63 protein-coding genes, 2 pseudogenes and 1 other annotated feature (1 of these 66 cut by a window edge) are annotated in these 56755 nt (G+C 41.1%); of the genes and pseudogenes, 6 read left to right on the plus strand and 59 right to left on the minus strand.

Translation table 11 applies throughout. The annotated features are described in order from the left end of the window. Positions 1–19: 19 nt before the first annotated feature. The 18 genes and pseudogenes from HT725_RS02175 to ybeY all read right to left on the minus strand — a co-directional run. Positions 20–115: pseudogene (locus HT725_RS02175) on the minus strand (IS630 family transposase); the annotation flags it as partial. 307 nt (positions 116–422) lie between these two features. Continuing rightward, positions 423–1361, minus strand: coding sequence for a peptidylprolyl isomerase PrsA (gene prsA, locus HT725_RS02180; RefSeq protein ID WP_173252974.1), 939 nt, complete (start codon positions 1359–1361; stop codon positions 423–425). A 66-nt stretch (positions 1362–1427) separates the two neighbouring features. Next, positions 1428–2141 carry an O-methyltransferase gene (locus HT725_RS02185; RefSeq protein ID WP_173252975.1) on the minus strand — a complete coding sequence of 238 codons (714 nt, stop codon included), beginning with the start codon at positions 2139–2141 and terminating at the stop codon, positions 1428–1430. 1 nt (position 2142) lies between these two features. Then, positions 2143–3945, minus strand: a complete 1803-nt coding sequence (pepF, locus tag HT725_RS02190) for an oligoendopeptidase F (RefSeq protein WP_173252976.1) — start codon at positions 3943–3945, stop codon at positions 2143–2145. An 18-nt stretch (positions 3946–3963) separates the two neighbouring features. Further along, entirely contained in the window at positions 3964–4917 is a 954-nt protein-coding gene (locus HT725_RS02195) for a competence protein CoiA family protein (RefSeq protein ID WP_173252977.1), read from the minus strand. A gap of 78 nt (positions 4918–4995) precedes the next feature. Further along, positions 4996–5373: a type II toxin-antitoxin system HicB family antitoxin gene (locus tag HT725_RS02200; protein ID WP_050252888.1), complete on the minus strand. Its 378-nt coding sequence runs from the start codon at positions 5371–5373 to the stop codon at positions 4996–4998. Between the two features lie 27 nt (positions 5374–5400). Continuing rightward, positions 5401–5589 (minus strand): type II toxin-antitoxin system HicA family toxin, encoded by a 189-nt coding sequence (locus HT725_RS02205; protein WP_001122912.1) that lies wholly within the window; start codon positions 5587–5589, stop codon positions 5401–5403. A gap of 121 nt (positions 5590–5710) precedes the next feature. Next, a complete protein-coding gene (gene tehB / locus HT725_RS02210; protein WP_173252978.1) occupies positions 5711–6571 on the minus strand; it encodes an SAM-dependent methyltransferase TehB in 861 nt (286 codons plus the stop codon). A gap of 14 nt (positions 6572–6585) precedes the next feature. After that, on the minus strand, positions 6586–7053 hold the full coding sequence (gene smpB / locus HT725_RS02215; protein WP_001051750.1) for an SsrA-binding protein SmpB: 468 nt from the start codon (positions 7051–7053) through the stop codon (positions 6586–6588). Beyond that, positions 7016–9370, minus strand: a complete 2355-nt coding sequence (gene rnr / locus HT725_RS02220; protein ID WP_173252979.1) for a ribonuclease R — start codon at positions 9368–9370, stop codon at positions 7016–7018. Before rnr ends, smpB begins: the two co-directional genes overlap by 38 nt. A 101-nt stretch (positions 9371–9471) precedes the next feature. Continuing rightward, the gene (secG, locus tag HT725_RS02225; RefSeq protein WP_000282517.1) at positions 9472–9705 is read right to left on the minus strand and encodes a preprotein translocase subunit SecG; all 234 of its coding nucleotides are present in this window, start codon (positions 9703–9705) and stop codon (positions 9472–9474) included. A 39-nt stretch (positions 9706–9744) separates the two neighbouring features. Then, positions 9745–9894, minus strand: coding sequence for a 50S ribosomal protein L33 (gene rpmG / locus HT725_RS02230; protein WP_001809104.1), 150 nt, complete (start codon positions 9892–9894; stop codon positions 9745–9747). Then, positions 9894–11093, minus strand: coding sequence for a multidrug efflux MFS transporter (locus HT725_RS02235; protein WP_173252980.1), 1200 nt, complete (start codon positions 11091–11093; stop codon positions 9894–9896). Before HT725_RS02235 ends, rpmG begins: the two co-directional genes overlap by 1 nt. Continuing rightward, a complete protein-coding gene (gene coaE / locus HT725_RS02240; protein WP_173252981.1) occupies positions 11080–11685 on the minus strand; it encodes a dephospho-CoA kinase in 606 nt (201 codons plus the stop codon). Before coaE ends, HT725_RS02235 begins: the two co-directional genes overlap by 14 nt. Beyond that, entirely contained in the window at positions 11685–12509 is an 825-nt protein-coding gene (gene mutM, locus HT725_RS02245; RefSeq protein WP_173252982.1) for a DNA-formamidopyrimidine glycosylase, read from the minus strand. Before mutM ends, coaE begins: the two co-directional genes overlap by 1 nt. A gap of 48 nt (positions 12510–12557) precedes the next feature. Then, positions 12558–13457, minus strand: coding sequence for a GTPase Era (era, locus tag HT725_RS02250; RefSeq protein ID WP_173252983.1), 900 nt, complete (start codon positions 13455–13457; stop codon positions 12558–12560). 16 nt (positions 13458–13473) lie between these two features. Then, on the minus strand, positions 13474–13869 hold the full coding sequence (locus HT725_RS02255) for a diacylglycerol kinase (protein WP_000378165.1): 396 nt from the start codon (positions 13867–13869) through the stop codon (positions 13474–13476). Then, the gene (gene ybeY / locus HT725_RS02260; RefSeq protein WP_000275156.1) at positions 13850–14347 is read right to left on the minus strand and encodes an rRNA maturation RNase YbeY; all 498 of its coding nucleotides are present in this window, start codon (positions 14345–14347) and stop codon (positions 13850–13852) included. Before ybeY ends, HT725_RS02255 begins: the two co-directional genes overlap by 20 nt. A gap of 104 nt (positions 14348–14451) precedes the next feature. Between ybeY and pavA the strand changes: the two genes are divergently transcribed. Further along, complete coding sequence (pavA, locus tag HT725_RS02265; protein WP_173218281.1) at positions 14452–16107, plus strand: Rqc2 family fibronectin-binding protein PavA; 1656 nt, start codon at positions 14452–14454, stop codon at positions 16105–16107. A gap of 60 nt (positions 16108–16167) precedes the next feature. Here the strand turns inward: pavA and HT725_RS02270 are convergent, their stop codons facing one another. The 13 genes from HT725_RS02270 to HT725_RS02330 all read right to left on the minus strand — a co-directional run bounded on the left by HT725_RS02270 (position 16168) and on the right by HT725_RS02330 (position 27579). Next, complete coding sequence (locus HT725_RS02270) at positions 16168–17937, minus strand: glucosaminidase domain-containing protein (RefSeq protein ID WP_173218279.1); 1770 nt, start codon at positions 17935–17937, stop codon at positions 16168–16170. Between the two features lie 41 nt (positions 17938–17978). Then, positions 17979–18965 (minus strand): dihydroorotate dehydrogenase, encoded by a 987-nt coding sequence (locus HT725_RS02275; RefSeq protein WP_173252984.1) that lies wholly within the window; start codon positions 18963–18965, stop codon positions 17979–17981. Then, complete coding sequence (locus tag HT725_RS02280) at positions 18928–19728, minus strand: dihydroorotate dehydrogenase electron transfer subunit (protein ID WP_173252985.1); 801 nt, start codon at positions 19726–19728, stop codon at positions 18928–18930. The genes HT725_RS02275 and HT725_RS02280 overlap by 38 nt, the downstream gene beginning before the upstream one ends. A gap of 248 nt (positions 19729–19976) precedes the next feature. Continuing rightward, positions 19977–20357 carry a VOC family protein gene (locus HT725_RS02285; RefSeq protein ID WP_173252986.1) on the minus strand — a complete coding sequence of 127 codons (381 nt, stop codon included), beginning with the start codon at positions 20355–20357 and terminating at the stop codon, positions 19977–19979. Between the two features lie 57 nt (positions 20358–20414). Continuing rightward, complete coding sequence (gene rplT / locus HT725_RS02290; protein ID WP_000124834.1) at positions 20415–20774, minus strand: 50S ribosomal protein L20; 360 nt, start codon at positions 20772–20774, stop codon at positions 20415–20417. 51 nt (positions 20775–20825) lie between these two features. Beyond that, positions 20826–21026, minus strand: a complete 201-nt coding sequence (gene rpmI, locus HT725_RS02295) for a 50S ribosomal protein L35 (RefSeq protein WP_001125943.1) — start codon at positions 21024–21026, stop codon at positions 20826–20828. Positions 21027–21058: 32 nt separating this feature from the next. Then, positions 21059–21589 (minus strand): translation initiation factor IF-3, encoded by a 531-nt coding sequence (gene infC / locus HT725_RS02300; RefSeq protein WP_000848180.1) that lies wholly within the window; start codon positions 21587–21589, stop codon positions 21059–21061. 15 nt (positions 21590–21604) lie between these two features. Next, positions 21605–21736: a sequence feature (ribosomal protein L20 leader region), on the minus strand. Between the two features lie 160 nt (positions 21737–21896). Next, entirely contained in the window at positions 21897–23078 is a 1182-nt protein-coding gene (locus HT725_RS02305; RefSeq protein ID WP_173252987.1) for a hypothetical protein, read from the minus strand. Between the two features lie 3 nt (positions 23079–23081). Next, complete coding sequence (locus HT725_RS02310; RefSeq protein WP_173252988.1) at positions 23082–23669, minus strand: ABC transporter ATP-binding protein; 588 nt, start codon at positions 23667–23669, stop codon at positions 23082–23084. A gap of 32 nt (positions 23670–23701) precedes the next feature. Further along, positions 23702–23890: a hypothetical protein gene (locus tag HT725_RS02315; protein ID WP_319946283.1), complete on the minus strand. Its 189-nt coding sequence runs from the start codon at positions 23888–23890 to the stop codon at positions 23702–23704. A 190-nt stretch (positions 23891–24080) separates the two neighbouring features. Beyond that, the gene (locus HT725_RS02320; protein WP_173252990.1) at positions 24081–26321 is read right to left on the minus strand and encodes a DNA internalization-related competence protein ComEC/Rec2; all 2241 of its coding nucleotides are present in this window, start codon (positions 26319–26321) and stop codon (positions 24081–24083) included. Then, positions 26305–26943, minus strand: coding sequence for a helix-hairpin-helix domain-containing protein (locus tag HT725_RS02325; protein WP_173252991.1), 639 nt, complete (start codon positions 26941–26943; stop codon positions 26305–26307). The genes HT725_RS02320 and HT725_RS02325 overlap by 17 nt, the downstream gene beginning before the upstream one ends. Positions 26944–27009: 66 nt before the next feature. Beyond that, positions 27010–27579, minus strand: coding sequence for a GNAT family N-acetyltransferase (locus tag HT725_RS02330; RefSeq protein WP_173218265.1), 570 nt, complete (start codon positions 27577–27579; stop codon positions 27010–27012). 171 nt (positions 27580–27750) lie between these two features. Here HT725_RS02330 and ald point away from each other — a divergent pair, with 171 nt between their 5' ends. Further along, on the plus strand, positions 27751–28863 hold the full coding sequence (gene ald, locus HT725_RS02335) for an alanine dehydrogenase (RefSeq protein ID WP_173218263.1): 1113 nt from the start codon (positions 27751–27753) through the stop codon (positions 28861–28863). Between the two features lie 56 nt (positions 28864–28919). Here ald and HT725_RS02340 read toward each other — a convergent pair whose 3' ends face one another. The 18 genes and pseudogenes from HT725_RS02340 to HT725_RS02425 form a co-directional block, all read right to left on the minus strand. Beyond that, the gene (locus HT725_RS02340; RefSeq protein ID WP_173218261.1) at positions 28920–29915 is read right to left on the minus strand and encodes a PhoH family protein; all 996 of its coding nucleotides are present in this window, start codon (positions 29913–29915) and stop codon (positions 28920–28922) included. A gap of 84 nt (positions 29916–29999) precedes the next feature. After that, positions 30000–30215: a YozE family protein gene (locus HT725_RS02345; RefSeq protein ID WP_001232084.1), complete on the minus strand. Its 216-nt coding sequence runs from the start codon at positions 30213–30215 to the stop codon at positions 30000–30002. Positions 30216–30223: 8 nt separating this feature from the next. After that, the gene (cvfB, locus tag HT725_RS02350; protein WP_173252992.1) at positions 30224–31078 is read right to left on the minus strand and encodes an RNA-binding virulence regulatory protein CvfB; all 855 of its coding nucleotides are present in this window, start codon (positions 31076–31078) and stop codon (positions 30224–30226) included. A gap of 60 nt (positions 31079–31138) precedes the next feature. Then, complete coding sequence (gene frr, locus HT725_RS02355) at positions 31139–31696, minus strand: ribosome recycling factor (RefSeq protein WP_173212318.1); 558 nt, start codon at positions 31694–31696, stop codon at positions 31139–31141. An 8-nt stretch (positions 31697–31704) separates the two neighbouring features. After that, positions 31705–32442: a UMP kinase gene (gene pyrH, locus HT725_RS02360; protein ID WP_039704027.1), complete on the minus strand. Its 738-nt coding sequence runs from the start codon at positions 32440–32442 to the stop codon at positions 31705–31707. Between the two features lie 83 nt (positions 32443–32525). Further along, complete coding sequence (trmFO, locus tag HT725_RS02365) at positions 32526–33860, minus strand: methylenetetrahydrofolate--tRNA-(uracil(54)-C(5))-methyltransferase (FADH(2)-oxidizing) TrmFO (RefSeq protein WP_000083709.1); 1335 nt, start codon at positions 33858–33860, stop codon at positions 32526–32528. 134 nt (positions 33861–33994) lie between these two features. Then, a complete protein-coding gene (rsmI, locus tag HT725_RS02370; protein WP_173218257.1) occupies positions 33995–34864 on the minus strand; it encodes a 16S rRNA (cytidine(1402)-2'-O)-methyltransferase in 870 nt (289 codons plus the stop codon). Positions 34865–34866: 2 nt separating this feature from the next. Next, positions 34867–35184, minus strand: a complete 318-nt coding sequence (gene yabA / locus HT725_RS02375; protein ID WP_000358227.1) for a DNA replication initiation control protein YabA — start codon at positions 35182–35184, stop codon at positions 34867–34869. 39 nt (positions 35185–35223) lie between these two features. After that, positions 35224–36114, minus strand: coding sequence for a DNA polymerase III subunit delta' (locus HT725_RS02380; protein WP_173218255.1), 891 nt, complete (start codon positions 36112–36114; stop codon positions 35224–35226). Beyond that, positions 36111–36749: a dTMP kinase gene (tmk, locus tag HT725_RS02385; protein WP_164226002.1), complete on the minus strand. Its 639-nt coding sequence runs from the start codon at positions 36747–36749 to the stop codon at positions 36111–36113. The genes HT725_RS02380 and tmk overlap by 4 nt, the downstream gene beginning before the upstream one ends. 194 nt (positions 36750–36943) lie before the next feature. Further along, positions 36944–37741 carry a pyrroline-5-carboxylate reductase gene (gene proC / locus HT725_RS02390; protein ID WP_173249608.1) on the minus strand — a complete coding sequence of 266 codons (798 nt, stop codon included), beginning with the start codon at positions 37739–37741 and terminating at the stop codon, positions 36944–36946. Between the two features lie 3 nt (positions 37742–37744). Then, a complete protein-coding gene (locus tag HT725_RS02395; RefSeq protein ID WP_173218251.1) occupies positions 37745–39007 on the minus strand; it encodes a glutamate-5-semialdehyde dehydrogenase in 1263 nt (420 codons plus the stop codon). A 9-nt stretch (positions 39008–39016) separates the two neighbouring features. After that, entirely contained in the window at positions 39017–40126 is a 1110-nt protein-coding gene (gene proB / locus HT725_RS02400; protein ID WP_240147146.1) for a glutamate 5-kinase, read from the minus strand. Between the two features lie 99 nt (positions 40127–40225). Further along, positions 40226–42109: a phosphorylcholine esterase CbpE gene (gene cbpE / locus HT725_RS02405; protein WP_173252993.1), complete on the minus strand. Its 1884-nt coding sequence runs from the start codon at positions 42107–42109 to the stop codon at positions 40226–40228. Positions 42110–42114: 5 nt separating this feature from the next. Beyond that, positions 42115–43182, minus strand: a pseudogene (locus HT725_RS02410) (MBL fold metallo-hydrolase); the annotation flags it as partial. A 109-nt stretch (positions 43183–43291) separates the two neighbouring features. Then, positions 43292–44179, minus strand: a complete 888-nt coding sequence (locus HT725_RS02415) for an RluA family pseudouridine synthase (RefSeq protein WP_112443593.1) — start codon at positions 44177–44179, stop codon at positions 43292–43294. Continuing rightward, complete coding sequence (gene lspA, locus HT725_RS02420) at positions 44169–44630, minus strand: signal peptidase II (protein WP_112443592.1); 462 nt, start codon at positions 44628–44630, stop codon at positions 44169–44171. Before lspA ends, HT725_RS02415 begins: the two co-directional genes overlap by 11 nt. Continuing rightward, positions 44627–45535 carry a LysR family transcriptional regulator gene (locus HT725_RS02425; protein WP_112443591.1) on the minus strand — a complete coding sequence of 303 codons (909 nt, stop codon included), beginning with the start codon at positions 45533–45535 and terminating at the stop codon, positions 44627–44629. Before HT725_RS02425 ends, lspA begins: the two co-directional genes overlap by 4 nt. Here HT725_RS02425 and HT725_RS02430 point away from each other — a divergent pair. Next, positions 45528–45770 (plus strand): AraC family transcriptional regulator, encoded by a 243-nt coding sequence (locus HT725_RS02430; RefSeq protein ID WP_055348074.1) that lies wholly within the window; start codon positions 45528–45530, stop codon positions 45768–45770. The genes HT725_RS02425 and HT725_RS02430 overlap by 8 nt on opposite strands. Here the strand turns inward: HT725_RS02430 and HT725_RS02435 are convergent. Both HT725_RS02435 and HT725_RS02440 read right to left on the minus strand, forming a co-directional pair. After that, entirely contained in the window at positions 45759–46430 is a 672-nt protein-coding gene (locus HT725_RS02435) for a CPBP family intramembrane glutamic endopeptidase (protein ID WP_112443590.1), read from the minus strand. The two genes, HT725_RS02430 and HT725_RS02435, sit on opposite strands and share 12 nt — an antisense overlap. A gap of 41 nt (positions 46431–46471) precedes the next feature. Next, on the minus strand, positions 46472–46693 hold the full coding sequence (locus HT725_RS02440; protein ID WP_173218238.1) for an SP_0924 family bacteriocin-like peptide: 222 nt from the start codon (positions 46691–46693) through the stop codon (positions 46472–46474). A gap of 270 nt (positions 46694–46963) precedes the next feature. Between HT725_RS02440 and HT725_RS02445 the strand changes: the two genes are divergently transcribed. The 3 genes from HT725_RS02445 to HT725_RS02455 all read left to right on the plus strand — a co-directional run bounded on the left by HT725_RS02445 (position 46964) and on the right by HT725_RS02455 (position 49586). Continuing rightward, a complete protein-coding gene (locus HT725_RS02445; RefSeq protein WP_173252994.1) occupies positions 46964–47773 on the plus strand; it encodes a Cof-type HAD-IIB family hydrolase in 810 nt (269 codons plus the stop codon). A 141-nt stretch (positions 47774–47914) separates the two neighbouring features. Next, positions 47915–48823 (plus strand): ATP-binding cassette domain-containing protein, encoded by a 909-nt coding sequence (locus HT725_RS02450; RefSeq protein WP_173252995.1) that lies wholly within the window; start codon positions 47915–47917, stop codon positions 48821–48823. A gap of 10 nt (positions 48824–48833) precedes the next feature. After that, positions 48834–49586, plus strand: a complete 753-nt coding sequence (locus HT725_RS02455; RefSeq protein WP_173252996.1) for an ABC transporter permease — start codon at positions 48834–48836, stop codon at positions 49584–49586. 40 nt (positions 49587–49626) lie between these two features. Here the strand turns inward: HT725_RS02455 and HT725_RS02460 are convergent, their stop codons facing one another. The 8 genes from HT725_RS02460 to HT725_RS02495 all read right to left on the minus strand — a co-directional run. After that, the gene (locus HT725_RS02460) at positions 49627–50505 is read right to left on the minus strand and encodes a HAMP domain-containing sensor histidine kinase (protein WP_173218230.1); all 879 of its coding nucleotides are present in this window, start codon (positions 50503–50505) and stop codon (positions 49627–49629) included. After that, a complete protein-coding gene (locus HT725_RS02465; RefSeq protein WP_173218228.1) occupies positions 50502–51203 on the minus strand; it encodes a response regulator transcription factor in 702 nt (233 codons plus the stop codon). Before HT725_RS02465 ends, HT725_RS02460 begins: the two co-directional genes overlap by 4 nt. 189 nt (positions 51204–51392) lie before the next feature. Beyond that, positions 51393–52268 carry an N-carbamoylputrescine amidase gene (gene aguB / locus HT725_RS02470; RefSeq protein WP_173218226.1) on the minus strand — a complete coding sequence of 292 codons (876 nt, stop codon included), beginning with the start codon at positions 52266–52268 and terminating at the stop codon, positions 51393–51395. Positions 52269–52277: 9 nt separating this feature from the next. Further along, entirely contained in the window at positions 52278–53363 is a 1086-nt protein-coding gene (aguA, locus tag HT725_RS02475) for an agmatine deiminase (RefSeq protein WP_173218224.1), read from the minus strand. Beyond that, positions 53360–54487 (minus strand): carboxynorspermidine decarboxylase, encoded by a 1128-nt coding sequence (nspC, locus tag HT725_RS02480; RefSeq protein ID WP_173218222.1) that lies wholly within the window; start codon positions 54485–54487, stop codon positions 53360–53362. Before nspC ends, aguA begins: the two co-directional genes overlap by 4 nt. Beyond that, on the minus strand, positions 54487–55746 hold the full coding sequence (locus tag HT725_RS02485; RefSeq protein WP_173218220.1) for a saccharopine dehydrogenase family protein: 1260 nt from the start codon (positions 55744–55746) through the stop codon (positions 54487–54489). Before HT725_RS02485 ends, nspC begins: the two co-directional genes overlap by 1 nt. Then, positions 55743–56603 carry a polyamine aminopropyltransferase gene (gene speE / locus HT725_RS02490; protein WP_000366729.1) on the minus strand — a complete coding sequence of 287 codons (861 nt, stop codon included), beginning with the start codon at positions 56601–56603 and terminating at the stop codon, positions 55743–55745. The genes HT725_RS02485 and speE overlap by 4 nt, the downstream gene beginning before the upstream one ends. After that, on the minus strand, positions 56604–56755 hold the 3' portion of the coding sequence (locus HT725_RS02495) for an aminotransferase class I/II-fold pyridoxal phosphate-dependent enzyme (protein WP_173218218.1). The gene runs 1309 nt beyond the window's last position; the window shows 152 of its 1461 coding nt (coding positions 1310–1461); the start codon falls outside the window, past its right edge; the stop codon is at positions 56604–56606. It lies immediately after the preceding gene.

Below are 56755 nucleotides of genomic sequence, written 5' to 3' on the forward strand. Positions count from 1 at the left end.
ATTTTCATTGAGTATAAGATGAGTAGGGAGGAAGAGGTAAAAGTTTATGGCCAAACTCTTCACATAAGAACTCTAGCTTACCCATTCTATGGAATCTTGCATTATCCATTAAAACTTCCAACTCATACTCTTCTAAAATCTATTCAAACCACGTCAGCTTCACATTATATATGTTGGTGACCTCATAAGTCTTATCTGCAACCTCAAAGCTGTTCTATGAGAAGCCTACAGCTAGCTTCCTAGTTTAATCTTTGCTTTTCACTGAGTATTAAGTTAAAAAAATGAGGCTAGTCAAAAAGTCTTTAAAACCAAAAAACGCATAATATCAGGTATTGAAAACCTTGTACTATGCGTTTTATTGTGGGAAGATTTACTTCATTTTTTCCTGAAGTCGAGTTTTTTCCCTGACTCATTGATTTGGACTATTCTTTTGATGAACTGCTTGAGCTTGAATCTCCACCACCGATATATTGGGTAAAGATATTTTGGAAGGCTTGGTCCTTAACCTTGATATTGGCTGCTTGCAATTCTTTTCCGATAATGCTTTGAACAAATGTTGAATCATTTTGTTTTTGAGTCAAGATAACAGTTTTTAATTTTTCTTTGTAGTCATCGATGTTAGATGATTTTTCTGTTTTCTTAATGAGTTTTACAATGTAATATTGGCTACTGTAGGCTTGTGTGCCAGTTGCTGTAATCACATCAGAAATGCCATTTACATCTAAAGCGAAAGCGGCTTTCTTGACTTGCTCAGGTACTTCTGTTGAAGCAGAATCAAAGGTGATTTCTCCACCATTTGCTTTAGTTTTCTCATCAGTTGAGTTATCTTTGGCTAATTGGGCAAAGTCAGCACCTTCTGCCTTGGCTTTTTCGAGAACTTCTTTGGCCTTATCTTCATTATCAAGACGGATGATTTGAGCCGTTACATCTGGAGTATATTCGTCAAAGGCCTTCTTGTAAGCCTCATCTGTCAATTCAGCTTCTGCTGCCTTCTTAACTGCCAACTCAACTAATTTACTTGTACGAATTTGAGCTTTACGTGTTTCAAGAGTCATACCTGCTTGTGACAAGACACGTTGGTAGTTTTCGCCATATTGTTTTTCTTCTTCGGCAATAGTATCATCAACCTCTTTATCATCAAGCTCTGAGCCATATTGTTTTTCAAAAACTTTTTGGATGGTCATATTTAACAAGACTTGTTGGGCTGAAGGGTTGCTTTTTACTTGCTCATAAAATTGGTGTTCTGTAATAACATCACCTTTCATGCTGATAAGATCTGCCCCTTCTGAACCTTTTGAACAAGCTGCTAAAGTTGCTACTGATAATAGTGTAATGGCACCTGCCAATAGTTTTTTCTTCATGTCTACTCCTTTGAGATAAGTGTTACTCTATCTATTTTACTATTTTTTCTTAAATTTTTCTGAAAATCATTCGCTGTCAGGCAATTGAACATTTGCTACATTTTTACGAAGCATGAGAATGCCGTCCCCCAGAGGTACTAATGTTGCGGTGAGTCCTGGATTGTCTAAGGTTGCATCAAATAGTCTTTGAAGGCCTCGATAAATGGTTCGCTGGCCACGACGAACTTCCATAATGTCCTTGGCAACATCACCACCTTGAAAAATATCATCCAAGACAACCACACCTCCAACTTCCAAATGTTTGAGGATTTCTGGCAGAAAGACGATGTATTTAGACTTGGCAGAATCCATAAAGACAAAATCATAAGACTCTGTCAAGGTTGATAAGACATCTACCGCATCTCCTTCTAGGAGCGTAATTTGATTGCGATTGTCAAACTGGGCAAAATTTTCCTTGGCAAAACCAATCATCTCTGGATTGCGGTCAATGGTTGTAATCTTGGCCTTCGGCGCATGTTCTGCCATCAAGAGGGCAGAAAAACCGATAGCCGTCCCAATTTCCAGAATGTTTTTAGGTTGCATGGTTTCCATAAGAAAACGGAAATAAGCAACCGTTTCATGGGGAATAATGGGAATATTTTCCTTACGGGCAAAATCTTCCAATTCTTTCAAGGAACCTGTGACTTGCTTTTGACGCTGACGCATCAAGTCTACAATTTCTTCCTTGACGACAGGGCGACGCATGTTATGGTTGGCATTTTTACTATACGATTCAACCATCTTATGCCAATCCTAATTTTTCAACAAGAGCTTCAAACTCATTCAAACGACGTTCAAAGACTGCAAAGGCATCGTTGAGGTAGTCTTCCTTCTCCATATCAACACCAGCTTTTCTCATGACATTGAGTGGGTAGTCAGATTTACCTTCCTTGAGATAATCGATATAGCGATCACGGTCTTCTTGACTACCATGGACAATCTTTTCAGCCAAGGCTGAGGCCGCCGCAAAGCCTGTTGAATATTGATATACATAGTAGTTATAGTAAAAGTGTGGAATCCGAGCCCACTCGTATTGGATTTCAGGATTGTCTTCCTTACTCAAACCATAATACTCCTGGTTCAAGTCTGCGTAGAGTTTATTTAGGAAATCGCTTGTCAAGACCTCCCCGTTTTGGTCTGCTTGGTGGATAGCGTGTTCAAACTCAGCAAATTGAGTTTGGCGGAAAACTGTCCCACGGAAACCATCTAGGAAGTTATTGAGAATAGCAAAGCGCGTTGCGTCGTCTTCCACTTCTTCCAATAATTTCTCCGTCAAGATATTTTCATTAGTCGTTGAGGCAATCTCAGCCAAGAAGATCGAATAATCTCCGTAAACATAAGGTTGCGTTTCACGAGTATAGCTTGAATGCATACTGTGACCTGTTTCATGAACAAGAGTAAAGAGATTGTCCAGATTGTCCTGCCAGTTGAGAAGCATAAAGGCATTGGTATCGTAAGAACCACCAGAATAGGCACCTGAACGCTTGCCTTGATTTTCGTAAACATCAATCCAACGCTCACTGAAGGCACGTTTAACACGGCTCAAGTAATCCTCACCCAAGACTGCCAAGGCCTCTTCTGCTTTTTTCAAGGCTTCTTGGTAGGTAAAACTATATTCAACAGAAGAAAGTGGTGTGTAGACATCGTACATCTTGAGATCTGAAATTCCCAAGATTTTTGAACGAAGTTCAAGGTATCGATGCAAGAGTGGCAAATGCTTGCGAACTGCTGCTACCAAATTGTCATAAACACTTTCTGGAACAAAATTCGCTGCGAGGGCTGCATGACGAGCACTCTTGTAGTTGCGAACTTTAGCACGGTAATTTTGCACCTTAACATTGGTTTGCAAGGTTTTGGCATAGGTGTGTTGGAATTGTTCATAAGTCGCATAAAGTGCTTGATAGGCACCACGGCGAACCTCTCGATTTTTAGACTCCATCAGACGTGTGTAAGTCCCATGAGAGAGTTGCACTTCCTTACCATCATCGTCAAGAACATAAGGGAACACAATATCCGCATTGTCCAAGATAGCGAAGGTTTCACTTGCCGAACCAAAGATTTCTCCAGCGCCAGCCAATAATTCTTCTTCGCGTTGTGAAAGAACGTGATCCTTGCCTTGCAAGAGCTTGTCAAAATAGTGTTGATAAACCTGCAATTTTGGTTGAGCTTCTAAAAAGTCAGCATACTGCTTTTCACTAATCTCCATAAATTCAGGCTCATAGAATGAAAAAGCTTGATCTAGCTGGCTATAGAGAGTCATGGCCTTGGCATAGTACTCTTGGTACTTGGCTTCACGTGTGTCTTGGTCATTCTTCATATGAGCATAAACGTAAAGCTTCTCCATCTGGCGTTCCATTTCAAGAGAAGATTTAGTAATTTCGAGTAGGCTATCCGCACTATCCAGGAGATGGCCTTCATACTTGGCTACTGTCTCCAGCTGTTCTATTAAATCTTTTAAGGCTTCTTCCCAAGCCTGGTCAGTTGGGTAAATCGTTGATAGATCCCATGTATCTTTTTCATTTATTTCATGTCTTTGTAATACCATTAGATTCCTCCATCCTTTCTATTCTACCATATTTTTTAAGAAATATTGCTGATAAAAGGCTGGTGGATAAAGCTTTTGCCAATCATTTTGAGGATTTTGTTGGTAATAGGTTTGAAAATGCTTATAATAGCTAGTCAAATCTTGCTCAATTTGGCAAAAATCACCTACTAGTGGTCGAATTTGTGGATACCATTCTTTCAGCCCATAAGTCAGGAGATTTTCCCCCTTTTGATAGGCTTCTGCTTGTTCTTTCATCCAAATAGGATTTTGATAATACAGTTGTTGCCGGATATAACGACAGATGTCCTTATCCTGAGAAACACTAAAACTAGATATTTTTTGTTTCTTATAGGGAAGACGTAATATCTCCAGTAGACTAACTTGACCATAGGGAAATTCCTTGATTTGATAATAGAGTCTGCCTCGGAGATCCTGGTGGATGAGATATTTAAGCCTTAAAACTTGTTTTTCCTTGTCTACTTCCCAAACATAAAATCCCATGTTTTGACTGAAATAGAGAAAACCTTGTTGCAGACGAGTCAAACGCTCCTTGAGCCACAGTTTTTGACCCAGCAACCACAGTACTTGGTAACCCTGACTACGATAGCCCTCACTACGCTCTTTAAGAATTTTTTGAGGCAAGGGACTACACTGAACTTCTAGAGCTAGATTGCCATTTACAAATACATCTGCAATCTGTTTAAGCTTTGGAAGAGGGTATTCTAATTGCACCTCTGCCTCTTTTTCCAACCAGTGATAAAGTGATTCTTTATTTGCCAGATGTTCTGGACTTTCATTTTCAAAGGAGTAATCACAGTCTTTTAGGAATTTGTGGGCAAAATGGGTTCGGACACTTGGTCCTTGACGCAAACGGAGTTGCCCTCCACAAGCTGGGCAGGTGTATTCTTGCTTCTCAAGCTTAGCCTCTAACACATTTACCAACTCTCCCCTAGCATCTCTCGCAACAAACATGATTTCCCTCCTTTTCTATATTATTCGAAAAAAAGAAAAAAGATCAGGAAAATTCCTAATCTTCATCATTCTATAATTTTAGAGTTGCAAGCGACTTTCAAGAGCTTGTGTCAACACTTCAGAATAGTTCACTTTCTCACGATCTGCAAGTCTGACTAGCCACTCTGGAACCGTAACATTTTTTCGAATCGCTTTATTATTCTTTACGAAAGGCAAGGGATTGACCTGAATCAAAGTCACAAATCCATCAGGAGCTTTCAACTCAGCAATGTCACTAGGAGTAGGCAGAGCCAGTCCTTCATCAATATAAGAAGCTAAAACACTCTCAAGCATTTCCCGAGCATTTTTCATTGCAAGTTCAATCGTTGCTCCCTCTGTCCCACCTCCAAACTCCGGAAATTCAATCCAGTATCCAGTACCTTCTTTATGAAAAATAGCAGGATAAGATTTTAGCATAATACACCTCCACAATTTCCAAATCAACTACAATCCCAAATCTTTTAATATTTTTCTCTCTAACCCTTTTCCTAGATCATCATTACCGTGAACTGGAATAGTGACAAGATAGGGAACTCCTTCTTTCTTAAAATGATGATGACTTCCTCTCTTACGAACTTCAATCCATCCATTTGCAAGAGCTAATTTTACCATTTCCTTACCTGTGATTGGCATTCATTGTCACCTTTCTAGCTAAAATTATACTTATAATGCGTATTTTTGTCAATTCTTCTATCTTATCTATTCGTAAAAAAAGAAAAAAAAGATCAGAAAAATTCCTAATCTTCATTCATGTTTATTTAATTTTCTTAGCTAGCATGGTCGCAAAGCGTAGTTGAATGCGATTGCCATTTTCATCGCGACGGTGCAATTGACCTGGATTTTCATTGTACTTAACCAATTCCCAGTCCTTGTAATAGTCTGACAATTCCCCTTCTTTAAAGGTAAATGGGAAGTTCACAGAGCAAGGGTAACCTTCCGTATCCATAGCACAAACGATAAGATTATAACCACCGACCGTAGTATGCTCCTGCATATTTTTGATAATTGCAGGAATGCGGTCTGCTTGCAAAAACATCAAAACAACTGTCGATACGATGAAATCATACGCTTGCCCAATACTAGCTGAATTGATATCGTAAAGACCAACTGGCATGTCCAGATTTTCCTGCTCCACAATGCTTTGCAAGATTTCAAGGGCCAGTTCATTTTGATCCACAGCTGTCACATCAAAACCTTGTTGGACTAAAAAGAATGCATTACGGCCTTGACCACAGCCCAAATCCAAGGCTTTCCCTGGTTTTACTGTCTGCATAGCCTCTAGGACCTCTGAATGAACAGGATTAGTATTGTATTTCTTAGGGAAATAATCTTCAGGTTTACAATAAAACTCCAAGTACCATTCCACATCGTCTGTAGCAGCCTCGACTCGATGCCAAGCTTGAGGTTGTGCCATGGGATTGTCGGCTCCTGCTTCAAAGAGGTGCTCAGCTAAAACCTCACCATCTTCTGTCAATTCAATAAACTTGAGAGCTCCCTTCAAGACAGTAATTTTCCCCCAAGTCCCAACCTTGGTATTGTGTTTCTGCTGAACAGCCTCTGGCATAGTTTCTTTAGTCCACAAAGGCATGCGTTTATAGGCAACTAGTTTTTCCATCTTCATTCCTCTTTTTATCGCTGATTGACAGCTTTCATCACGCGCGCAATATCGCGATTCTGCTCACGTCGCTTGATTGACTCCCGTTTATCATAGTCATGCTTTCCTTTAGCTAGACCTAAAAGGAGTTTAGCGTAACCATCTTTGATATAGACTTTAAGGGGAACCAGGGTCATTCCTGTCCCTTTGGTCTCTTGTTCCAATTTTTGAATTTGTTTCTTATGGAGCAGGAGTTTGCGGCGACGTTCTGGTTCCTGATTCCAGATATTACCCTCTTCGTAAGGAGCGATATGAACGTTGCTCAACCAGACCTCCCCATTTTTTACTTGTGCAAAACCGTCCTTGAGATTGATTCGAGCAGCTCGCACACTCTTGATTTCAGTTCCAGTCAGGACCATTCCTGCTTCTAGCGTATCTACGATTGTATAGTCGTGGCGCGCCTTTTTATTTTGTGCGACGACCTTTCCCTCGCCCTTTGCCATGCTTGGCTCCTTTCTTAGCTACTTCCTTGTAAAAAGGTTTCTTTCCTTTTTTCTTCTTGTCTTTTTGTGAATGCTTGCGCTTATCATTTGAGCGTCCTGATTTTCTCTTATCTTCCTTCTTATCTGAACGACGACTTGAACCACGCCCTCTGTCACTGCGACTAGACTGTTTCAAGCCTTTTTCAATCACATCAAACTCACTTGGAATGTAAGAGAAGTCAATTTCGCCCGTCATCTTATCAGCTCTTTCAACGCGAATGCGAATCTGCTGACCTACACGGAAGGTTGTTCCTGATTTCTCTCCACGAAGAGTCAAATCACGCTCATTGAAATGATAAAATTCAGGTAGATTAGTGATGTGAATCAAGCCTTCAACTGTGTTTGGCAATTCAACAAAGAGACCGAATTTGACAATACTTGATACAACTGCATCGTACTCTTCGCCTACGTACTCTTCCATGTACTCAGCCTTTTTCATGGCTTCGACTTCACGCTCCGCCTCGATGGCACGACGCTCACGGTTGGAAGACTGGGTCGCAATCTCTGGAATCACTTGTTCAAAATGCTCTGCTATTTCTTTAGAACGGCCGTAATCACGAATCATACGGTGAACAAGAAGGTCTGGATAACGACGAATCGGACTGGTAAAGTGAGTATAATAGTCAGCAGCTAGTCCATAGTGGCCGTAATTGTGCTCCGAATAACGAGCCTGCTGCATAGAGCGAAGAAGCATCATGGACAATACATCTGCATAAGGTTCTCCCTCAACAGCACGCATAATGTCTTGAAGTGCCTCCTGGCCAATCTCACTGGCAGTCCCATAAATGCGCAAGCCAAAACTCGAAGCATAATCAATAAACTTCTGAACCTTTTCAGCCTTAGGCTCCTCGTGAATTCTATAGATAAAAGGCAAATCCAACTTGCTGAAATGCTCAGCAACTGTTTCATTGGCCATCAACATAAAGGACTCAATCATACGCTCGGCAATGCCACGCTGACGAAGAACGATATCAACAGGCTTACCTTGTTTATCCACTAAAATCTTCGCTTCATTGGTATCAAAATTGAGAGCTCCACGTTTCACACGCATGTTTTCTAAAGTTTCATGAAGCTTGGCCATAAGTTCGATACTTGGTACAATTTTATGATATTCTTTTCTCTTTTCTTCATCGCCAGCTAGGATATCATTGACATCGCTATAGGTCATCCTGAAGCTAGTCTTGATAACCGTTTGTGTGATGGTGTAGTTGACTACACGACCATGTTTATCAATCTCCATAATGGCAGACTGGGTCAGGCGGTCAACTTGAGGATTGAGAGAACAGATACCATTTGACAGTCGTTCTGGAAGCATTGGAACCACTCGGTCTGTTACATAGACTGAAGTCGCGCGGTTAAGGGCTTCCTTGTCAAGGGCAGAACCCTCGGTCACATAATAGGAAACATCTGCTATGTGAACTCCGAGTTCGATATTTCCATTTTTCATAGGCTTAATATGCACCGCATCGTCCAAGTCCTTGGCGTCAGCACCGTCAATGGTAAAGGTAATCTCATCTCTTAGATCCAGACGACCTTCCATATCCTTTTGAGACGGAGCATCAGGCACACTTTCTGCTTCCTTGACAACAGCTTCTGGAAACTCGGATACAATGTCCATTGATTCCAAGACCTCAAGAACATCAATTCCGACATCCGTTGAATGCCCCACCACATCGAGGACACTCGCGACAAAGAAATCATGTTTCTTACTTGGGTATTTATCGATAAAGACCTTGAGAACTTCTGTTCCCTCCAGTTTAAGGGCTGGTTTCTTAACATAGATGGGTTGGCTGATTTTCTGATTTTTCGAACGGATGTAGCCAGCATACTTAGGCTTTTCCTGATCTAGAACGATTTGGCCGACAACAGTTGTCAAACTGTGTTCTAAGATATCAATAATTTTGGCTTCGGCAGCTGTTCCCTTGTTGCGGTCAGCGACTTTCTTGATGACGACCTCAACGGTATCACCATCAATAGCATAGTTGACATCGTTTTTTCCTACAAAAAGGTCGTCCTCCTCGCCTTCCAGACTAACAAAGCCAAAGCCATTTTTATGAGCATGAAAAATCCCCTTGAGAGTAATCTCATGTTTTTTCTTGGCTTCCAGGGTCAAACTGCCATCTTCTTCAAAGCGAATCTGGTGTTTTCTTTCCATTAAGGACAAGGTTTTAATCAACTCACGAAAGTCCTTGGAACCGTCTTTTCCCAAAGCCTGAGCCAAGTCATTGACCGTTACCTTTCCCTTGTCTTGTAAATATTCTTTTATTCTATCTTTCATATTTTCTTTCTAGATTTTTTAATTTTCTTTTACTGTAAAACCTTCTCAAATATCTTTTAAAAATAAAAAGAGGCAAAGACCTAGTCCTGCCCATTATTTTCTTATCTACTTGATAATACCGTCAATGCTAAGGCAATGGCTAGCCAGAAAAAGACCAAAATCCCTGTCAAACGCTGCATTACAGCTTCGAAACCGCGTGCTTTACTGCGTTCAAACAAATCACCTGAGCTGGCATCAAATACATTGCTGGATTGGTTTTTGGTTGGTTGCATGAAAATCGCAATCACAATCACAACAGATAATACTAATAAAATGGTTAATAATAGGTTATACATATCAAACTCCTTAAAATCCCTATTATTTTACCATAAAATCTACTTAGATTCAAGATGTAGGGTTACTTTTCTTTCCTTGGGACAATACTTTAAAACCTCAATCTTGTCTGGATGGGTTTTAGAATTTTTACTAGTTAGGTAATTGATACTGCCACAAGAGGAGCATTTGAGATTAATTTTTACTCGCACTAGATTTCCTTTACTTTTAATAATGTTCGAAACTGAAGAAGGTTAAAGAGACAACTAAAGGCAACACAAAGGCTTGTCGCATAGAAGACTGCATGGTAGCCAAATTGACCTGCTACTGCAGAACCTGCCATAGGCCCAACGACACCTCCCAGATAAAAGAATACCTGATTAAAGGCAAAGACCCTCGAAATACCAGCTTTGGGTGTCATCTTACTGAGAAGGGCATTAACTCCGGGAATCAAGGCACCGGTTCCCAAGCCAAAGAGGAAACGATAAATGCCTAGTTGAAGGGGGCTAGAGGCATTGGCACAGAGGAGATAGATGATAACTGAATAAAACTGGGCGACAACCAAGAGACGATGATTGCCCACCTTGTCACCTAGCTTGCCCATAACTCCTGCACTCATCATGCTGGAAAAGCCCATACTGGATACAATCAAACCAGATACAAAAAGAAGATTCTCTGTCTGCCCTAAGTCGCGTACATACAGAGCTAAGATAGGACCGATTGATTGGGCTGAAAATTGGATAACAAAACTGGTCAGAAAGAGGTTGACCAAGAGATAGGGATATTTAACTGATGTAAATAATTCCTTTGTTGGGATGGCCTTTTCCTTGGCTACTGGTTGAAAATCTTCCTTGATAAAGCAAATAGTTAAAATAGCGGCTAAAAACAGAAAACTACCAACCAGTAGGAAAACTGTACGAATGCCAAATAATTCTGCGATAAAGCCACCAATAAAGGGACCAGTTAGAGTACCTGCAACTACACCTGTAGACAAAGTACCTAAGGCAGAGCCTGATTTCTCCTTGGGAACCTGACTGGCTATCAAGGCCGTTGAATTGGGAACAAAACCCGCAAATACACCATTCAGTAAACGAAGAAAGATTAGCCAATAAATATTTGGCACAAAGGTCAAGCCTCCCATAGTGATAGTCATGGCCAGACCAGCACGAATCATCATGGGTTTTCGGCCGTATTTGTCAGCAAGAATCCCCCAGATAGGAGAAAAGAGCGCCGCGGAAATAGCAGAGACAGAAATAGCTAAGCCTGCATAAAAAGCAGCTTGATCACTCCCTACACCTAAATTTTCCACAAAGATGGGCATAAAAGGCACAACCAAGGAAATACTGGCTCCTGTCAGAAAATTACCAAACCAGGCAATACGCAGATTATCCTTCCAGTTAATCTCTGTCATCTTGCTTACCTCCCTCAAGAAAGGTAAGCACTTGAGTTAGAAGCTGACTCTGATCGCCATTATTATCAAGAATTTTGCTAGCCAAATCTTTCTTTTTCTCTAAAGGCCACTGGGCTGCCAGACGAAACTCAGCTTCATCTTTGGACAAGTGGTCCCTTTTCATTAAGCGTTCTACTTGGACATCTCGGTCCACATAGACCAACCAAGTCTCATCAAACCAAGCGCTGTAGTCCTGCTCAAAAAGTAGGGGAATATCCATGAAGAAAATCTCTTCTGTCTGAGCAAACTGGTCTCTCAACGTAGCTAGTTCCTCACGGATAATCTCTCCTTGAGTTATCCTAGACCATTCCCGTTCTTCAGGATTTGAAAAGATGAGACTAGCTAGGAGAGGGCGATTGAGTTCTTCGTTTGCAAGGATGATTTCTTGCCCAAAGTGCTGGACTAGAGCCTTAAACAGACGACCACCAGGTTTCTGTAGTTGGTGGACGACTGCGTCGGCATCCACTACTTGAAAGCCTTGCTTTCTTAGAAAATTTGTCACAGTTGACTTACCAGAGGCAATTCCCCCAGTGATTCCAATGATTTTTCCCATCAGTCCCTCCTTTGACACTGAGGACAAAAATGGGTGCCTCGTCCGCCTAGTTGGATTTTCTCAATGATGGTACCACAGCGTACACATTCTTGACCAGTCTTATCATAGACCTGATGAAAATCCTGCATGGTTCCATCTTCACCAAAGGCATTGGTATAGGTCCTAATGGTGGAACCACCTTTTTCAACAGCCTGGCCCAAAACAGCAATAGTCTGGTCATGAATGGCAGTCGCTTCCTCTGCTGTCAAAGTCTGGGAAGGTCTAGCTGGATGAACCTGAGCTCGCCAGAGAACCTCATCCACATAGATATTGCCAAGTCCAGCTACCAAGGTCTGGTCTAAAAGATGGGATTTGATAGGCTTTTTAGACTTGGATAGGGCAGCTTGAAAGACCTGCAAATCAAAGTCTTGTTCGCTTGGTTCAGGACCTAATTTTTTAGAAATAAAATAGGCGTCTAAAAGGTCAGGCTCCAAGAGTTCCATAGTACCAAACTTGCGAACATCCTCATAAACAAGCGTGCCACCATCCTCAAACTGAAAGAAAACATGGGCATGCTTGCGTTCTGGCACTTGATCTGGATAATAAAAATACTTGCCCTCCATCCGCAGATGGGAAATCAAGACCTTGTCTGTCAGGTAGAAAAGCAAATACTTGCCACGACGTCCCATTGACTCAACAACTTGACCAGGTACTTCCTTTTGAAACTCGTCCAAATCTGTCTTAATCATCTTGGGATAGCGAATTTCTACACTCGAAATCTTCTTTCCTATAATCAATTTTTCCAAGCCACGTCGAACGGTTTCAACCTCAGGTAATTCAGGCATAAGTCCTCCTTCTGTAAAAACAAGAAGCAGGCATGAGCCCACCTCTACTTAGTATTCTTTTTCATTATAGCCAAAGTCAGCCAAATCTAGCTTTTTATCGCGCCAGTTTTTCTTGACCTTGACCCATGTTTCTAGGAAGACCTTGTCTCCTAGCATGAGTTCAATATCACGACGGGCCATGCTACCGATTTTCTTAAGCATAGCACCACCTTTACCGATGATAATCCCTTTTTGGCTATCGCGCTCGACCATGATGGTTGCACGGATGTGAACCTTGTCTGTCTCTTCGTCTCGTTTCATAGAATCCACAACTACTGCAACAGAATGCGGAATCTCTTCACGAGTTAGGTGCAAAACTTTCTCGCGAACCATTTCTGAAACCAAGAAACGTTCTGGATGGTCTGTGATTTGATCAGACGGGAAATATTGGAAACCTTCGTCCAAATTTTCACTCAAAATATCCACTAGACGAGAGACGTTATTCCCTTGAAGAGCTGAGATTGGAACGATTTCCTTGAAGTCCATCTGATTTCGGAAGTCATCAATCTGAGACAAGAGCTGGTCTGGATGGACCTTATCGATTTTATTCACCACCAAAATCACAGGAACCTTGGCAGACTTGAGGCGTTCGATAATCATATCGTCCCCTTTGCCACGCGCTTCATCAGCAGGCACCATGAAAAGAACGGTATCCACTTCGCGAAGGGTACTGTAGGCAGACTCAACCATGAAATCTCCGAGAGCCGTTTTAGGTTTGTGAATCCCTGGTGTGTCGATAAAAACGATTTGCTCCTTATCAGTGGTGTAAATCCCCATGATTTTGTTACGCGTTGTCTGCGCTTTATCACTCATGATGGCAATCTTTTGCCCCATAACGTGATTTAAAAAGGTTGACTTCCCAACATTGGGGCGTCCTAAAATGGCTACAAAGCCTGATTTAAAAGTCATAATTTCCTCTTACTGTTTAAAATATTAAGTCCCAGATTCGTGGGAGAAAAATCAATGCGCCTGTTAAGGCTGCGAAAAGAGAGACCACCAATACCGCGCCAGCCGCCATATCCTTGGCATTTTTAGCCAGCATGGAAAAGTGATAGTGACTGGCCAAATCCACCACATTTTCAATAGCAGAGTTGATAATTTCAAAGGCTACTACCAAGAAAATGCTCAATAGGAGAAAGAGCCATTCGATTCGTGACACCTGAAAAACAAAACCTGCAAGAATGACTACAAGAGCCGTCACTGCATGTTTTCGCATATTGCGTTCTTCCTTGATGGCAGTAAAAATTCCTGTGAGGGCAAATTCTAAACTGGATATCAGGTCACGATTTTTCCATTTTCGTTTATTGTCTTGTGAGTCCATAGGCTGTCAAAATTTCTTCTTGTAAACCGAACATCTCCGCTTCTTCTTCCGGAGTGTAGTGATCATAGCCGTTGATATGTAAAAAGCCGTGTACTGCCAAGAAGCCCATCTCACGCTCAAAGCTATGGCCATATTCCTCGGCCTGCTCATGAGCCTTATCGATAGAGATGAATAGTTCCCCAATATAGGCATCAAACTCAGACATCATCTCTGCCAATTCCGGATTTTCAAGCAAATCTTCCTCATCAAAGGCAATTTCCAACTCTGGTTTATACTCAAGGCTGATAACATCTGTCGGACGGTCGGTGTCACGGTACTCTAGATTGAGTTCATGGCTACGCTCGTTGGTCACAAAAGTGACTGCCATTTCCTTGTCTTCTTTTCCTAATTTTTGGGCTGCAAATTCCAAAATTTCTTGGGTTTGTTGCAACATTTCTTTTGAAACTTGACCAGTTTCATCTACCATTTCAATATACATGTGCTTCTCGTTTCTCTTTACTTGGCTTTATTATACCACATTTCCATGATTTTATTCTACCTTTTTGATATAATACTATGGAATACAATCACAAGGAGAGAACGATGTCATTTGACGGATTTTTTTTACACCACATGGTTGAGGAATTGCGAAGAGAGTTAGTGAATGGTCGCATCCAGAAAATCAATCAACCTTTTGAACAAGAGTTGGTCTTGCAAATCCGCAGCAATCGCCAAAGTCATCGCCTGCTCCTTTCTGCCCATCCTGTTTTTGGACGCATTCAGCTGACCCAAACGACTTTTGAAAACCCAGCCCAACCTTCTACCTTTATCATGGTTTTGAGAAAGTATTTGCAGGGTGCCCTGATTGAGTCTATTGAGCAAGTGGAAAATGACCGTATTGTGGAAATGACAGTTTCCAATAAAAACGAGATTGGAGACCATATCCAGGCTACCTTGATTATCGAGATTATGGGTAAACACAGTAATATTCTACTGGTCGATAAAAGCAGTCATAAAATCCTCGAAGTCATTAAACACGTTGGCTTTTCACAAAATAGCTACCGCACCTTGCTTCCTGGGTCTACCTACATCGCTCCGCCAAGTACGGAATCTCTCAATCCTTTTACTATCAAGAATGAAAAGCTCTTTGAAATCCTACAAACACAGGAAACGACAGCTAAAAATCTTCAAAGCCTCTTTCAAGGTCTGGGACGCGATACAGCAAATGAATTGGCAAACATTCTGGTTAGTGATAAACTGTCTACTTTCCGTAACTTTTTCAGTCAAGAAACCAAACCCTGCTTGACAGAGACATCCTTCAGTCCAGTTCCTTTTGCAAATCAGGTGGGAGAGCCTTTTGCTAGTCTTTCTGATTTGTTGGACACCTACTATAAGGATAAGGCTGAGCGCGACCGCGTCAAACAGCAAGCCAGTGAACTCATTCGTCGTGTTGAAAACGAACTTCAGAAAAACCGCCACAAACTGCAAAAGCAAGAAAAAGAGTTACTGGCGACAGACAATGCTGAAGAATTTCGCCAAAAAGGGGAATTGCTGACAACCTTCCTCCACCAAGTGCCTAACGACCAAGATCAGGTTATCCTGGACAACTACTACACCAACCAACCTATCACGATTGCGCTTGATAAAGCCTTGACTCCCAACCAGAATGCCCAACGCTATTTTAAACGGTACCAGAAACTCAAAGAAGCTGTCAAATACTTGACTGATTTGATTGAAGAAACTAAGGCAACCATTCTCTATCTGGAAAGTGTGGAAACCGTCCTCAACCAAGCAGGACTAGAAGAAATCGCTGAAATCCGTGAAGAATTGATTCAAACAGGTTTTATCCGCAGAAGACAACGGGAGAAAATCCAGAAACGCAAAAAACCAGAACAATATCTGGCCAGCGATGGCAAAACCATCATCTATGTTGGCCGCAATAACCTGCAAAATGAGGAACTAACCTTTAAAATGGCCCGCAAGGAGGAACTTTGGTTCCATGCCAAGGACATTCCTGGAAGCCATGTTGTCATCTCAGGCAACCTAGACCCATCTGATGAAGTCAAGACAGACGCAGCAGAGCTAGCCGCCTACTTCTCGCAAGCTCGCCTGTCAAATCTGGTTCAGGTAGATATGATCGAGGTCAAGAAACTTAACAAACCAACTGGTGGCAAACCCGGCTTTGTCACTTACACAGGACAAAAGACCCTCCGTGTTACACCAGACCCAGAAAAAATCGCATCCATGAAAAAATCCTGATTTTACTTGAAATCAGGATTTTTAACATACTATTCACTCAAATCATATCCAATAATAAGACTAATCTTTACCACCTAGTTTCTCATTGATTTTCATCATCACACTAGCAATTTTTTCGCCCCAATAAGGGTCTGAGGCATATTCAACATTCATACCAGACGCCTTATTTCCAAGGAAAGTTCTGCCCCTATCGATATAATTTTCCTTAATCCACTTGGTTGCACCTAAAATTCCCTTATCCACATCATCAAATGTCTTGGCAGAAAGGTAAGGTGTCGTATCATAGGCTGTAATTCCAAAGAAATTATTCTTATCTTTAGCAATCTTACTTCGTCCCCAATCACTTTCTAAAGCACTATGGGCAAGGAGATAGAGGGCATTGATATGGTAATGTTCTTCAGCTTCCTTAAAGGTAGATCCCTTATTTTCCAAGAGACTATTGTCAATATTCAACAGACTAAATACCTTATCCAAGTCTTCAGGACTATAGTTTGTAGCCTCTGTTAAATCTTTGAAAAGGAAGAGATTCTCAAGCTTAAAACCATCAAAATGCAGCCCATCTGCCGAATAATATTTCTTGCCTACTTCCATATCAGAAATATGAGAAGCTACTGGAATACTAGCATTCTGAGCCACATAGTGATAAAAACGGTGGCCATCACTCTCATAATAAGGGATAAAATCCTTGCTAGCATCTAGTGCTTGTAAATCTTCTGTTTTCATATATCCTGACAAACCAGAAACAGTAATAGCCAAGCGCTTGTCATCACTTTTTCTATCCTTATCTAGCCAGACGACACTACCTTGCGATATATAGGAAAGCTTTTCACCATCTGCATTATAAACATTTGCTGTGACAGGAACTACTTGATAATAAGCAGCATTTTCATTTGTAGCTTTTTCTCCAAGCCATTTACCGTCGCTTCCAAGCTGATAACCATCTACTGTCTCATTTTTCGCCATATAGCCACCAGATTTGAAGTAGTACCAAGCTTGACTTTTAGAATCGTAGACCCATTCTTTCTCAGCTATTTTACCATCAGATTTGAGGTAAAACCATGACTCTTTATCCCAAATCCATTCATCTTTTGCCATATAGCCACCGGATTTTAGATAATAATAGTGACCATTTTCGAAAATCCATTCTTTATCAGCATGATTTCCATTTTCTTTGATGTAAAACCAAGATTGGTATTGTTTGTCAAAAAGCCAACCTTGCTGTACTTTAGCGCCACTAGCACTCACATAAGCCTGTTCAATCCACTGACTTGTCAGCATATAACCACCAGATTTGAAATAATAGTCCTTGCCCTTGATTTGAAGCCATTCTTTCTCTGCGTGTTGTCCATCTGCTTTGATATAAAACCAAGAGTCGTATTGAGAATCATAAACCCAGTCTTCTATTACCTTGGCACCTGTTGCACCAACATAGGAAGTTCCTACCCACGCATTTCTTTTCATTTTTCCATTTTGGTCAAGATAATAGAAGGCTCCCTTGTCTTCTACCCATTCTGACTTGGCCATATAGCCACCAGATTTTAGGTAAAAATAATCATCACCTTGTTTCAGCCATTCATTTTCAGCATAGTTGGCATCTGCTTTTATATAAAACCAAGATTGATAGTGAGCATCAAAAACCCATTCATTGGCTGCTTGACTACCGTCTGCTTTCAGGTATTGTTTTCCTTGCCAAGTACCATCACTGGCCATTACACCCTCTGGACTAGCTAAGAAAAATAGCAGAGCTAAAAAAATAAATCTTACTTTCTTCATTAACCTTCTTCCTCTGTTCTTATTTATTTTATTGTACCAAAATTCTCTTAAATTCATATTACAAACTAATAAAAAATCAAGAACAGATAGATTGCAGTTTACCTCAAAGACTCTTTTACTTCCTTGCGGAGATTTTCCAGACTGCTAATGCCGTATTTGTCCATAACTTTTGGTAAATTTTCGATGATATCAGGACAGGCATAGGGATTGGTAAAGTTGGCTGTTCCAACTCCGATTGCAGATGCCCCGGCCAGATACATTTCTAAGGCAGCTTCAGCCGAATCCACTCCTCCCATTCCAATGATGGGCAGGTCTGTAGTTTGGGCGACTTGGCAGATGAGTTTGAGTGCTACTGGAAAGACTGCTGAACCAGACATTCCACCTGTTCCATTGGCCAAGATTGGTTTTCTGGTTTTGAGGTCAAAGCGCATTCCAACTAGAGTATTGATCATGGTCAAGCCACTTGCTCCCGCATCTTCTGCAGCTTTTGCGACAGTAACGATATCGGTCACACTCGGGGTTAATTTGACATAAACTGGCACTTCGGAGGCTTCCACAGCTGCTTTCACCACATCATAAGCCAAATCTGGATCTTGACCAATCAAAAGTCCGTGATTACAGTGGTCAACATTGGGGCAAGAAATATTGAGCTCGATAGCCTTTACATTAGCTGCCTTGGAAATACCATGAGAAACAGCCGCATACTCTTGTTTTGAAAAACCAGCCACATTGGCAATAATAGGAAGATTTGGATATTCTCTTTCCAACCAAGGTAGCTTTTCGGCCAAAACAACTTCCAAACCAGGATTTTGCAAGCCAATTGCATTGAGCATGCCAGCAGGTGTTTCTGCCACCCTTGGAGTTGGATTGCCAAAACGGGCTTCAAGGGTTGTCGCCTTGATCATAATAGAACCTAAAAGATCTAAATCATAGTACTTGGCATACTCTTGTCCAAAACCAAAACAGCCTGATGCTGGAATAATCGGATTTTTCAAATCCAAACCAGGTAGAGAAACTTGTAAACGATTTGTAGACATGATTTTCCCCTTATAATACAACTGTTCCTGTGCGGAAAACAGGGCCATCTTCACAGACACGTTGGCTGAGCGTCTCGCTTTCTGGCACTTTTAGGACACAGGCATAGCAGGCACCCATCCCACAAGCCATACGAGATTCCAGAGATAGATAGGCTCTTGGGTGGTCATAAAAGGTTTGATTGATATACTTCATCATTCCAGGCGCCCCACAAGAATAAACAGCATCAAACTGACTGTCTAAATCCTTGATGACAACAGAAACATTCCCCTTGATGCCATAAGAACCATCATCTGCCGTTACAAAGACCTGCCCATATTGGGCCAATTCCGTTTCAAGGATAACAGCATCCTTGTTAGCAAAACCAAGGACTGTCACCACTTTCACACCACGCGCATGCAATTCCTTGGCTACTTCAAGCAAGGGCGGAACACCAATCCCCCCACCAACTAAGAGAACCTGGCTCTGATTGTCCAGTTCAGACAAGTCAAAACCATTTCCCTGAGGCCCCATCACATCAAGAGTATCTCCCTGACCTAAGGTTGAAAAAATAGCTGTCCCAGCTCCCTCAATCCGATAAATAAGGCGACACTGCTTCTTAACCTTATCGATAGACGAAATTGAAATAGGACGACGCAAGAGATGGGCATCATCAGGCACACGCAGATGAAGAAATTGACCTGCTCGCATAGCTTCAACCATTTCCCCTTCTAGGACTAATTTAAAGATTGCTGGCGCAATTTCCTCCTGTGCAACCACCTTCATGGTTTCCAAACGAATGGCACCCAAACGCTTCTTACATGTGGGATTCATGATTTTTCCTCCTTAAATTTTAAGGGGACCAGACAAAGAAAAGACCTTGCGATTGCAAGGCCTCAGTTAAAATCGTACAACACAAGAGAGCACACTCAAAAAGTCTCCTCTGGAAAATTGTACTATTCTTTTATCCGACACCTTGTGAGTCTCTCTGGACTCCCCTTAAAGGTTAAATTTTTACTAGTATACTCTTTCAGCTAAAAAAAGTCAAGTAGAAAACGAACATTCTACTTGACTTCACGGGATTATTTTTCACGAATGACTTCGACCTTGTATCCATCAGGGTCTTTGACAAAGTAATAGTTTGGTGCAGTTCCTGGTAGACCATTTGGCTCAGTCACTTCATAGCCTTTTGCACTGTGCTCTTGGTGAAGAGCCTCAAGATCAGGTGTACTTAGGGCGATATGGGCAAAACCATCTCCAACTACATAAGGGCCATGATCATAGTTATAAGTCAACTCCAACTCATAATCGTCACCATCAAGTCCTAGATAGACAATCGTGAAGGCATGATCTGGAAAATCTCTGCGACGCAATTCTTTAAATCCAAAAGCATCTTGATAGAATGCAATTGATTTTTCAAGATTTTCTACTCGCAAGCAAGTGTGTAGCATTTTTGAAGCCATATTTTTCTCCTTTATTTTTAAAAAGACTGGACAATCCTGTTCCAGTCTTATCAGTTATTATTTACCAAGTTTTGCTTTAGCCGCATCTGCAAGAGCTGTGAAAGCTGCTGCATCGTTAACAGCCAAGTCAGCAAGCATTTTACGGTTAACTTCAATCTCAGCCAATTTCAAACCATGCATCAATTGTGAGTATGAAAGTCCGTTCATACGAGCTGCCGCGTTGATACGAGTGATCCACAATTTGCGGAAGTCACGTTTTTTCTGACGACGGTCACGGTATGCATAGTAGTAAGAGTTCATTACTTGTTCTTTTGCAGTACGGAACAAGATGTGTTTAGCTCCATAGTAACCTTTTGCTAATTTAAGAATACGTTTACGACGTTTGCGTGATACAACGCCACCTTTAACACGTGCCATGTTTTATTTCCTCCAAATATTTCCTAGAATTGTTTACTTACAGTCAAGCTATTATTTCAAGCGAGTAAGCATTGCTTTGATACGTTTGTAATCTCCTGAATGCACCATAGATGCTTTACGAAGATGACGACGTTGTTTCTTAGTTTTTCCGTGGAAACGGTGAGAAGTGTAAGCACGGAAACGTTTAAGTCCACCAGAACCTGTACGTTTGAAACGTTTAGCTGATGCGCGGTGTGTTTTTTGTTTTGGCATGATTTTTTCTCCTTTATTTAACTTTCTGACAATTATTTTTTGTCAGTTGCTGGCGCCAATTGCATGAACATTTGACGTCCATCCATTTTAGCACGTTGTTCGATGATGGCAATATCTTGAGTTGCTTCAGCAAACTCGGCTAAAACTTTTGCACCAATCTCTTTATGGGTAATCATACGACCCTTAAAGCGAATAGATACCTTAACTTTATTTCCTTTTTCAAGGAATTTGCGTGCATTGCGAAGTTTTGTATCAAAGTCACCCTTGTCAATCGTTGGACTTAGACGAACTTCTTTCACAGTAACAACACTTTGTTTTTTGCGTTGTTCTTTTTGCTTCTTCTGGTACTCAAATTTGAACTTACCGTAGTCCATAATTTTTGCAACAGGCGGTTTGGCTTGGGGTTGAATCAATACTAGGTCAACATTAGCATTATCAGCCAAAGCTTGCGCTTCACTGAGTGGCTTGATGCCTAGCTGTTCTCCCTCAAGACCGATCAAGCGAACTTCACGTACACGAATCTCATCATTGATGAATAAGTCTTGCTTTGCTATGGTTTTCACCTCTTTTGTTTTATTAGAGAAAAACAATAGCGGACTCGTAAATATACAAGCCCGCACGTTATGATAGCGTTTCTTAGAAACTTTTCATCCGTAGGGCCAGGCAACTTAATGTCACAAGGCGAGAAGCTCTCACTTCTGCTTTTCTCAACTTTTATATGATACCAAGTTTTCTAGCTCTTGTCAAGATAAAAAGTTATTTTTTTGAAAAGTTTCTGTTTGTATTTTGACTTGGTTTACGCATCAAAAAGAGAGAACCAAGTTGATTCCCTCTCTATGTTAGTTTTTACTTATTTTCCCTATAGGAAAACTAAGCCTTAAAAAATTCTTTTTTCTGTGAACTTCCCCATCTTTCGATAAATAGAATCCCCACTAACAAAAGGATAATCAGGCAAGGAAGTAAGAACATCCCCATACTCCAATTTAGATTGACATTATCAATTTGCTTAGGTAATCTTCCAGATAAAATCTCCACTGAACGCAAGTAAGTAAATGGAATCAGATGTGCAATCTTTTGAAGAGGCTGAATGGTTTGGATACCAAACAATAAGCCAACAATCCCAATGAGTGAAAGAAAAAGGACAGGCATTTTTTGCTTGAAAAAGTAAGCAATCAAGTACACTACTTCCACAATGACGATAAAGGCTAAGAAAGCTAAGAACAAGCCAGGAAATAACACATCTTGTATCTTTCCAATAGTTACCTCTTGATTCACTAAGCCATAAATCGGGTAGGGATAATCTAACTGTCCAAAACCACTTATCAGACTTCCCGCTAGAAAAGAAAATCCACAGATTCCGATAAACAGCACAGTTACATAGCCCACTCCAACTCCAAGAGAGGACATGGCAAATGCCACTTTTGAAAAAGGATATAACTGAGCTGTGTCCAGATGATTTTGATATCTTTCTGCAAATAGTTGCGTTAGCATAAAAATAATAGCAACCACAAACAAGCTTGGGATGATAGCCTCTAAAACCCAGACAATCTGATCAATCCCGTGGGTCGGAAACTCCAAAGTATGTGCTTTTATGTTCAAGGGATACAGGGCTTGGTAAATCTTCCGTTCGCGGTCAACCCCCATTTTTAAGCCAGAGCTAGCAGTCGGGTCATTTGATACAAATTCATAATTCTTCTCTTCATCTTGCCACTGCAGATAGTAGGCCTCTTTCCAGCGCCCTTCTTTTAATAAAGTCAAAATTTCTGTCTTTCGCTTCAAAAGATTTTTTTGTAATTCTAAATTACTTTTAGCAAACTGGTATTCCTCCGAGCTGGTGTCAGACATTTGGGAAAGTTTCGCTTCATTTTCATTGATAGCTCTCTCATTTGCTACAAGATGGGCATCCAAGCTAGTCTCTAAGCTGACTGAGTTTGCAGTCTGACTATTAAAATAAAAGGTAACACCGAGTACAGATGCAAATAAAAGTAAGATAATCCAGTTTAAGCGACTTTTGAAAACTTTTTTCAATAAAAATAGACTAACATCTTTCATAAACTAAACCTCTTCTATCTGCCCCTGATGAATGGTTACTACTCTATCGCAGACATCAACCAACTCTTCCTTATAGTGGGAACTTAAAAGAACCAGCTGTTCTTGCCTATCGATTTGTACAAGCCTATCAAAAAACTTCTGTCGATAATACTCATCTAAGCCATTTGTAATCTCATCCATGAGCCAGCATTTGGCCTGACTCAGGAAATACATGGCAATCACCAAGCGTTGCTTCATGCCTAAGGAATACTTGCGAATGGGAAGGCTGATATAGTCAGACATTTCCCAGTAATCAATTTCATCCCTCAAGTTCAGACCTGACTTCCAGATATTTTTGATAAGGCGAAGATAGTCTATCCCACTTAAGTTTCCATCCAGCCATTCAACGCTCTCATAATAAAATAAAGAAGGAGGGGCTGCAATATTTCCGCTACTTATAGGAATTAAATTGCTAATGGCGCGGAATAGTGTCGTCTTTCCAGAACCATTGATAGCAAGAATACCATAAATCCTACCCTTTTCAAATGTAAAATCAACATCTTGTAAGATGACTTGTCGCGTTTTTAAGGTCACATGAGTAAGCTGCAACATATCTAGTCCTCCTTTTTATCACTCTTTAAGGATTAATAGCCTCCGCTGTAGTAGTTTATTACCTCATAACGATCATAGTTCCAACCTCCGCCAACTTTATACTCAGAATAGCTGTAATAACGAGACCATTCCGGAATATCACTATATCTATGTTTGTGATAATTCATACTAGACCTATAGAAGATATTCCAATCATACCGATAAGTTTTAAGAACGCTCACAGCAGATACACTGGACTGAAAAAGACCAAGTGATAACAAAGTAGCTAATAAAACAACTTTTGCTGATTTTTTCATGGTTTTCACCTCACTAATATATTTACTTTCGAAAGCGCTTTAATTATATCATTTTTTCCTCTGTTATGCAATAGTTTTTTGGATTTATTTTACTAATATATAATATTTGTCCTTCCTATCGAACGCTTTCTATTTTCCAACTCCTCCACCCTTTAAAGCGTATAGCTCCTTGCTGGTCAGTTCGGTAAACTTTGCTATTGATATCTTCCAGTCGGGTCAAGGTTTCCTGATGGGGTAATTTCGTTCGATTATTCTTTCCAACTGAGATGAGAGTCATCTCTGGTTTGAACTGTTCTAAAAAGGCTGAACTTGATGATTTTTTGGAGCCATGTTGGCTAGCTTTCAAGACATCCACCTTCAAGTCTGGATAGTGCTTCAGCAAGTCCTTCTCTCCTTTCTCCTCCAAGTTTCCTGTGAAGAGGAAGTGCTTATCCAAGAGTTTCCCATACAGAACTATGGAATCTTCATGACCTCCATCTCCAATTTTCCTTGGAGATAAGACTTCTAACTGACTTCCGAAAATTGGCAAATTCTCTCCCACTGACACACTACGAACCTTGGTTTGAGTCGCCTCTAGTTCTGCCACAAATTCCTTCTGTTTCAAACTGCCTTTTGACACTAAAATTTCGCCTACATGAAAAGCCCTGGTCACCTCCAACAAATCGCCAATATGCTCCTTGTCCGTGTTAGTCAAAATTAGCTGGTCAATCTTAGCTACTCCTCGACTTTTAAGATAGGGTATCAAGCTTCGCTGGGCATTGCTGGTCGTCGTCTTTTCTTGCCATTTTTCAATTTTCTTATCAGATTCTGCCTTGCCACCGACATCTATGAGAATAGTCTTACCAGTTACATCCCGTAGGAAAATACTTTCGCCTTGCCCCACATCCAGCATGGTGATTTCATTTTCTAGTGGATTCTTGGTCAGGAAAAAGAGACCTGTAATCAATAAGCTCAATACCGTTAACATTTTAATGTTTTTCCTCAAATCATAGACCAAAGCCAAGGAAATTAACAACAAGATTAAAAGCCACGCATTAGGTTGTCCAAAGACCAGAGGTCTACTTGCCACCTGTGATGCAAAGCGAATCATTCCCTCTAACCATTCAAAGATAAAATTCAGCTGAATGACTGGATAGAGAAAGGAAAGGGCAAATAAGATGGACAAGAGCGGTAAGAAGACCAAGTCAAAAAGAAAGGAAAAGACAAAGGTCAAAAGGATGGACCAAGGCTGAAATTCTGCAAAATAGAAGGATAGAATGGGTAATATTCCCAAAGAAATAACCAGACTTTCTCTGGCAATAGCCTTAAGCCCCTCCTCTTCTTTGCTGGTCATGGTCAAGATAAAAGCATAAGCGCAGGACAAGACTCCTCCTGCAGTCAGGAAAAAGTTGGGTATGATGATAAAGAGGACAAGCACCGTCAAGGCAAAATTATCCAAGCCCTTAACACCATGTTGAGCCAGTAACTTTTGCAAGAGACTGCGAATAACCGAAGCTGAAAATCCTGTCATACCTGCATAGATAATGGAAAAGGGATAAGTCAGCCATTTCAACTTTTCTTGGGTCAAGCCCAATCGCAAGAGGATTTTCTTAAAGCCATCCATGAAAAAACCTACCTGCATGCCCGACAAGGCAAAAAGGTGGATAATTCCTAGACTAGAATAAAGCTCATTCATCTCCTCAAAGTCAGTGTCCAAATGTCCTAACAAGAGCCCTGTCATATAATTTCGCATAGGGTCTGGAAAGTGCGTCTTAATCCAAACCACAGACTTTCGACGTAAACTGGACAGGTTTTCACCTATATCCCAACTGCCAACCTTTTGAACTGACTGGATTTTTTTGATATTGAGAGTCTGGTAAATTCCCTGAGTCTTCAGATAGGCTTGGTAGTCAAAGCCACCAAAATTTCTCTTCCCTTCTGGCTCCGAAAGCTTCCCTTCTAGTTCTATATCATAAAGGTCTGTCAAGGTTTGAAAGGCTTCTTTCTCCTCCTCTGTCTGGAGTTTATAATAAACTTGAAAAGCACGACCGTTAGACTTACCACGAAAGGATAGACTATCACCATTAACCTTAATAGTGTCAGGCAAAATCCGTACCCTCTCAACAGAATCCGCTAAGTTTTGACTAGCTTGACTCTGTTGCCAAGTTTGAAACAGAAACCAAAATCCAAATATTCCACAAATCACTAGAACTTTGCCTGATGATTTCCAAGGAAATTGAATAAAGAGACAAACTAGCAGAAAAACAAAGCCCAACAAAGCAAAATAAGATGCTGAGAAAATAGCATAGTAAAGCCAGAGTAATAGAAAACTCAGATAGATTAGGAGAATGGGGATGTTCTTAATCCACTGTAACATAGTCTTTTAACTTTTCTATAGTCTTGGCGCCAATGCCAGAGACTTTCTTGAGCTCGTCTACTGACTTGAATTTCCCATTTGATTCACGATGGTCAATAATGTCCTGAGCTCGTTTTCCTCCCAGTCCCTTGACTTGCTTGAGTTCTTCCAGACTGGCCTTGTTGAGATTGACCTTCTTGTCCTTGCTTGTTGAAGAAGGCGCTCCAGAACCTGCCTGTTGACCAGCTACTTCTTCTCCCTTAGTTGGAACGTAAACCAGAGCCTCATCACTGACTCTCTGAGCTAGATTGAGCGACTTGCTGTCTGCTTGCTCTGCCAAGCCACCTGCTTTCTGCACGGCATCATTGACTCTACTACCTACCGGCAAATCGTAAATACCCGGAGATTTGACAGCACCTTTGACATCTACTGTGATTAGATCTTGTTCAACCGGTTCTTCCTTCACTTCCTTTTCGGTCGATGAATCCTTGGAAACAGCTGCGACTTCTGCCTGTAAATTCGTTTCTTTGACAGGTGTTTGTGGAGTTGGCTTTAGCAGGAAAAATCCTCCTACAAGCAAGCCCAGACCAGTACAGATGACAATGATTTTATACTCTTTGATTTTTTCGATAATTGCTTCCATATTTTCTCCTCTCTTAGATTATTCGTAAGAGGAAGAAAAAACAGTTGAAAATTTCTTCTCAACTGCTTATTTATTTGCAAAATAGTCTTCCTTGGTCAAGACATAATGAACTCTTGTCACGATTCGGCCTTCTTCATGCTGGTCCATACAAGCATATGGTTCTTCATGTGAAAAACGCATGCCTGATTTCTCCATGACCTTTCCAGATGCAGGATTGTCCTTATCGTAAAGGGCACTCAACTTATTCATCCCTATCTTCTCAAAAGCCAGCTCAATCACGGCACGATTGGCTTCTGTCGTCAATCCTTGATTCCAATACTTTTTATTGATAATGTAGCCAATAGCTGCCTTCTTAAGAACAGGATCAATCTTGTGCAAGTCAATGGTTCCAATAAATTTGCCATTGCTTTTTAATTCTATTCCCCAGCGTCCCAAGGGATTGGTCAAGTAGAACTGAGCAATGTTATTCTTGGTTTCTTCCAAGCTTTCATTGGTTAGAAAAGTGTAACGTGTATTATCCTTATCCGAGGCATACTCAAACATTGCTTCCGCATCATCCAAAGTTACAGGTCTAAGCAATAAACGCTCAGTCTCCACTATTGGATACTGAGCTAGTTTTAAAAAGATTGATTCCATACGTTTCTACCATTCAAAAGTATTTTCTATCAGTCTAGCATAAAAAATAAGTTACAACAAATTTTTCTTGCTTTTTAAAGCGGTTTCATATAGAATAAAATCATCACCTTATTTTATAGATAATTGTGATAAATCATTTACAACCCGTCAATAGAAAGTGAGTTTTTCTCTATGTTAATCGGAATTCCAAAAGAAATTAAGAATAATGAAAACCGTGTTGCCCTCACACCTGCTGGTGTCCACAGTTTAGTCGGTCGTGGTCATCGCGTCCTTATCGAAACAAATGCTGGTCTCGGTTCTGGCTTTACTGATGCTGACTATCAAAAGCAAGGAGCTGAAATTGTCGCTACTGCTGGTGAAGCCTGGGCAGCTGAGTTGGTCGTGAAAGTAAAAGAACCACTAGCTTCTGAATATGGTTACTTACGTGACGACCTGCTTCTCTTTACCTACTTGCACATGGCCGCTGCTCCAGAATTAGCAGATGCTATGTTGGAATCAAAAACAACTGGGATTGCCTATGAAACTGTCCGTGATTCCCAAGGTCAATTACCACTCCTCGTACCTATGAGTGAGGTTGCAGGCCGTATGGCAGTCCAAATCGGTGCTCATTTCCTAACTAAGCAAGCAGGAGGTTCTGGCGTCCTACTAGGTGGTGTACCGGGTGTACCTAAAGGGAAAGTAACCATCATCGGTGGCGGTGTCGTAGGAACCCATGCTGCTCGAATTGCGCTTGGTCTTGGTGCTCAAGTAACAATCCTTGATATCAGTGCTAAACGTCTCTCCGTTTTAGAGGAGGTCTTTGGCCATCAAATCCAAACACTTATGTCCAATTCATTTAACATTGAAGCCAGTGTGAGAGATGCAGATGTGGTGATCGGAGCGGTTCTCATCCCAGGTGCCAAAGCACCAAAATTGGTGACAGATGAGATGGTCAAGCAAATGCGCCCAGGTTCAGTCATCGTTGACGTTGCCGTTGACCAAGGTGGTGTTATCGAGACAGCTGACCGTGTGACAACTCACGATGAACCTGTCTATGAAAAACACGGTGTACTCCACTATGCAGTTGCCAACATCCCAGGTGCTGTAGCCCGTACTTCTACCATTGCCCTAACCAATGTCACACTTCCATATATAGAATCCTTGGCAGGAAAAGGATTTGTGCAAGCAATTGCTGAAGATGAGGGCTTGCGCCAAGGTGTTACCACTTATCAAGGTTACTTAGCCAGTCTTCCAGTAGCCCAAGGCCTCGATAAAAAACATACTCCAATTGATGAACTAATCTAAAAAATCTAATTATTAGATAAAAGAAAGAGCAATTCCAACCGAACTGCTCTTTTTTGCTATTCTGTTTCTTCTTGGACTTCTTCATTCTCTTCATTTTTAATTGGAGCTGGTTCATAAGCTCGGATAATCTGAGCGACAACAGGATGGCGAACCACATCCTTAGCTGAAAAATGAACAAAGTCAATCTGGTGAATGTTCTTGAGCTTTTCTTGGGCGTCAATCAAACCTGACTTGACATTACGTGGCAGGTCAATCTGACTGATATCTCCATTGACAATCATCTTAGAATTAAAGCCTAAACGCGTCAAAAACATCTTCATCTGCATGATGGTCGTATTTTGAGCCTCATCGAGAATGACAAAGGCATCATCCAAGGTTCGTCCACGCATATAGGCAAGGGGCGCAATCTCGATAATTTCACGCTCCATGAGACGAGTTGTTTGGTCTTTTCCCAGAATCTGATACAAGGCATCATAAACGGGGCGAAGGTAAGGATCTACCTTCTCCTTAAGATCACCCGGAAGAAAACCTAGACTCTCTCCTGCTTCCACCGCTGGTCTAGTTAGAATAATCCTCTTGACTTGCCCACGTTTAAGGGCAGTCACTGCCAAGGTCACTGCAAGGAAGGTCTTCCCTGTCCCTGCAGGTCCGATTCCAAAGGTCACATCATGCTGTTTGACACTGTCCACATAAAGTTTTTGACCCAGTGTTTTGACACGGATAGGCTTCCCTGTATTGTCCTTGATGATTTCTTCTTCGTAAAGGGCAACAAACTTGTCGATTTCATCATTTTTGACCATGCTAATAGCCGTCACCACATCTGGTGTACCGACAGTCATCCCACGATTTACCAAGACCATGAGAGCTTGAATAACCTGACGAGCTTCCTCACAAGCAGTCTCCTCTCCCAAAATCTGGACAATCTCCGTACGAGCATGAATCACCACATCAAGCTCTTCTTCCATCAAACGAAGATGGCGTTCATTGGAACCAAAAAGATGAAACAGGTCATCTGGATGACTCAGTTGAATGTCAATTGAATGTTCCTTCAAATAAAGAACCTCTCTAATCCGTTTATTTCTTTTTATTATAGCAAAGGGATGGAGAAATTACTAGCCCAAACCCAATGAATCATGCTAGTGTTCTAAGTATTCTTGCCAGATAGCGTCAAAGTCACCTAGGTTAAAAGAGAAACTGGCATGCTCCTCCAAAAAGCGACTGACCTCATCAAAATCGTCTGTGTGTTTTGGAAAAGCTGACTCTTCAAAAGCGAGGTCTGCCAATATAGCCTTGGGACTGTTACTTTTAGGATTGCGCTCAGTCATGAGCCATGTGTAAAATGATTTTCTCATATGTCACCCTAAATCAACTCTGTCCCAAACTGGTCTTGCTTGATTTTACCAGCCTTCATCAAGCCACCGAGTGCTTTCTTGAACTGACCTTTAGAGATACCAAAGGTTGCTTTGATGTCATCTGGAGATGACTTATCATTTAAAGTCATGAAACCGCCATTGCTTTCCAAATAAGTCAAAATCATCTGAGCATCATTTTCCAACATTTCAAAAGAACGTGGTTTGAGGGAGAGGTTCAGAGTGCGGTCCACTTCGCGGAAACCAATGACACGCGCATCTAATACTTGCCCCAAACGTGGCTCTGCGTAACGCTCGCTAGGATGGATAAAGCCAAGCATGTTATTTTCTGGCAGATAGACAAAGGTTCCTGACAGCTTGAGACGGTAAACAATGGCTGGCCAGTTTTGGTTCTGCATGTTGTTGTAGGCAGGACGAGCCAGACGTTGGAAGTCTTCTTGATAAGCCAAGAGGCCCCAAATTCGGTCTTTCTTGTCCACCTCAAGACGGATGTAGAGTTGGTCGTCCTTCTTAGGCCAGAGTTCCTTGAGTTCAGGGAGAATATCGAGTGACACAACGATTTCCTTGTCAGGAAGGCCTGTATCCACAAAGACACCCAAGTCTTTACGAACTTCCGTTACAGTTCCCCAACCAAATTGGTCCTGAGTGGCAGTCACTTCTAAGGTTGTCAGGCGGAGTTTTTGCTTCATATCCGTGTAGGCAAAACCTTTGACCGTATCCCCTACTGTATGTTGACCTTCTTCCTTAGCAAGAGCATAGGTTTGACCATCCTTTTGCACAAAGTAAAAACGATCGTTTTCATCGATGATCAGTCCAACGATAAAACTTGCAAGATTTGTATTCATATTTCCTTCTTTCGAATAAAACTCAGCCAGCAATGCCAACTGAGTTTTTCTGTTTATTTCTTAGACTTCCAAAAGTTCTTTCTCTTTGTTGGCAGTCATGTCGTCGATGTGTTTAACAGCATCGTCTGTTACTTTTTGAATGTCTTTTTCAAGAGTCTTCAATTCGTCTTCAGTGATTTCTTTTGCTTTCTCTTGTTTCTTAGCTTCATCCATAGCATCGCGACGGATATTGCGGACAGCCACTTTAGCACTCTCACCGACCTTCTTCACTTCTTTAGCAAGATCACGACGAGTTTCTTCTGTTAGAGCTGGGATAACCAAGCGAATCACAGAACCATCGTTAGCTGGTGTGATACCAAGATCAGAAGCGTTCAAAGCACGTTCGATGTCTTTCAATGAAGACTTATCAAATGGTGTCACCAACAAAACACGCGCTTCTGGAATCGTAATTGAAGCGATTTGGTTAAGAGGAGTCTCTACTCCATAGTATTCTACATGTACACGGTCGAGCAAACTTGCATTAGCACGACCGGCACGGATAGCACCAAATTCACGAGCAAGTGAGTGGTGAGATTGGGTCATTCTCTCTTTAGCTTTTTCAATAATTGCGTTAGCCATAATCTTTCTTATTCCTTTTCTTCAATATTATTTGAAACTGTTGTTCCGATATTTTCGCCAAATACGACACGTTTGATGTTACCTGGTTGGTTCATGTTAAAGACAACCAAGTCAATGTCGTTGTCCATTGAGAGGGTTGAAGCTGTTGAGTCCATGATACGAAGACCTTTATTGATAACGTCACGGTGAGTCAATTCTTCAAATTTAACAGCTGTCTTGTCCTTCTTAGGATCGGCATTGTAAACACCATCTACGCCATTTTTAGCCATAAGGATAGCATCCGCTTCGATTTCAGCTGCACGAAGGGCCGCTGTTGTATCTGTTGAGAAGTAAGGTGAACCAATTCCAGCACCAAAGATAACGATACGGCCTTTTTCAAGATGACGAAGGGCACGTCCACGGACATAAGGCTCTGCCACTTGTTGCATGGCAATAGCTGTTTGCACACGTGTATCAACCCCAACTTGTTGCAATGAATCTGCCATCACAAGAGCATTCATAACAGTCCCAAGCATTCCTGTGTAATCTGCCTGAACGCGGTCCATTCCTGCCTCTGCAGCAGGTTCTCCACGCCAGAGATTTCCTCCACCAATAACAAGGGCAATTTCGATACCTAAGCTATGAACTTCTTGAATCTCTCTTGCGATTGTTTGAACTGTTTGGATATCAATCCCTACGCCACGTTCACCGGCAAGGGCTTCACCTGATAACTTGATTAAAATACGTTTATACTTGGGATTCGCCATTTTCACTCTCCTTCTTTTATCCTACCTATTTTATCACAATTTCTAAGATTTTTATAGTATCATGAGCAATTCTTTCAAAAAAATTAGACCGTTAAAAATTCCTCTAAGTCACTAAGGGCACGCTCTGCAATTTTTTCATAACGAGCCTTCTTATCACGAATACGTTCGCCTTCCAACTCCTTGATAATCCCAAAATTGACATTCATTGGTTGGAAATGTTTGCTGTCAGCATGGGTGATGTAATGAGCCAGACTTCCAATCGCTGTTGTCTCTGGGAAAATAGCCTCGCTTTCTCCCTTGAAGAGACGAGCAGCGTTAATACCCGCAACTAATCCTGACGCTGCGGACTCAACATAGCCTTCCACACCCGTCATCTGACCAGCAAAGAAGAGATTTGGTTGTTTCTTAGAACGGTAAGTCTGCTCAAGAAGATTTGGTGAATCCATGTAAGAATTGCGATGCATAACACCATAACGGACAAACTCGGCATTTTCAAGACCTGGAATCATTTGGAAGACACGCTTTTGTTCTCCCCATTTGAGGTGGGTCTGAAAACCAACAATATTGTATAGGCTACCAGCTGCATTATCCTGACGAAGTTGCACAACCGCATAAGGTGTTTTAAATTCTCCATCACGAGGTCCTGTGTAGTCGTCTGGATACTCCAAACCGACTGGTTTCATAGGACCATAAAGCATAGTTTTAATGCCACGTTTGGCCATAACTTCGATAGGCATACAGCCTTCAAAGTACTTTTCTTTTTCAAAGGAATTGAGCGGTGCTTCTTCTGCATTGACCAAGGCTTCATGGAAATCCATAAACTCCTGCTTGGTCATGGGAGCGTTGAGATAAGCGGCTTCTCCCTTATCATAACGAGACTTGAGATAAACCTTGCTCATATCGATAGTGTTGACATCGATAATAGGCGCTGCCGCATCGTAGAAATAGAAACCATCGCCATCATTAAGGGCATGAATCTTTTCAGCCAAGGCATCGCTAGTCAAAGGACCAGTAGCGACAACCGTAATAACATCTGTCGGCAATTCTGTAATTTCATCACGCACCACTTCAATCAAGGGGTGGTTGGCCACTTTTTCGGTCACCATTTGGGAGAAACCATCACGGTCCACCGCAAGCGCTCCTCCTGCAGGAACACGAGTTGCTTCAGCAGATTCCAAGATAACAGAACCCAAGCGACGCATTTCTTCCTTGAGGAGACCAACAGCATTAGTCAAGGCATCCCCACGCAAGGAATTAGAACAAACTAACTCTGCAAAATTATCTGTTTTGTGTTGAGGTGTTGACTTGACACCACGCATTTCATAAAGTTTAACTGGAATACCACGTTCTGCAATTTGGTAGGCTGCTTCAGAACCTGCCAAACCAGCACCGATAACATTGATATAAGATTGAGACACGACACTAATACCTCTTTGGGTGGGACGTAAGTCCATATCAAAACACCCCACTGGACTGTTTGACACCCACAAATCTTTCTATTTTTTTCTTCTACTAGTATAACAAAAACAGGGAAGAAGGCAAACTTCCCTGTTTAGTCATTTTCTTCCCATTCGTGGTAGGCAGCATAAAGCTGGCTTTTATTCCACTGGTAAATCTTAGCGACTTCCTTGATAGCTTGATTTTTCTTCATGCCTTGCTGAATACGGGCTTGGATTTCTAAGAACAAATCTTCCTCGTCTTTTTCTTCCACATCCTGACTGGCACCTTCAACGATGAGAAGGCATTCACCCTTGAGTGGCGTTTCAGAAATGCTTTCCAGCAATTCAGAAATGGTACCTCTTTGGTATTCTTCATAGATTTTGGTCAATTCCCTGACCAAGACGACCGAGCGATCATCGTAGACTTCTAGCATATTTTCCAACGTATCCGCCACACGATGGGGGGATTCATAGAAAATCTGTGTTTCAGAATAGTCTTTTTTCAAATCGAAAAATTGCTTTTGCTGGCCTGATTTTCTTGGTAAAAAGCCGTAAAAGATATGTGGCTGTGGCGCTAAACCACTGGCAATCAAGGCAGAAATCCCTGCAGAAGCACCTGGGACTGTGACAACCGCAATTTCTTCCTCAATAGCTGCCTTAACCAAATCATGACCAGGGTCTGAGATACTAGGCAGACCCGCATCGGATACTTGAGCAATACTTTTCCCTGCTTTCAGGAAACCAATCAAATCAGGAATCTTTTCCTTGGCATTGTGCTCATGAAAACTAATCTGCTTGGTAGAAATGTCAAAATGCTTGAGCAATAGACCTGTATTGCGCGTGTCCTCAGCCGCAATCCAGTCCACTTCTTTCAGGGTTTGGATGGCGCGAAAGGTCATATCATCTAGATTGCCAATCGGTGTTGCCACTAGATACAGCTTGCCATAGGGAGACTGCCTCTTAAAACTTTTTTGAATCTGCATGTTTACTCCCTGTATAACAACTCGTCACAGAACATACATTCTTCGTCCTGTTCTCGACGTTGTCCATAAAAATCATTACATACGTGAAATCCGTCTTTGTAAATGCGACGAACACTTTCACGAACATGCTTGGCCTTGACGGGAGCATCTGCTTCCACCTCACCTAAGCGTTCGCGCAACTTAGAATTTTCCAAGCGAAGAGCTGTATTTTCTTCTACCAAGCTCTTGAGATTTTTCTTGATGGCTTCCACATCAGCTAAGGTTACCAATAACTGTTGGGAAAAATCATCCAGCGCGTCAAATAATTCTTTTTTGTCCATAAACCAGCCCTTTCCTTTCTTTATCATTCATTTTTTAGTTTATATTTCTTTCAAGACCAGATATTCCATGGCATTTTGAAAGCTGACATTAGTTTCCCACATTTTTCTAGCTTCTAGCAAATCTTGTAGAATCACCCTTACTCTTGCTTGCAAGAGGTCCTGCCCACAGAGCACTTCAAGAATCCGTAAAACCTGATCCTGCTTTTCCTTGTCATCTGCCAAGCTAGCTAGTTTGGCAACTTGCAAATAACTTTCTTTTTTCTTAGCTACTAACCAAGTCAGCAGGCGTTCACTTTCATCGACCAAGGTCCAAAAACTTGCCTGATTGGCTAACTTTTCTGCTTCAGCTCGCGATTGACTAAACTGGGCTAATAGAGTTGCTTTTTTCTTAACCAGCCCCATTTGTTCTAAGAGCAAGATGAGCTTCTCTTCTTGCTTTTTAAAGTGAAAAATCTGGGTCCGACTTCGGATTGTCGGCAACATCTTTTCCTCATCGCTAGTCAAGAAGAAAATATAAACCTCACTCTGGGGTTCTTCGATGACCTTGAGCAAAGAATTGGCTGCGTTAGGATGCATTTTCTCAGCTTGCTCGATAATAAAGACCTGTTGCTGACTTTCAATCCCTGCTTGGGAAAACTGACCCACCAATTCCCGAATGCGTTCTGTCTTAATGACCTGATTAACTGGCTTAATCAAGGTGACATCTGGAAACTCTTCCTGTTCAATCAGCTTGCAATTTCGGCATTTCTCACATGGTAAGACGCCAACTTTATCCGTACAAAAGAGGCTCTTAGCTAAAAATTGCGCCATTTCCAAACTTCCAAAGAAACCTGAAAAGAGGTAGGCATGATTGAGCTGGTCTTGCTCCAAGATACGGACAAAGCGGTCAAACTGATCTGGCTGCCAAGCCTTTAGTTGATCTTGTTTCATTTGGCCAAGCCCATTCTGTCAAACAAGACAGCCTTGGTAGTTTCCACAACTTGCTCAAAAGGAAGACTAGCATCAATCTTGACAATGCGATTTCCCTCTTTATCCAGAAGAGAAAGGTAACCGTGACGGACTTTTTTATGCAAGTCCAACCCTTCCAAGTCCAAACGATTGACCTCACGATTGCTATTAGCAGCAATGCGAGCCAGTCCGTCTTCCACCTCAATATCAAAATAGAGTGTCAAATCGGGTTTGAGGCCATCTGTCGCAAACTGGTTAAGCCAGTCAATGGCTTCAATGTCCAAGCCACGACCAAATCCCTGATAGGCAACCGAACTATCGATGAAGCGGTCCATAATGACCAACTTGCCAGCTTCAAGTGCTGGAAGAACTTTTTCCACCAAGTGCTGTCTGCGACTGGCAATATAAAGAAGCAACTCTGTCTTCGCATCCATCTGAGTATGACTTGGATCCAAAATTACTTCCCGAATCTTCTCCCCAATCAAGACTCCGCCAGGTTCACGGGTCGTCAGCACCTCTACCCCTTTTTCCTCTAAAATTGGGAGCAGAGCCTCTAAAACACTGGTCTTTCCTGCTCCCTCTGGTCCCTCAAGAGAGACTAAAAATCCTTTTGACATGTCTAACTCATTTCTTTTTTACTACTTCTATTCTATCAAAAAAATAGAGGTTTGTGACAATCTTTTTTGTCTTCTCATTTCATACTCAATGAAAATCAAAACACTGTTTTGAGGTTGCAAATGGAAGCTGACGCAGTTTGAAGAGATTTTCGAAGAGTATCAACCACCATAAAAGAGGCAGACAAATCCACCTCTTATTTACCTAATTCTTGTGTTCGTTTATAGGCTTGATGAACTGCATCCATGACTGTTCCTCGAAAAGCATGCGCTTCTAAGCTTGCTACACCAGCGATAGTCGAACCTCCTGGGCTGCAGACTTGGTCTTTCAATACTCCAGGATGCTCTTGGCTTTCTAGGACCAATTGACCAGCTCCTACCACAGTTTGAGCCGCCATTTTCAATGCTGTCTCTCGTGGCAATCCAGTCTGAACACCTGCATCTGCCAAGGCCTCAATAAAGAGATAGACAAAGGCCGGCCCACAGCCTGCAAGACCTGTCGCTGCATCGATTAAGCCTTCACTGATTTCAAACAATAAACCGGCATGTTGTAAAAGTTGACAAAAGACTTCCTTATCATCTGCTTGGCAGTTGGCTGACAAGGTATAACTAATGACTCCTTGACCAATAGAAGCAGGGGTATTTGGCATCATACGAATAATTCTGTGTTGATTTGGGATAAGACTTGCTAGTTTTTCTAAAGTCAATCCAGCTGCCATGGAGATTAAAAGAAGACATGCTCGCTTTTCAAGGATAGTATGGTATTGAGAAAGCAGTTCAGAAAACTGAGCAGGCTTAACTCCTAGAAAAATCACATCTGCTTCTGCAAAAATTTCTTCATTGCTGGAAGCCTGACCACCAAAGTTGGCGATGAAAGCATCCACCTTGTCTTGGCTACGATTGGCAAGGAGAATCTGAGCACCCGTCTTGGCCTGCAAAACAGCCTTGGCCAAACTAGCACCCATATTCCCCAATCCGATAAATCCAATCTTCATCTCTTACTCCCTTATCTGTCCGTCACCAGTAACCACATACTTGTAGCTAGTCAATTCTTTTAAGCCCATTGGACCACGCGCGTGCAGTTTCTGAGTAGAAATTCCCATTTCACAACCCAGACCAAATTGGCCTCCATCTGTGAAACGAGTTGAGGCATTGACATAAACCGCTGCAGAGTCCACTTGATCTGTAAAGTAAGCTGCAGCTGCAGCGTTTTCCGTCACAATGGCATCCGAATGATGAGTACTGTGTGCTTCAATATGCTCGACGGCTTCCTCAAGACTTGAAACTACTTTAACAGCTAGGACATAGTCCAAAAACTCGGTGTCAAAGTCTTGATCCTCAGCTGCTTGGCCTGAAACAAACTGACTTGCTTTGCTATCCAAGCGGAATTGAATTGGTTCCAGTCCAGCTTCCTTACGCTCTGTAACTAGAACTTGCTCCAAGCGAGGAAGGAAGCTTGCTGCCTTGTCTTCATGAACCAGCAGAACCTCCATGGCATTGCAGACAGAAGGACGACTTGTTTTAGCATTGTTGATGATAGACAGTGCCTTGTCGTCATCTGCGTCCTTATCGACATAAACATGGACAATCCCAGTTCCTGTCTCGATAACGGGTACGATAGCATTCTCAACTACGGCATTGATCAAACCAGCTCCTCCACGAGGAATGAGAAGGTCTAGATAGCCCTTTGCCTTCATCATGGCATAGCTGCTTTCTCGGCTGGTATCTTCCACCAGTTGAATCACATCTGGGTGAATAGTAGTCGTCTCCAAGCCCTTCTTCAAGGCTGTGACAATAGCATGTGCTGTTTGATAGGCATCCTTACCACTACGAAGAACAACTGCATTTCCACTCTTAAGAGCCAAAGCAACCGCATCAGACGTCACATTTGGACGGCTTTCATAGATTATACCGATAACACCCATGGCCACACGTTTCTTGGTGATAACCAAACCATTTTCAAGCTGACTTGTTTCTAAAACTTCACCGATTGGATCTGGTAAAGCAACCACTTCACGAATACCAGTTGCCATCGCTTCTATACGACCTGCATCCAAATAAAGACGATCCAGCATCACATCTGAGATTTTACCTTTGGCCGCTTCCATATCAAGGGCATTGGCTGCTAAAATTTCCTCTGTAGCAGCTACTAAGTGATCAGCCATGGCTAGCAAGGTTTGGTTTTTCACGTCTTCACTAGCTGTATTGATTGATTTTTTAACAGCCTGTACCTGTTCAAATTGTTCTTGTGTACTTACCATAGTTTACCTCTAAAATTCTGTAAAGAGTAGTTGGATTTCAGGAGTAATGGAAATCCAGTCATCACGGTGAATCAAGACCCCCTTGGCTTTTTGAAAACGCAACATATCCTCCAAAGCAGATGCACCAAATTGCACACGCCCTTTTCCAAGTGATTTTCCACTTTCCTTGTCAAATACTGTCACGATATCACCGTAAGAAAAGGCTCCTTCTGCTTCAACAACACCAGATAAGAGAAGACTCTTTCCATGTTGGGAGAGAGCTTCTGCAGCCCCTTTATCAACCCAAATAGAACCTTGACTCTGAGCATAAAAGGCCAGCCATTGTTTCTGGGTACGAAGTCCTTTCTCTTGAGCAACAAAGTAGGAACCATCCTTGGTCTCCTCAGCTGCCTCAATCATGGCATCTGACTTCAAGGATGAGCAGATATAAACAGGAACTCCTGATTCCGTCGCGATAGTTGCAGCTTTGATTTTGGTTAACATGCCCCCTGTACCATTAGACGAACCTGCTCCACCGGCCATATCAATAATCTCACGATTGATAGTCTCGATTTTCTCCAAGCGTTTTGCTCTTGGATCTGAATTAGGATTTCCTGTATATAGACCGTCTACGTCTGTCAAGAGGACCAAAAGATCTGCTTGGACCATAGCTGCTACCTGGGCACTTAGAGTGTCATTGTCCCCGACCTTGAGCTCATCAATGACGACACTGTCATTCTCGTTAATAATAGGAATCGCCCCACGGCTAAGTAGAACTGACAAGGCTTGATGGGCATTTTTATAACGACGCTTATCCACAAAGTCGTCCTGGGTCAGCAAGATTTGTGCAGAAACGATTTGGCGCAAGAGAAGATTGGTCGTGTATTCTTCCAACAAAAGCCCTTGCCCTACCGCTGCTGAAGCCTGCTTATCAGCAATCTTAGTCGGACGCTTTTTAAATCCTAAGGCCCCAAAACCAGCCGCAATGGCACCTGACGACACCAAAATCAATTCATGACCAGCCTCGTGCAACATAGCCAACTGCTGGGTAATAGCCTTTACCTTACTACGTGATAAACTTCCATCCTCATTTGTCAGAGAAGAAGTCCCCACCTTAAAGACAATCCGTTTGTATTTCATAGTCTCACTCCGATTCTTCATATTCATCCATTATAACATGAATGACAGGAAATAGAAAAGAGTTGATAGAAAAAGAAGGCCCTAAAACCTTCTTTTTTACTACTGTTCTGATTCCGATTTGTTTGTACTCGTCTCAGAGCTTTTTGAAGTTGATGAAGTAAAATCTTGCCTAGTTGATGAACTTGCAACACTTTCATGTTGACTCGTTTCTTGATTTTCAAGATCCTTTTTCACTACTTCTTTAGATTCTTTTATTTCTGAATTACTTGTAGTTTTAATTGTAGCAGATTTCTCTACCGGAACATCCACTAACCAGGCACCACTTGAATCAACAGTATAGCCTTCTGGTGTCTTACCGTTCACAAGCAATTGACCATTTTCTTTCAAGAAGTACCATTTATCCTTGTCCTTGATCCAACCCACAGCTCGTGAACCGTCTTCCTTATAGAAATACCAATCGTTTGCCTTTTTAAGCCAGCCTTGCTTCATAGCTCCTGATTCTTCTAGATAGTAATGTTGACCTGCAACTTCTATTTCACCTGTCTTCATAATACCAGTAGAATTCATATAGTACCAAGTTTCTTTATCTTTTACCCAGCCCGTTTTCATTTCTCCTGATTGAGCAAAGTAATACCATTGCCCCTTATATTGAAGCCAACCTGTTTGCAGCGAACCATCCTTGGATAAATAATAATTCTGACCTCCAGTATTTACCCAACCAATTTCCATCTGATTTTCTTTGTTGAAATAATACCAGATTCCATCAATTTTCTTCCAATTTTTAGAAGAAGCACCAGAGTCTGTCAAATAGAACCAATGATTGTTCCATTTTTTCCATTGATTCTGTAACAAGATACCCGTTTGGTTAAAGTAATACCATTCACCTTCGATTTCATTCCAACCGACAGCATACTCTCCTGTAGAATCAGGTGCTTGATACCACCAATTCCTATACGCACTCTTATGCCAACCAGCTTGAAAACTTGGAATCGGCTTGTAGGAAGTTGAAATGTTTACTAAACCGTCTTTTCGAATATCAAAAACTGTTGCATCATAGTCTTTGCTGGCTGCGTTGATCCTCTCAATTCCTCGTTCTTTGAGCCAATTAACATACTCACTATCAACACCATTTTTCCAAGGTAGACTATCCGAAGTTTGAACAATCAAACTCGGACTCAAATTTTTAATGAAATCCTTGGTATTTGATTTGTTTGTATCATGGTGATGATTAAACTTCATCAAATCAACTTTTCCAATAAGAGGTCCATACTTATCTTCCGCTCCATGCACATTATCTAAGTCGCCCCCAAGGTAAATTTTCTTGCCATTGACTTTCACTACACTAATCAGGGAATTGGAATTGTCATCCCAAATTTTCTTTAATTCACCTGATGAATCAGTTTCATTTTCATAGTTATAGAGTTGAATATCCATGTCCCCAAACTGAAAATGAGCATCTTCCTGTGTGATGTTTTGAATAACTGAAACACCTTTTTCTGAAGCAGTCTGTAAAACCTTATCATAACCGTACAGATTATCCCATAGACGTTCAGAATTAGTAATACGATTATCACTATATTTCTTAAGATAGACTCGGTCAACTGGATAGGTTTGCAGTAATTCATCAACATTTCCAATATGATCACTGTGGGTATGGGTCACCAAAATAAAATCAAGTTTTTGAACACCCAATTCCTTCAAACGACGAAAGACACGGTCTGTTAGAACATGCTTATAAGACGTTTCAATTCCTTCTCTCCATGGATAGCGAGAATCACTTCCATCTGGGAAATCATAATCTTCTCCTGTATCCACCATGGCAAAATGTCCATTGCTTTCAAGAATAATCGCATCACTGCCACCTTCATGAACATTGATAAAGTGGATTTTATTTCCTGAACTTTCTTGAGCTTGAACATTTCCATACCATGACAAGCCTAAAAAAGCGCCTGCAAGTGCTAAACTAATCAATTTCTTTTTCATTATTGCTCTATTAGAATTCCTTTTTGATTAAAATAATATCTTTTTCCATCAATTTCGTTCCAACCGATAGAATAATTTCCTGTAGAATCTGGTGCTTGGTACCACCAATCGCCATTAGATTTCTGATGCCATCCCGAAACAAACGATGGTATTTTTTTATATTGTTTACTTATATCAACTATGCCATTTTGTCTAATATCAAAAACAGTTGCATCATATTCTGTACTAGCTGCATTTATTCGCTTTATCCCTAAACTATCTAACCATGCTATATATTCAGGGTTGTCTACAATAGGACTATCATAAAAACCTGGAACAGCATCACTTGTCTGCACTATGATTTCTGGAGATAGATTTAATATAAAGTTTTTTGTATTTGATTTTTCGGTATCCTTATGATGATTAAACTTCATCAAATCAACTTTTCCAATAAGAGGACCATACTTGTCTTCTGCTCCATGAACATTATCTAAGTCGCCCCCAAGGTAAATTTTCTTGCCATTGACTTTGACTACACTAATCAAGGAATTGGAATTATCGTCCCAAACAGGTTTAAGATTTCCATTCTCATCATATTCATTTTCATAATTATAGAGCTGAATATCCATGTCTCCCATTGTAAAACGGGATTCTTCATTTGAAATATCTTGAATCAATTTCACCCCATTACGATTTGCAGCTTTAATCGCATTATCATATCCGTAGAGATTATCCCACAAACGATTTTTATCAGTTATACGACTATCATCATATCTTTTCATATAAATACGATCAACAGGGTATTTATCTAATATTTCATCCATATTTCCAATATGGTCACTGTGGGTATGGGTTACCAAAATAAAATCAAGTTTTCGGGCACCCAATTCCTTCAAATGACGGAATACTCTATCGGTCATTACATGCTTATAAGAAGTACCGATTCCTGGTCTCAAAGGATATTTAGGATTACTACCATCAGGAAAATCATAATCTTCTCCTACATCAATCATGGCAAAATGACCATTACTTTCCAAAATAATAGCATCACTTCCTGCAGTCAGTACATTAACAAAATGTATTTTATTACTGGAAAAGCCAAAATATTTTTCTAGCGTTAACCCGTTATATATATATATATATATATTATGATTAAGATTGCAGTTACCATAATTATACCGGACTTCTTTTTACACTTCATTCTTACTTCCTCAATCTCTCCAATGTTTCCTTAAAAATATCTGGGATATCTGCTGTAAATTCCATGGTCTCACCTGTTCTCGGATGAGTAAATCCTAGCGTCTTGGCATGGAGAAATTGGCCATGTCCTTTTAAAGTCTTACGAGGACCATAGACTTCATCACCAGCGACTGGATGACCAATATAAGCCATGTGAACACGGATTTGATGGGTACGCCCTGTCTCCAGCTGCAACTCCACCAAGCTGTAATCACCAAAGCGTTCCAAAACGTGGAAACGAGTCACTGCAGGCTTCCCTTTAGCCGTCACAGCCTGTTTCTTACGGTCTTTTTCACTACGGCCAATCGGAGCTTCAATCACACCACGATCATTAGGCAGATTTCCATGAACAATCGCCCAATATTTGCGAAGAGACTTTTTATCCTTGAGTTCTTGAGCAAGTCCTAGATGCGCCTCATCATTTTTAGCAATCATAAGAAGGCCTGACGTATCCTTATCAATACGGTGAACGATTCCCGGACGCAGAACCCCATTGATACCCGACAAGTCCTTAATATGATACATGAGGGCATTTACTAGGGTCCCACTGGTATGACCAGCACTCGGATGCACAACCATCCCCTGAGGTTTGTTAACGACAGATACATCCTCATCTTGGTAGACTATTTCTAGCGGAATATCCTCAGCCACATACTCTAATACCTCTGGTTCTGGCACATGGTAAGTGACGACATCGCCCTCTTGGACTGTGTATTTAGCTTTCTTGACTTGGCCATTGACCAAGACCTGCCCTGATTTAATTTGTTCATTCGCAAGACTGCGTGATAATTCTGTCAAATCCGACAAAGCCTTATCTAAACGCAGGCCGCTAGTTTCAATTTTAATTTCCATTTATTTCCTCTTTTAGCATTGCAATCAATAAAATAATCACTCCAACAGTCAGATAGCTATCTGCCACATTGAAAATTGCAAAATTGATAAAGTCCACATGAAACATATCCACAACAAAGCCCTGACTAATTCTGTCAATAAAGTTTCCAAGACCACCTGCAATAATCAAGGTCAAACCCAAGACCATCCAGAGTGAGTCCTCCATGTGTTTATGTAGATACCAGATGGCACCTACCATAACGACAAGTGTAATGATAGCAAATAAGAACTGCTGATCTTGTAGAATAGAAAAGGCAGCACCTCTATTTTGCAGGTAGGTCAAGCTAACGAAATTGGGAATCCAAGAGCGCACTTCACCTAGGGGAATCTGCTGGACGATATAGGATTTAATCAACTGATCCAGCGCAATCAAAAGCAGTACAATAACTGCCACTATTCCTCTTTTTTTCATGATTTCCTCTTCTGATTAAAATATTCTTGCATGACTTCTACGAAAAGAGTTCCAGCTTGACTAAGCTCCACTTCTTCACGTTTAACATAGACCATGCGATTATCTAGGTTATCCTTGAGACGAATAACTGTGATGCCATTCACACTGTCACTATCTAAAAAACCAGAACCTGTTGCATAAGCGTCCGTCCGCTCCAAAATACCATTCAAGGTAGCACGGTCTGTCACATTAAACATCTGTGAGCTCGCACTGGTATCAACAAAGTTCTCTGAATAATAAAGGTACTCGTCTTTCTCTTGAGTGAAACGAACCGTTGGTAGATCTGCTAAATCCTCCATGACCAATTCTTCTTTCTGAGCCAAAGGATGCCCCTCACGGAGATAAATATGGGTATAAAAGGGAATCAATTCAATGACCTCAAGACCTAGCTTTTCAACCCGCTGCATAATCCCCTTTTTATTTTGATTGTTGAGGTAGATAATCCCAATCTCACTATGCCCTTGAGCTACTTCATCTAAGATTTGAACAGTAGTTGATTCAAAAATACGGAAGTTCTTATAATCAGGATAGCGCTCTGAAAAGGCTGTAATAGTTGGTGGCAAGAAGTCATAGTGCTGACTGGCAATGGAAAATTCATCCTTTTCTTCCTCAGGATTGGCATACTGATTTTGAAAAATATCAAATCCTTTAACTAATTCTTGCGCTTTTTCATAGAATTCCATACCACGACGGGTCAAGAAAGTCCCTGAACTGGTCCGACGGAAAATCTTAAAGCCCAACTCTTTTTCCAAATCACGAACAGAAATAGACAGACTCGGCTGGCTGACATACATCTTTTCAGCAGCTTCACGGAAAGTACCGCTATTCGCGATGGCAACAACATAGCGTAATTGTTGAATATTCATCTTCTACCCCCAACTTCTTTATCTTTTCATTATACCATATTTTAGAAGTTTTCCAAAAAGGAAAAAAGAACATCCTATTCTTCTTAACCTTCTTAACTATCTTCACTATCTGCATTTCTCAAGCCAATCTTATTTTCAAAATCAATTCAAAAAAATAACTGGATACACACCACTCCAATATCGAAAAGAAAATGCCGGAAAGTTCCGACATTGTTTTAGTAAGCTAACTTCCTGAAAATAGGAGTAACCACACATTCCAGAAAGCAGTGATATTTATGAGAATATGAACTAGTATTGGATAGTAGAGATTTTTTGTCATGCGATACAATAGAGCCAAAATAAGCCCTCCGCTAGCATAAATGAAAAAAGCAAGAGGAGTTAAAGCGAAATTGATATGAATATAACCGAAAATAATAGCAGAAAGCAAGACATCTCCGTACCAAGGTGAGTTTTTGAAAAAGGTTGTCATAAGCACACCGCGATAAATCAATTCCTCAGCAATAGGGCCGATGAAGCAAGCTATGAGCAAGAAATAGGGTAATTCCTGTCTCCCCATCATTTCTATCGTTTCATTCAAAGAGATTTGATTTGAAGTCGAGGGTATGAAATAAGACAAGAAGAAGTCCGACATATACGACATGATGTAGGCCAGTAAAAGGTAGATAAAGTACCTCAGCTGCCACTTGAAATGAAAAGTCTTCTTTCCTGCAAAAACTAGTAGATAGATGACTGCTGACAAAAGAACACCACTTTCCAGCAAAAGTAGAATCTGAAAAAACTCACGACTTGCTGGTAGATAAGGCTTTGCGAGATGATTGAAAAGCCTCCAAAACCAAGTTGAGTTGTAAAAAATTAAGGACAATGCTAGTAAAATCTGAATAATCCGTTTTTTCATATTAAATCCTCTGTTTTCTCCATATTCCTAATAAATTTTACTTAAAATCTCACAGGACTTCCTTTGCAAAGATGATTGCCTCCTCCAATATATCCTAAATCATAGGTTCCTCTGGGACAAAATCCATGAACCGGCATAGTTAATACCGGCTCTATTTGCCAAGGAAAATAACCATTAGGTTCTTTTCCATAGGGATCTGCTCCACCTTGTATCAGCTCTAATTCTTCATTTGTTAGATTTATATTTTTTGTCATTAAAATCATGATATATTTCCTCCGTTATTGTTTAGATTAGTTGAGTAATCTGATACTCATACCTACTTACAAAAAAACTATTTTAAGCTAGTTTTTTTATGCTTGTCTAGTTGCAACATTGACAATTTTAGTATAGCATATCTTGGCCAAATATCCTCTTCAAATCATGAATTGTTATCAAAACATCCTAAACTGTAAAATCAATTAGCCCCAAGCTTTCTATCAATTTCTTCTCCAAAATATGCTATAATAATACCAAAAGATAAAGAAGGAAGTCTTATGATTAAACTACTAGCCTTGGATATGGACGGAACCCTCCTCAATGAAGCCAAGGAAATCCCACAAGCTCATATTACTGCTATTCACCAAGCTATTGAAAAAGGTGTCAAACTGGTTCTCTGTACAGGTCGCCCGCTTTTTGGTGTCCTCCCCTACTATCAAAAACTGGGGCTTGATCTCCAGAATGAGTATGTGATTGTTAACAACGGTTGTTCAACTCACCAGACAAGTGATTGGGGGCTAGTCGACTGGCAAGAACTCAGTCCAGCTGACATCGAATACCTCTATGAGCTTGCTGAAAAAAGTGAGGTTCAGTTGACACTTTTTGACGAGACTCATTATTTTGTCCTCGGTGGCAAGCCTAATGAAATTGTTCAAAATGATGCTAAACTAGTCTTTTCAGACCTGACTGAAATTTCTCTTGAGGAAGCGACTAGTGGCAAGTACCGGATGTTCCAAGGGATGTTTTTGGGCACCAGAGAGCAAACAGACGATTTTGAAGAGCGTTTTGCTGGGGAACTCTGTCAACGATTTAGTGGAGTTCGTTCACAGCCTGTTATTTATGAAGCCATGCCACTTGGTACGACAAAGGCTACTGCTCTTTCTCGACTAGCAGATATTTTGAAGATTGATTCCTCAGAGATTATGGCTATGGGCGATGCTAATAACGATATCGAAATGCTCCAGTTTGCAGGGCTTGGTATTGCTATGGGAAATGCCAGCGATTATGTCAAATCTCTTGCGGATGCTGTTACAGCCAGCAACGAAGAAGACGGCGTTGCGCGTGCCATTGAGAAATATATTTTATAGTAAAGAAGCCCAGTTCATATCAACTGGGTTTTGATATTTAAGAATTCCTAAAACTTTAGAAACTCTTTAGAAATCCTTGAGCTTTCTTTGATTTCTATGCTTTATACTAAAGTTAACAAAATAAATCAAAAGGAGAGAATCATGAAAACAGTACTTGATATTCATGGATTGTCCAAAAACTTTGACAAACAAGCTATTCTTCAGAATCTTCATTTAACGATAAGAGAGGGAGATATTTATGGACTTATTGGAAAGAACGGAGCTGGGAAAACCACCTTGATAAAAATCATTACGCAACTACTGTTTGCGGATAAAGGGACTGTTTCCCTCTTCTCTAGCCAAACGGAAAATGAGTGGACCAAGGCTCTATCTCGAGTAGGTTCTGTTATCGAATCGCCTGTAGCTCATAATCACTTAACAGCCTATCAAAATCTGAAATATTACTGTATGATTCGTCATATTCCAAATGCTGATCAAGTCATTCGAGAAACGCTGGACTATGTAGGTTTGTCAGATACAGGTAAGAAAGTCTTTCGTGATTTCTCGCTAGGAATGAAACAAAGACTTGGTATCGCCATTGCCCTTCTATCCAAACCAGACTTCCTGATCTTAGATGAACCTATCAACGGTCTTGACCCAATCGGTATCAAAGAATTTCGACTAATGATTCAACGGCTCAATCAAGAAAAAGGGATAACCATTCTCATCTCTAGCCATATCTTGTCAGAACTCTACCTCGTAGCTAATCGTTTTGGTATTTTAGATCAAGGCAAGATTATCCGTGAAATCAGCAAGGCTGAATTTGAAACACTAAGTGAGGATTATATTGTGCTTAAGACAGCCGACCAAGAGAAAGCTTGTCAAGTATTGAAAGAACAAATCCAGCTCCAGTTCAAGGTTGTCAATCCTGAGAATGAAATCCACATCTTTGGTCAGGAACAAGATGTCAAACAGATTCTCAAGGAATTAACTTTGGCAGATGTTGACATTGACGAGATTTACTATGCCCGTCAAAACCTAGAAGAATACTTCACTCAATTGGTCGAATAGGAGGAAAATCATGATACATACCATTCAAGCAGACTTTTACCGTCTTTTCCGTTCCAAAGGATTCTGGATTACAGAGTTCATTCTCTTTGCTCTCATGCTAATGGGTGCAAGTATAGGAGCTACGGGTCATCTGATGGCAATCCAGGCAGAAGAATCAGAAATTCCAACCCAAGGTTGGAATGGTGTACAAGCCCTGATCAACGCATCTAGTCAAGGTTCAAACCTCGTTTTTCTCTGCATCATCCTAGCCTGCCTCGTTCTCGGAGTTGATTTAATCGGAAAGCTCTATAAAAATAGTTTGACAGTAGGTGTTTCTCGTACAGAGTTTTTCCTTGCTAAAGCCTTTGTAGTGGCTTGTATTGCACTTTTGCAACTTATCATCAGTCTTGTGATTGCCTTTGTTCCAGCAACTATCTTAAATGGATTTGGAACTATGCCTGATGGCTTTATCGGAAATCTACTGATAACCATTTTCCTTCAATTATTTTGCCTCCTTGCTTGGCTTTCCATTGTTTCCTTTATTCTCTATGTTAGCCATTCTTATCTTGCAGTATTTATTGGTTATTTTGTCAGCTCGATCTTACTTTCTATGCCAATGCTCATTTTTCCAAGTATCAAAATTTTGCCATATTTATCATTGCAATTTACTTATGCTATGACTGCTAATAGTGAGTCAATTCTCTACACATTTATAGGTAGCTTAGCTGTTATTGTAATCTTTAATATAAGTGGATTGATAGTTTTCAAAAAGAAAAGTCTATAAAAAAAGACCTCCTCTAGCCTACAGAGGAGGTTCCTTTTCGTTAAAAGTAAATACAAACCGATAACCACTGTCCATCTGTGCTTAGTTTCATCTCTGCACCGAGAAGATGACATAATTCCTCAGTGATATAAAGGCCTAAACCAGAGGATTCTTCCGTATCAGATAGATTTTCAGAATAAAAACGGTTGCTGAGATTTTCTATTTTTTTGATGGGCTGTTTGACAAGGTTTGCAATCTCTAAGACAAGCTGTCCCTTTTCCTTTCTCAAAGATAGACGCGCTTCTTCCTTGCCATGTTTGAGGACATTTCCAAGCAGATTTTGTAAAATTCGATCCAGCAAGTCTTCATCAGTTCTCATTTTTAAATCATCTTCAACCTTAAAATCAAGCGTGATATTCGCCGCTTGAAAAACATCATAATAAGCCAGAGTCTTTTTGGTGATAAAAGTTGAAAAATCCACTTCTTCCAGTTTCGGTTTGACAGCCCCTTCCATCAAACGACGATATTCTAGGAGTGCCTCCAAACGTTTGGAAACTAAATCAAGATGATTGGCAATTTTTTGTAGGGTTTCTGCTTGGTTTTCAGGAGACTTTATCAATTGTTGCGTGTAGCCTGAAGCGATAGTCAAAGGCGTCCGAATATCATGGGCGATATTGCTGATGGCCATATCCAGAGTCTGTTTTTCCCTTTTCATAACCAATCGAGATTGTTCCACTTCCTGAAATAGATTATCAATCTGCTGGTAGAGATGTAAAAAATGTTTGGAAAAAATGCTGACTCCGACTCTTTTCATACTACCTGTGAGAATCTTGTCTTCAATCTGTTGACTCAAGTTTTTAAGTGCTAGATGGTAGCGAATCAATGCAATCGATAAAATAATTAGGAGTACTAGTAGGACAAAAATTATCATGTAGGTCATTGCTTGTCTCCTTTTAATCTTACCCCAACGCCCCAGATGGTTTCAATATATTCTTGATTTGGGTCAAGCTGGTTTAATTTTTTACGAAGATTACTCAAATGCGTATTGAGGGTATTATCTCCAGGTAGGTAGCTCTCCTCCCAGACCAATTCATACAGTTCTTCCTTGGTGAAAATTTTCTTAGGATGTTTAAGGAGAGTTTGGAGAATCAAGCATTCTTTCTTGGCAAGGCGAATCGTTTCCTGGTTATTTTTGATTTCAAAACTTTCTGCATCAAACTGGATATTTTTCAAGTTTTGTGGCAGATTTTCAGTTTTTACTATTTCCACAGGCTGTTTTTCTGCACTTTGGCGTAACTGAACAGTAACTCTAGCAAAGACTTCATCCAAATCAAAAGGTTTCACTATGTAATCATTGGCACCATCTAAGAGATATTGACTGATTAGCTTCTTATCGCTCAAAGCCGTTAGCATAATGACTGGAGTTTGACTTTGTTCCCTGATGGCTTTTAAAACCTGATCCCCATTTTTCCCAGGAAGCATGATATCTAGCAAAACGAGCTCAATCCCACCTTGGTCAAAACGCATGATTCCTTCTGTACCGGAAAAGGCTTGAATTACCTCATGCTCCTCAGTAAGAAGTGTTCGCAAAATCTCTTGAATGTCACTATTGTCTTCAATAACCAATATCCTAGCCATAAATACCAACCTTTCTGCAACTATTATAGCATGTTTTATTGATAAAGCTTAAATAGAAAAGCTCCTCGCATTAAAGCGCGAGAAAGCCTTAGAGGGTTAAAATGTAAAATTCACTTGCTAGATGACCTAGTATCTTATAGTTGCTAGTAAAAACGAGTCTAGCATAATAAATCTCTCATTTCTCCCCTACTAGTCCGTAATTCGTCGATACATTTCTGGTCTTCTATCTCGAAACAAGCCCCAGTTTAGGCGTTCGCCTGCTCCCTTGTCAAGATCATAAGTAGCTAACAGAACAGCTTCTCCTTGTCTTTCAGCTCGCTCTAGAATAGCTCCTGTTTCATCCGTCATAAAGGATGAACCGTAGAAGTCAAGACTGGAACTCTGTCCACCATTTTCCTCACTAGGAGTGACTTCCTCCAAACCATAACGATTGGCTGCAATAACTGGGACAATATTTGCTGCTGCGTGTCCTTGCATGGTACGTTGCCAATGACCACAACTGTCCGTATCTAGGATAGGCTCAGAGCCAATAGCAGTTGGATAAAAGAGCAATTCAGCACCATTCAATGCAAGACAACGGGCTGTTTCAGGGAACCATTGATCCCAACAGATACCGATCCCAATCTTAGCATAGCGAGTATCCCAGACCTTGAAACCTGTATTGCCAGGCGTGAAATAGAATTTTTCTTGATAGTAATGGTCATCTGGTATGTGGGTCTTTCGATAAACGCCCAGCACTTCTCCATCTGCATCAATGACGGCAATAGAGTTATACAAGACATTGCCATCTTTTTCATAGAAACTGATTGGTAAAACAACTTTTAGTTCCTTAGCAATCACCTTAAAATGCTGAATGGCTGTATTGTCTGTCACCGACTGGGCATGTTGGTAGTAGTCATACTGACGTTCCTGACAGAAATAGGGACGTTCAAACAATTCGGGTAAAAGGATAATTTGTGCACCTTGTTCTGCAGCCTGACGTACTAAACGCTCCGCTGTTTGAATATTTGTTGCCACATCCTTGGCACATTGCATCTGAATGGCTGCAACTCTTACATTTCTCATCTTTTTCTCCTATTCTGGGATTTGTTGGGTGATACAGTGGATATTGCCACCACCTAAAAGAATATCTCTGGCTGGTATTCCGACAACTTTACGGTCTGGGAAACACTTACTGAGGATATCTAAGGCCACTTGGTCATTGACATCCTCGAACTGTGGAACCAAGACTGCCTTGTTGGCGATATAAAAGTTTACGTAGGAAGCTGCTAGTCGTTCACCTGCGTATCGCTCTTCTTCTCCTTCTTCATAGATGTAGCCTGGCAGATCCTCTTCGGTTACAACTTGATGAAGAGCTGGAATTGGAAGTTTATGAATGGTAAACTTCCGTCCTTTTGCATCTGTCTCTTGCTCTAAGAGTTCGAGATCTGCTTTTGACATGGCATATTGAGGATCACTTTCGTCGTCCGTCCAAGACAAGACAAGTTCTGCAGGACCAACAAAGGCAGCAACATTGTCAACGTGTTCATTGGTTTCATCCTGATAAATACCATAAGGAAGCCAGATAACTTTTTCAGCACCAAGGCTCTCTAATAAGGTACTCTCGATTTCCTCTTTACTTAGATGAGGATTGCGTCCAGGGCTTAGAAGGCAACTTTCAGTCACAAGAATGGTTCCTTGACCATCGCTATGAATGGCTCCGCCTTCAAGGACGAAAGGCTTAGCATCGTAAACAGGCATTTCCAAGGCCTCAGCAAAACGACTGGCTACTTGGTCATCATCTTCATAATCTTGATAAAGACCATCATAGGTGCCACCCCAGGCATTAAAAGCCCAATCGACTGCCAACTTTTCTCTTTTATCATTGACAAGAATAGTTGGACCTGTATCACGCGCCCAGGCATCATTGGTAGGAATGTCTAAATAAACAGCGCTATCTCCAAGGTAGTCTTGGGCTTCAGCTAAGTAGTCTTGGTCCACCAAAAGATAGACTCTTTCTCCTTCTGCTATGGTTTTGATAATCTGACTAAATGCTCTTTTAGCAGCTTTTCCTTGAAAAGGCCATGAACCTGGTCGAGTCGGCCATATCATGAGGGTACCATGATGGGGTTCGTACTCTGCTGGCATGTGATAGCCTAATTTTTTTGGACTGTCCATCATGATAATCTCCCTTTAAAGTCTTGATAACCAAAAGATTTGACTAAGTTGCAGTCTCCCTGTTCGTCCATGAGATAGAGACTTGGCAATCCAATACCATTAAAGGTATTATTTTTGACAAAAGAATAAATAGCCATGTCTTCAAAATAAAGTCTATCACCGATTTGAACTGGATTTTCAAAGCTATAATCACCAATCACATCGCCTGTCAGACAGGTATTAGAAGAAAGTCTATAGGTATGGGCTTTTTCCTGTGCCTCAGAGCCATTTCTCAAAGGTGGACGATAGGGCATCTCAAGTACGTCAGGCATATGGCAGGTCGCGGAGGCGTCTAAAACCAAGATTTCCATACCGTTTTCGACAATATCTAATACCTCAGTTGCTAGATAACCTGCATTGAGCGCAATGGCTTCACCCGGCTCGATATAGATTTCAAGATTGTAAGTTTCTCGGATACGTTTGATTTCAGAAATCAGCAAATCCACATCGTAACCTTCTCTTGTGATGTGGTGTCCGCCCCCCATATTGAGCCACTTTACCTCATGTAAGTACGAACCAAATTGCGCTTCTACTGCTTTCAAAGTTGTTTGTAAATCATCTGCTCCCTGCTCGCAAAGGGTATGAAAATGAAGACCATCCACCAAATCTAGTAAATCACTAGGAATCTTGTCTAGAGTGACTCCAAAACGAGAGCCTGGTGCACAAGGGTCATAGAGCGCGTGATCACCCTGAGTTGAACACTGAGGATTGAGACGTAAACCTACACTGATACCAGCTTTCCGACAACGAGCCCCATGTTTACGCAACTGTCTCTCAGAGTTAAAAACGATATGGTCTGTTATCTCAAGCAATTCCTCCAAGTCTGCATCCTTGAAAGCTGGCGCAAAGACATGGACTTCCCCTTGAAATTCCTCTCTAGCTAGCTTAGCTTCATAGAGTCCACTAGCTGTCGTACCTGATAGATACTGGCTAATCAAGGGATAGGTTTTATAGAGGGAATAGGCCTTCTGGGCAAGCAAAACCTTGCAACCAGCTTCTTCTTGTACATATTGTAGAATGCGGCAGTTTGATTCTAACTTTGCCAAGTCAATGACGTAAGCTGGTGTTGGTACTTGTTCTAGCTTCATTAGTCCACCATTTGTGGATTTTCAACCACAACCCAAGGCAAACCGTACTCATTCAAAGCTTCCATAAATGGATCTGGATCCAATTCTTCAAGGTTATACACTCCAGCTTGTTTCCAAGTACCGTTCATAACCAATTTTGTCCCAATCATGGCTGGAACGCCTGTCGTGTAAGAAATAGCTTGTGAACCAACTTCTGTGTAACATTCCTGATGGTCGCAGACATTGTAGATGTAGATGGTCTTTTCAACGCCATCTTTTACACCTGTAAAGATACATCCAATATTGGTTTTTCCGACTGTACGTGGACCAAGGCTTGCAGGATCTGGAAGTAGCGCTTTTAAAAATTGGATTGGAACAATTTCTTGACCGTTAAAGTTAATGGTATCCGTACGAAGGAGCCCAACATTTTCAAGACATTTCATGTGCGTCAAGTATGATTGACCAAAAGTCATAAAGAAACGAATGCGTTTGACTCCAGGAATGTTTTTGGCCAATGATTCAATTTCTTCATGGTGAAGGAGATACATGTCTTTTTGTCCAACTTGAGGGAAATCGTACTCACGCTTGATAGACATAGCTTCGACTTCAACCCATTTTCCATCTTCCCAGTAAGAACCTGGCGCAGAAACCTCGCGTAGATTGATTTCTGGGTTGAAGTTGGTCGCAAATGGATAACCGTGGTCACCACCATTACAGTCTAAAATGTCGATATAGTGGATTTCATCAAAATAATGTTTGAGAGCATAGGCAGAAAAGACACTAGTCACACCTGGGTCAAAGCCAGATCCAAGCAGAGCAGTCAAACCTGCTTCTTTGAATTTTTCCTGATAAGCCCATTGCCATGAGTAGTCAAAGTAGGCGGTAAAACCAAGTTCTTTGCAACGTTTTTCGTAGATAGCACGCCACTCAGGGTCTTCTGTGTCTTCTGCTTCATAGTTAGCCGTATCGATATAGTGAACACCTGTTTCCAAACAAGCATCCATAATGGTTAAATCTTGATATGGTAAAGCTACGTTCAAAACAGCTTCTGGTTTGTAGCTTTCAATCAGGGCAATCACTTCTTGAACCTTGTCAGCATCAAGAGCAGCTGTCTCAATCTTTGTACTTGTTTTGCCTTCCAATTTAGCTTTCAAGTCATCACATTTTGACTTGGTACGGCTAGCAATCATAATTTCTGTAAAGGTTTTGCTATCTTGACAAATCTTTGAAATAGCAACTTGGGCAACGCCCCCACATCCAATAACTAATAAACGACTCATTTTTTTCCTTCCTCTTCTTCTAAAATGTCCTCAACATACTTGGGTAACATAAAGGCTCCCACGTGTAAGTTTGCAGTGTAGTATTCTGTGAAAAGCTGGCGTTTTTTCCAGCCTTCCTTGTCAAAATCTTTAACAGGGTGGTATTTTTTCGATGCAAATCCAAACAACCAATAACCAGCAGGGCTGGTTGGGATATGGGCCTGATAGACCCGACTGATTGGAAAGGCTTGATTGACCTTGCGGTGCATGCTTCGACAAGCTGACTCATCCTCGTCAAAGAAGGGACTCCCATGCTGGTAAATCATGATGCCGTCTTCTTTCAAGGCTCTGTAACTGTTACCGTAAAATTCCTTGGTAAAGAGCCCTTCCGTATGTCCAAATGGATCTGTCGCATCGTTGATGATAATATCGTAGTCATCTTCGCAGTTTCGCAAAAAGCGTAGCCCATTTTGATAGTAAATGGTAACACGAGGGTCATCAAGTCCCGAAGCAAAGTCTGGGAAATACTCACGACAGACCTCAACCAACATCTCATCTGGTTCCACAATATCGATTTGCTCCAGTTCAGGATAGAGGGTTAATACTTGGGCAACACCACCGTCACCACCCCCAATAACCAAGACTTTCTTGGGATTTGGGTGGACAGCCATGGGAACATGAACGGTCATTTCATTGTAGACAAAATCATCCGCATCTGAGAACAAGACGTGCCCATTTAAAATTAGTATTTTCCCAAAAGCTGGTGTATCCAAGACTTCGATATCCTGCCATTCACTTTTACCAGCGTAGAGTTGCTTGGCTGTTCTCAGGGACAATTTCACATCTGGAGTATGAACTTCAGAAAACCATAAATCCATCTAGTTCTCCTTTCTCTTAATGACGTTGATGTGATTGACCTCTGGATCTTCCGTCCCTTGGAGGGAGCAACCACGTTCCTTGGCAAATTGGATATAGTCGACAATTTCTCGTGTAATGCGTTCTCCAGGAGCCAAGACAGGAATACCTGGAG

It is taken from the genome of Streptococcus sp. 2579 (assembly GCF_013277195.1).
Taxonomy (GTDB): domain Bacteria; phylum Bacillota; class Bacilli; order Lactobacillales; family Streptococcaceae; genus Streptococcus.

Excerpts from the sequence above, each read along its gene's own strand:
- mutM (WP_173252982.1), bottom strand. The coding sequence starts at position 12,509 with ATGCCTGAATTACCTGAGGTTGAAACCGTTCGACGTGGCTTGGAAAAA.
- aguB (WP_173218226.1), bottom strand. The coding sequence starts at position 52,268 with ATGAGAAATGTAAGAGTTGCAGCCATTCAGATGCAATGTGCCAAGGAT.
- lspA (WP_112443592.1), bottom strand. The coding sequence starts at position 44,630 with ATGAAAAAAAGAGGAATAGTGGCAGTTATTGTACTGCTTTTGATTGCG.
- HT725_RS02205 (WP_001122912.1), bottom strand. The coding sequence starts at position 5,589 with ATGCCAATCACAGGTAAGGAAATGGTAAAATTAGCTCTTGCAAATGGA.
- HT725_RS02415 (WP_112443593.1), bottom strand. The coding sequence starts at position 44,179 with ATGGAAATTAAAATTGAAACTAGCGGCCTGCGTTTAGATAAGGCTTTG.
- HT725_RS02255 (WP_000378165.1), bottom strand. The coding sequence starts at position 13,869 with ATGGACTCACAAGACAATAAACGAAAATGGAAAAATCGTGACCTGATA.
- ald (WP_173218263.1), top strand. The coding sequence starts at position 27,751 with ATGTTAATCGGAATTCCAAAAGAAATTAAGAATAATGAAAACCGTGTT.
- cbpE (WP_173252993.1), bottom strand. The coding sequence starts at position 42,109 with ATGAAAAAGAAATTGATTAGTTTAGCACTTGCAGGCGCTTTTTTAGGC.
- frr (WP_173212318.1), bottom strand. The coding sequence starts at position 31,696 with ATGGCTAACGCAATTATTGAAAAAGCTAAAGAGAGAATGACCCAATCT.
- coaE (WP_173252981.1), bottom strand. The coding sequence starts at position 11,685 with ATGGGAAAAATCATTGGAATCACTGGGGGAATTGCCTCTGGTAAGTCA.
- prsA (WP_173252974.1), bottom strand. The coding sequence starts at position 1,361 with ATGAAGAAAAAACTATTGGCAGGTGCCATTACACTATTATCAGTAGCA.
- nspC (WP_173218222.1), bottom strand. The coding sequence starts at position 54,487 with ATGAAGCTAGAACAAGTACCAACACCAGCTTACGTCATTGACTTGGCA.
- HT725_RS02185 (WP_173252975.1), bottom strand. The coding sequence starts at position 2,141 with ATGGTTGAATCGTATAGTAAAAATGCCAACCATAACATGCGTCGCCCT.
- HT725_RS02285 (WP_173252986.1), bottom strand. The coding sequence starts at position 20,357 with ATGGCTTCAAAAATGCTACACACTTGCTTGCGAGTAGAAAATCTTGAA.
- HT725_RS02330 (WP_173218265.1), bottom strand. The coding sequence starts at position 27,579 with ATGGAATCAATCTTTTTAAAACTAGCTCAGTATCCAATAGTGGAGACT.
- HT725_RS02270 (WP_173218279.1), bottom strand. The coding sequence starts at position 17,937 with ATGAATTTAAGAGAATTTTGGTACAATAAAATAAATAAGAACAGAGGA.
- speE (WP_000366729.1), bottom strand. The coding sequence starts at position 56,603 with ATGGATTTATGGTTTTCTGAAGTTCATACTCCAGATGTGAAATTGTCC.
- rnr (WP_173252979.1), bottom strand. The coding sequence starts at position 9,370 with ATGAAAGATAGAATAAAAGAATATTTACAAGACAAGGGAAAGGTAACG.
- pavA (WP_173218281.1), top strand. The coding sequence starts at position 14,452 with ATGTCATTTGACGGATTTTTTTTACACCACATGGTTGAGGAATTGCGA.
- smpB (WP_001051750.1), bottom strand. The coding sequence starts at position 7,053 with ATGGCAAAGGGCGAGGGAAAGGTCGTCGCACAAAATAAAAAGGCGCGC.
- HT725_RS02465 (WP_173218228.1), bottom strand. The coding sequence starts at position 51,203 with ATGGCTAGGATATTGGTTATTGAAGACAATAGTGACATTCAAGAGATT.
- proB (WP_240147146.1), bottom strand. The coding sequence starts at position 40,126 with ATGAAATACAAACGGATTGTCTTTAAGGTGGGGACTTCTTCTCTGACA.
- HT725_RS02485 (WP_173218220.1), bottom strand. The coding sequence starts at position 55,746 with ATGAGTCGTTTATTAGTTATTGGATGTGGGGGCGTTGCCCAAGTTGCT.
- HT725_RS02275 (WP_173252984.1), bottom strand. The coding sequence starts at position 18,965 with ATGGCCCTGTTTTCCGCACAGGAACAGTTGTATTATAAGGGGAAAATC.
- HT725_RS02235 (WP_173252980.1), bottom strand. The coding sequence starts at position 11,093 with ATGACAGAGATTAACTGGAAGGATAATCTGCGTATTGCCTGGTTTGGT.
- HT725_RS02320 (WP_173252990.1), bottom strand. The coding sequence starts at position 26,321 with ATGTTACAGTGGATTAAGAACATCCCCATTCTCCTAATCTATCTGAGT.
- rsmI (WP_173218257.1), bottom strand. The coding sequence starts at position 34,864 with ATGCAGATTCAAAAAAGTTTTAAGAGGCAGTCTCCCTATGGCAAGCTG.
- HT725_RS02435 (WP_112443590.1), bottom strand. The coding sequence starts at position 46,430 with ATGAAAAAACGGATTATTCAGATTTTACTAGCATTGTCCTTAATTTTT.
- HT725_RS02310 (WP_173252988.1), bottom strand. The coding sequence starts at position 23,669 with ATGTTGCAGCTTACTCATGTGACCTTAAAAACGCGACAAGTCATCTTA.
- HT725_RS02305 (WP_173252987.1), bottom strand. The coding sequence starts at position 23,078 with ATGAAAGATGTTAGTCTATTTTTATTGAAAAAAGTTTTCAAAAGTCGC.
- secG (WP_000282517.1), bottom strand. The coding sequence starts at position 9,705 with ATGTATAACCTATTATTAACCATTTTATTAGTATTATCTGTTGTGATT.
- HT725_RS02450 (WP_173252995.1), top strand. The coding sequence starts at position 47,915 with ATGAAAACAGTACTTGATATTCATGGATTGTCCAAAAACTTTGACAAA.
- cvfB (WP_173252992.1), bottom strand. The coding sequence starts at position 31,078 with ATGAATACAAATCTTGCAAGTTTTATCGTTGGACTGATCATCGATGAA.
- HT725_RS02445 (WP_173252994.1), top strand. The coding sequence starts at position 46,964 with ATGATTAAACTACTAGCCTTGGATATGGACGGAACCCTCCTCAATGAA.
- HT725_RS02380 (WP_173218255.1), bottom strand. The coding sequence starts at position 36,114 with ATGAAACAAGATCAACTAAAGGCTTGGCAGCCAGATCAGTTTGACCGC.
- rpmI (WP_001125943.1), bottom strand. The coding sequence starts at position 21,026 with ATGCCAAAACAAAAAACACACCGCGCATCAGCTAAACGTTTCAAACGT.
- HT725_RS02200 (WP_050252888.1), bottom strand. The coding sequence starts at position 5,373 with ATGCTAAAATCTTATCCTGCTATTTTTCATAAAGAAGGTACTGGATAC.
- pepF (WP_173252976.1), bottom strand. The coding sequence starts at position 3,945 with ATGGTATTACAAAGACATGAAATAAATGAAAAAGATACATGGGATCTA.
- HT725_RS02455 (WP_173252996.1), top strand. The coding sequence starts at position 48,834 with ATGATACATACCATTCAAGCAGACTTTTACCGTCTTTTCCGTTCCAAA.
- era (WP_173252983.1), bottom strand. The coding sequence starts at position 13,457 with ATGACTTTTAAATCAGGCTTTGTAGCCATTTTAGGACGCCCCAATGTT.
- HT725_RS02195 (WP_173252977.1), bottom strand. The coding sequence starts at position 4,917 with ATGTTTGTTGCGAGAGATGCTAGGGGAGAGTTGGTAAATGTGTTAGAG.
- HT725_RS02425 (WP_112443591.1), bottom strand. The coding sequence starts at position 45,535 with ATGAATATTCAACAATTACGCTATGTTGTTGCCATCGCGAATAGCGGT.
- HT725_RS02345 (WP_001232084.1), bottom strand. The coding sequence starts at position 30,215 with ATGAGAAAATCATTTTACACATGGCTCATGACTGAGCGCAATCCTAAA.
- aguA (WP_173218224.1), bottom strand. The coding sequence starts at position 53,363 with ATGATGGACAGTCCAAAAAAATTAGGCTATCACATGCCAGCAGAGTAC.
- HT725_RS02440 (WP_173218238.1), bottom strand. The coding sequence starts at position 46,693 with ATGATTTTAATGACAAAAAATATAAATCTAACAAATGAAGAATTAGAG.
- tmk (WP_164226002.1), bottom strand. The coding sequence starts at position 36,749 with ATGTCAAAAGGATTTTTAGTCTCTCTTGAGGGACCAGAGGGAGCAGGA.
- proC (WP_173249608.1), bottom strand. The coding sequence starts at position 37,741 with ATGAAGATTGGATTTATCGGATTGGGGAATATGGGTGCTAGTTTGGCC.
- ybeY (WP_000275156.1), bottom strand. The coding sequence starts at position 14,347 with ATGTATATTGAAATGGTAGATGAAACTGGTCAAGTTTCAAAAGAAATG.
- HT725_RS02325 (WP_173252991.1), bottom strand. The coding sequence starts at position 26,943 with ATGGAAGCAATTATCGAAAAAATCAAAGAGTATAAAATCATTGTCATC.
- rplT (WP_000124834.1), bottom strand. The coding sequence starts at position 20,774 with ATGGCACGTGTTAAAGGTGGCGTTGTATCACGCAAACGTCGTAAACGT.
- tehB (WP_173252978.1), bottom strand. The coding sequence starts at position 6,571 with ATGGAAAAACTAGTTGCCTATAAACGCATGCCTTTGTGGACTAAAGAA.
- pyrH (WP_039704027.1), bottom strand. The coding sequence starts at position 32,442 with ATGGCGAATCCCAAGTATAAACGTATTTTAATCAAGTTATCAGGTGAA.
- HT725_RS02280 (WP_173252985.1), bottom strand. The coding sequence starts at position 19,728 with ATGAATCCCACATGTAAGAAGCGTTTGGGTGCCATTCGTTTGGAAACC.
- yabA (WP_000358227.1), bottom strand. The coding sequence starts at position 35,184 with ATGGACAAAAAAGAATTATTTGACGCGCTGGATGATTTTTCCCAACAG.
- HT725_RS02395 (WP_173218251.1), bottom strand. The coding sequence starts at position 39,007 with ATGGTAAGTACACAAGAACAATTTGAACAGGTACAGGCTGTTAAAAAA.
- HT725_RS02460 (WP_173218230.1), bottom strand. The coding sequence starts at position 50,505 with ATGACCTACATGATAATTTTTGTCCTACTAGTACTCCTAATTATTTTA.